The sequence below is a fragment of the Leptospiraceae bacterium genome, from assembly GCA_016708435.1.
GTDB lineage: Bacteria > Spirochaetota > Leptospiria > Leptospirales > Leptospiraceae > UBA2033.
The window spans coordinates 1-57671 of the sequence record JADJFV010000031.1 but is presented as its reverse complement, the minus strand read 5'-3'; the positions used below and the strand labels follow the sequence as shown (position 1 = coordinate 57671).

50 protein-coding genes (1 of these 50 running past the window's edge) are annotated in these 57671 nt (G+C 37.1%); 21 read left to right on the top strand and 29 right to left on the bottom strand.

Annotated features, from left to right (window positions below; translation table 11 throughout):
- From IPH52_19220 to IPH52_19210, 3 genes are all read right to left on the bottom strand, one after another.
- On the bottom strand, positions 1-180 hold the beginning of the coding sequence (locus IPH52_19220) for a PAS domain S-box protein (GenBank protein MBK7057135.1). Its footprint begins 2193 nt before the window's first position; only the first 180 of its 2373 coding nucleotides appear in the window; the start codon lies at positions 178-180; its stop codon lies beyond the left edge, outside the window.
- Positions 181-602: 422 nt separating this feature from the next.
- Complete coding sequence (locus tag IPH52_19215) at positions 603-1307, bottom strand: SH3 domain-containing protein (GenBank protein ID MBK7057134.1); 705 nt, start codon at positions 1305-1307, stop codon at positions 603-605.
- Between the two features lie 8 nt (positions 1308-1315).
- Positions 1316-2596 carry an HDOD domain-containing protein gene (locus IPH52_19210; protein ID MBK7057133.1) on the bottom strand — a complete coding sequence of 427 codons (1281 nt, stop codon included), beginning with the start codon at positions 2594-2596 and terminating at the stop codon, positions 1316-1318.
- Positions 2597-2662: 66 nt separating this feature from the next.
- Between IPH52_19210 and IPH52_19205 the strand changes: the two genes are divergently transcribed.
- Positions 2663-3553 carry an acyl-[acyl-carrier-protein] thioesterase gene (locus IPH52_19205; GenBank protein ID MBK7057132.1) on the top strand — a complete coding sequence of 297 codons (891 nt, stop codon included), beginning with the start codon at positions 2663-2665 and terminating at the stop codon, positions 3551-3553.
- On the opposite strand, the gene IPH52_19200 is transcribed toward IPH52_19205, so the two are convergent.
- The 14 genes from IPH52_19200 to IPH52_19135 form a co-directional block, all read right to left on the bottom strand.
- Positions 3550-3807: a hypothetical protein gene (locus IPH52_19200; GenBank protein MBK7057131.1), complete on the bottom strand. Its 258-nt coding sequence runs from the start codon at positions 3805-3807 to the stop codon at positions 3550-3552. The two genes, IPH52_19205 and IPH52_19200, sit on opposite strands and share 4 nt — an antisense overlap.
- Positions 3808-3816: 9 nt before the next feature.
- Positions 3817-4854, bottom strand: coding sequence for an endolytic transglycosylase MltG (gene mltG / locus IPH52_19195; GenBank protein MBK7057130.1), 1038 nt, complete (start codon positions 4852-4854; stop codon positions 3817-3819).
- A complete protein-coding gene (locus IPH52_19190) occupies positions 4854-5417 on the bottom strand; it encodes a hypothetical protein (GenBank protein ID MBK7057129.1) in 564 nt (187 codons plus the stop codon). Before IPH52_19190 ends, mltG begins: the two co-directional genes overlap by 1 nt.
- Positions 5417-7735, bottom strand: coding sequence for a serine/threonine-protein phosphatase (locus IPH52_19185; GenBank protein ID MBK7057128.1), 2319 nt, complete (start codon positions 7733-7735; stop codon positions 5417-5419). The genes IPH52_19190 and IPH52_19185 overlap by 1 nt, the downstream gene beginning before the upstream one ends.
- 2 nt (positions 7736-7737) lie before the next feature.
- Entirely contained in the window at positions 7738-9003 is a 1266-nt protein-coding gene (locus IPH52_19180) for a hypothetical protein (protein MBK7057127.1), read from the bottom strand.
- Positions 9003-10154 carry a bifunctional glutamate N-acetyltransferase/amino-acid acetyltransferase ArgJ gene (gene argJ, locus IPH52_19175; protein ID MBK7057126.1) on the bottom strand — a complete coding sequence of 384 codons (1152 nt, stop codon included), beginning with the start codon at positions 10152-10154 and terminating at the stop codon, positions 9003-9005. The genes IPH52_19180 and argJ overlap by 1 nt, the downstream gene beginning before the upstream one ends.
- 11 nt (positions 10155-10165) lie before the next feature.
- Entirely contained in the window at positions 10166-11548 is a 1383-nt protein-coding gene (locus IPH52_19170; protein MBK7057125.1) for a GHKL domain-containing protein, read from the bottom strand.
- Positions 11541-12215 (bottom strand): response regulator transcription factor, encoded by a 675-nt coding sequence (locus IPH52_19165; GenBank protein MBK7057124.1) that lies wholly within the window; start codon positions 12213-12215, stop codon positions 11541-11543. Before IPH52_19165 ends, IPH52_19170 begins: the two co-directional genes overlap by 8 nt.
- Before the next feature lie 469 nt (positions 12216-12684).
- The gene (locus IPH52_19160) at positions 12685-12888 is read right to left on the bottom strand and encodes a hypothetical protein (GenBank protein ID MBK7057123.1); all 204 of its coding nucleotides are present in this window, start codon (positions 12886-12888) and stop codon (positions 12685-12687) included.
- Position 12889: 1 nt separating this feature from the next.
- Positions 12890-13327 (bottom strand): PIN domain protein, encoded by a 438-nt coding sequence (locus IPH52_19155; protein MBK7057122.1) that lies wholly within the window; start codon positions 13325-13327, stop codon positions 12890-12892.
- 81 nt (positions 13328-13408) lie between these two features.
- The gene (locus IPH52_19150) at positions 13409-14218 is read right to left on the bottom strand and encodes an Rpn family recombination-promoting nuclease/putative transposase (protein MBK7057121.1); all 810 of its coding nucleotides are present in this window, start codon (positions 14216-14218) and stop codon (positions 13409-13411) included.
- A gap of 487 nt (positions 14219-14705) precedes the next feature.
- Positions 14706-15467 (bottom strand): hypothetical protein, encoded by a 762-nt coding sequence (locus tag IPH52_19145; protein MBK7057120.1) that lies wholly within the window; start codon positions 15465-15467, stop codon positions 14706-14708.
- The gene (locus IPH52_19140; GenBank protein MBK7057119.1) at positions 15431-16036 is read right to left on the bottom strand and encodes a DUF262 domain-containing protein; all 606 of its coding nucleotides are present in this window, start codon (positions 16034-16036) and stop codon (positions 15431-15433) included. The genes IPH52_19145 and IPH52_19140 overlap by 37 nt, the downstream gene beginning before the upstream one ends.
- Positions 16037-16068: 32 nt before the next feature.
- Positions 16069-16269: a DUF262 domain-containing protein gene (locus tag IPH52_19135; GenBank protein MBK7057118.1), complete on the bottom strand. Its 201-nt coding sequence runs from the start codon at positions 16267-16269 to the stop codon at positions 16069-16071.
- Between the two features lie 506 nt (positions 16270-16775).
- Between IPH52_19135 and IPH52_19130 the strand changes: the two genes are divergently transcribed.
- The 5 genes from IPH52_19130 (at position 16776) to IPH52_19110 (ending at position 25043) form a co-directional block, all read left to right on the top strand.
- Positions 16776-17069: a hypothetical protein gene (locus IPH52_19130; GenBank protein ID MBK7057117.1), complete on the top strand. Its 294-nt coding sequence runs from the start codon at positions 16776-16778 to the stop codon at positions 17067-17069.
- A gap of 78 nt (positions 17070-17147) precedes the next feature.
- Positions 17148-18041, top strand: coding sequence for an alpha/beta hydrolase (locus IPH52_19125; protein MBK7057116.1), 894 nt, complete (start codon positions 17148-17150; stop codon positions 18039-18041).
- Between the two features lie 320 nt (positions 18042-18361).
- Positions 18362-20926 carry a SpoIIE family protein phosphatase gene (locus IPH52_19120; protein MBK7057115.1) on the top strand — a complete coding sequence of 855 codons (2565 nt, stop codon included), beginning with the start codon at positions 18362-18364 and terminating at the stop codon, positions 20924-20926.
- Between the two features lie 16 nt (positions 20927-20942).
- Positions 20943-23090: a penicillin acylase family protein gene (locus IPH52_19115; protein ID MBK7057114.1), complete on the top strand. Its 2148-nt coding sequence runs from the start codon at positions 20943-20945 to the stop codon at positions 23088-23090.
- Between the two features lie 288 nt (positions 23091-23378).
- On the top strand, positions 23379-25043 hold the full coding sequence (locus IPH52_19110; GenBank protein ID MBK7057113.1) for a transporter: 1665 nt from the start codon (positions 23379-23381) through the stop codon (positions 25041-25043).
- On the opposite strand, the gene IPH52_19105 is transcribed toward IPH52_19110, so the two are convergent.
- Positions 25032-28103 (bottom strand): GAF domain-containing protein, encoded by a 3072-nt coding sequence (locus IPH52_19105; protein MBK7057112.1) that lies wholly within the window; start codon positions 28101-28103, stop codon positions 25032-25034. The two genes, IPH52_19110 and IPH52_19105, sit on opposite strands and share 12 nt — an antisense overlap.
- A gap of 81 nt (positions 28104-28184) precedes the next feature.
- A complete protein-coding gene (locus IPH52_19100; protein ID MBK7057111.1) occupies positions 28185-29675 on the bottom strand; it encodes a sodium:solute symporter in 1491 nt (496 codons plus the stop codon).
- 167 nt (positions 29676-29842) lie between these two features.
- Here IPH52_19100 and IPH52_19095 point away from each other — a divergent pair, with 167 nt between their 5' ends.
- Both IPH52_19095 and IPH52_19090 read left to right on the top strand, forming a co-directional pair.
- Positions 29843-30712: a hypothetical protein gene (locus tag IPH52_19095; GenBank protein ID MBK7057110.1), complete on the top strand. Its 870-nt coding sequence runs from the start codon at positions 29843-29845 to the stop codon at positions 30710-30712.
- The gene (locus IPH52_19090) at positions 30705-31169 is read left to right on the top strand and encodes a MarR family transcriptional regulator (GenBank protein MBK7057109.1); all 465 of its coding nucleotides are present in this window, start codon (positions 30705-30707) and stop codon (positions 31167-31169) included. The genes IPH52_19095 and IPH52_19090 overlap by 8 nt, the downstream gene beginning before the upstream one ends.
- Positions 31170-31214: 45 nt before the next feature.
- On the opposite strand, the gene IPH52_19085 is transcribed toward IPH52_19090, so the two are convergent.
- The gene (locus tag IPH52_19085) at positions 31215-31994 is read right to left on the bottom strand and encodes a D-alanyl-D-alanine carboxypeptidase (protein ID MBK7057108.1); all 780 of its coding nucleotides are present in this window, start codon (positions 31992-31994) and stop codon (positions 31215-31217) included.
- Between the two features lie 141 nt (positions 31995-32135).
- Between IPH52_19085 and IPH52_19080 the strand changes: the two genes are divergently transcribed.
- From IPH52_19080 to IPH52_19050, 7 genes are all read left to right on the top strand, one after another.
- Positions 32136-34841, top strand: a complete 2706-nt coding sequence (locus tag IPH52_19080) for a DUF1554 domain-containing protein (protein ID MBK7057107.1) — start codon at positions 32136-32138, stop codon at positions 34839-34841.
- A gap of 82 nt (positions 34842-34923) precedes the next feature.
- Positions 34924-37575 (top strand): DUF1554 domain-containing protein, encoded by a 2652-nt coding sequence (locus IPH52_19075; GenBank protein MBK7057106.1) that lies wholly within the window; start codon positions 34924-34926, stop codon positions 37573-37575.
- Positions 37576-37691: 116 nt separating this feature from the next.
- Positions 37692-38975: a homoserine dehydrogenase gene (locus IPH52_19070; GenBank protein ID MBK7057105.1), complete on the top strand. Its 1284-nt coding sequence runs from the start codon at positions 37692-37694 to the stop codon at positions 38973-38975.
- Between the two features lie 47 nt (positions 38976-39022).
- Complete coding sequence (locus IPH52_19065) at positions 39023-39292, top strand: hypothetical protein (protein MBK7057104.1); 270 nt, start codon at positions 39023-39025, stop codon at positions 39290-39292.
- Positions 39293-39328: 36 nt separating this feature from the next.
- Complete coding sequence (locus IPH52_19060; GenBank protein ID MBK7057103.1) at positions 39329-39697, top strand: STAS domain-containing protein; 369 nt, start codon at positions 39329-39331, stop codon at positions 39695-39697.
- 101 nt (positions 39698-39798) lie between these two features.
- Entirely contained in the window at positions 39799-40932 is a 1134-nt protein-coding gene (locus IPH52_19055) for an FIST C-terminal domain-containing protein (protein MBK7057102.1), read from the top strand.
- A 36-nt stretch (positions 40933-40968) separates the two neighbouring features.
- The gene (locus IPH52_19050; GenBank protein MBK7057101.1) at positions 40969-42450 is read left to right on the top strand and encodes an EAL domain-containing protein; all 1482 of its coding nucleotides are present in this window, start codon (positions 40969-40971) and stop codon (positions 42448-42450) included.
- An 82-nt stretch (positions 42451-42532) separates the two neighbouring features.
- On the opposite strand, the gene IPH52_19045 is transcribed toward IPH52_19050, so the two are convergent.
- The 5 genes from IPH52_19045 to IPH52_19025 form a co-directional block, all read right to left on the bottom strand.
- The gene (locus IPH52_19045) at positions 42533-43075 is read right to left on the bottom strand and encodes a DUF4395 domain-containing protein (GenBank protein ID MBK7057100.1); all 543 of its coding nucleotides are present in this window, start codon (positions 43073-43075) and stop codon (positions 42533-42535) included.
- Positions 43076-43172: 97 nt separating this feature from the next.
- Positions 43173-44111, bottom strand: a complete 939-nt coding sequence (gene trxB / locus IPH52_19040; protein ID MBK7057099.1) for a thioredoxin-disulfide reductase — start codon at positions 44109-44111, stop codon at positions 43173-43175.
- Positions 44112-44120: 9 nt separating this feature from the next.
- Positions 44121-45527, bottom strand: a complete 1407-nt coding sequence (locus IPH52_19035) for an MBOAT family protein (GenBank protein ID MBK7057098.1) — start codon at positions 45525-45527, stop codon at positions 44121-44123.
- Between the two features lie 171 nt (positions 45528-45698).
- A complete protein-coding gene (locus IPH52_19030; protein ID MBK7057097.1) occupies positions 45699-46886 on the bottom strand; it encodes a hypothetical protein in 1188 nt (395 codons plus the stop codon).
- A complete protein-coding gene (locus tag IPH52_19025; protein MBK7057096.1) occupies positions 46876-47418 on the bottom strand; it encodes a hypothetical protein in 543 nt (180 codons plus the stop codon). The genes IPH52_19030 and IPH52_19025 overlap by 11 nt, the downstream gene beginning before the upstream one ends.
- 310 nt (positions 47419-47728) lie before the next feature.
- Here IPH52_19025 and xerD point away from each other — a divergent pair, with 310 nt between their 5' ends.
- From xerD to IPH52_19000, 5 genes are all read left to right on the top strand, one after another.
- Entirely contained in the window at positions 47729-48628 is a 900-nt protein-coding gene (gene xerD, locus IPH52_19020) for a site-specific tyrosine recombinase XerD (protein ID MBK7057095.1), read from the top strand.
- A gap of 50 nt (positions 48629-48678) precedes the next feature.
- A complete protein-coding gene (locus IPH52_19015; GenBank protein ID MBK7057094.1) occupies positions 48679-49362 on the top strand; it encodes a DUF4469 domain-containing protein in 684 nt (227 codons plus the stop codon).
- A gap of 404 nt (positions 49363-49766) precedes the next feature.
- The gene (locus IPH52_19010; GenBank protein MBK7057093.1) at positions 49767-49979 is read left to right on the top strand and encodes a hypothetical protein; all 213 of its coding nucleotides are present in this window, start codon (positions 49767-49769) and stop codon (positions 49977-49979) included.
- Position 49980: 1 nt separating this feature from the next.
- Positions 49981-50316 carry a hypothetical protein gene (locus tag IPH52_19005; protein ID MBK7057092.1) on the top strand — a complete coding sequence of 112 codons (336 nt, stop codon included), beginning with the start codon at positions 49981-49983 and terminating at the stop codon, positions 50314-50316.
- 76 nt (positions 50317-50392) lie between these two features.
- Positions 50393-50626 carry a hypothetical protein gene (locus tag IPH52_19000; protein MBK7057091.1) on the top strand — a complete coding sequence of 78 codons (234 nt, stop codon included), beginning with the start codon at positions 50393-50395 and terminating at the stop codon, positions 50624-50626.
- A 112-nt stretch (positions 50627-50738) separates the two neighbouring features.
- Here IPH52_19000 and IPH52_18995 read toward each other — a convergent pair whose 3' ends face one another.
- Positions 50739-50930, bottom strand: coding sequence for a DUF2283 domain-containing protein (locus tag IPH52_18995; protein ID MBK7057090.1), 192 nt, complete (start codon positions 50928-50930; stop codon positions 50739-50741).
- 122 nt (positions 50931-51052) lie between these two features.
- Between IPH52_18995 and IPH52_18990 the strand changes: the two genes are divergently transcribed.
- Positions 51053-51628 carry a hypothetical protein gene (locus IPH52_18990; protein ID MBK7057089.1) on the top strand — a complete coding sequence of 192 codons (576 nt, stop codon included), beginning with the start codon at positions 51053-51055 and terminating at the stop codon, positions 51626-51628.
- Here IPH52_18990 and IPH52_18985 read toward each other — a convergent pair whose 3' ends face one another.
- The 3 genes from IPH52_18985 to IPH52_18975 form a co-directional block, all read right to left on the bottom strand.
- Positions 51629-53209 (bottom strand): OmpA family protein, encoded by a 1581-nt coding sequence (locus IPH52_18985; protein ID MBK7057088.1) that lies wholly within the window; start codon positions 53207-53209, stop codon positions 51629-51631.
- Positions 53210-53223: 14 nt separating this feature from the next.
- Complete coding sequence (locus tag IPH52_18980; GenBank protein MBK7057087.1) at positions 53224-53607, bottom strand: hypothetical protein; 384 nt, start codon at positions 53605-53607, stop codon at positions 53224-53226.
- An 8-nt stretch (positions 53608-53615) separates the two neighbouring features.
- Positions 53616-57671: hypothetical protein (locus IPH52_18975; protein ID MBK7057086.1), on the bottom strand; the 4056-nt coding region annotated here is incomplete at its 5' end.

Sequence of the window (57671 nt, the reverse complement as noted above, 5' to 3'; positions counted from 1 at the left end):
CAAATCTGTAATTACAATACTTGTTGGATTTTGTTCGATTACTCCTGATAATTTTTGAATTTCCAGTTCTGCGTTTTTTAGGTGTTTTGATGTATTTTTAATTATTAAAATGAGAATTAAAAGGAGGAAGAGTAATATCGAAAAGACAAAAATAAATACGTTAGTCGATATATTTCCCATAGAATCAAAAAAGAAATCTAAATGCGAATAAAGAATGGTATTCTCCTACCAGGACTTGGTTGCTGCTAATTTGTGCCCTATTTATTCCGCTATGTCTGAAATTTAGGTTCTATAGCGCAAGCTAGTTTGGTTTTTCGAAAAAGAATTTTTTTTTGACAGGATTAACAAGATTTACGGGATGAACCTTCCGAAAACCGCTCTGAATTGAGTAATGTCAGATAAATACACCTGCCGCAATCTAGTGGATTTTGCCTGCAAGTATTTGTCAAACTTTTTATTCTGCTTCTAAACCTCATTTTCTTCGCAGTCCCCGCTGAATCGACTCTGTAACTCTCTGCGTGTTCTAAGCTTATATTTCACAATTTCTTTAGCAAAGTCTTAATTAGATTCTTAATGCATTTTCATTTACGAAATAGAAAAAATCACTTTCCTGCTTCCCAAAAATTGACTTCTTGCCCAAGACTAGAATACCAGACTCCATTCTTTATTTTCGTATCGCAAGGAGTAAGAATTGTTTTTCCTTTTGTATCTAAGTAATTATAAATTTGGTATTCATTGTCTTTAAATCGAAATTCAAGTTTGTGCTTTGGAAATTTAGTTACAGAAACTTTTTCTATCTCTTGGTAAGAATGTCTTTCTAAGGAACCAGAAATAATAATCGAATTGTTAGAAGCTAATGACCATTCGCCCTCCATCTTTCCGCCACCATAGTGTCCATCGTCACATTGACCTGTAAACAAATTAGGATTACCTTGCATGAATGTAATTTTAAACGGTGCTGAAATCTTAGCAGTCTCAAAAGACTTACCGTTCAAATAATTAATCGTAAAGTCAGGAATTGGATTCGCAATTAAGAAAGCACCGAAGACCCAACCTCGTTTTCCTTCTGATTCTACTTCTGTCCAATATCCTTTTTTTCCTGACACTTCCACTTCTTCCTTTTGTTCAGAAAGTATTATTACTGATTCTCCTTGTGGAATCAGCTTAATCTTTTTTCCATCTGTATTTGGGGCATTTCTTAAATTCAGTCCACCATTAGAACTAACGTATTTAGTTTCTTTCGATTGAGCAGTAATCGAAATATTTATTGATAAAAATAGAAATAGTAGAAAAAGACTTCGAAGCATAAGCATCATTATCCCATAGAACTAAAGAATGGATGCGATTTAATATTTTCATAATAATCTTCGTCAAACACATCCATTGTTTCTTCGGGTGCTTTATAATGCCTTAGGATTGTCTTTGCTAGCGCTAATTCGGATTCAGGCAAAGGGATGTTAGCAAGTCGTTTCGCTAGAATATCGGCTAATCGAAGGATTCTATCAAAGTCATCGGCTGTATTCAAATCAGCTTCATGAAATCCCTGACCTTTCATCATCTTGATAAAAACAGGAGGCATTTGCCAAACTTTGAAGATATGTAGACCAACATCTACATGGTTCAAATCGAATTCATCTTTTTCTAATTTTGCTAAATCACTTGCTTTGGACTCATATTCTGCTAGCATTTCTCCATAAGCTTTCGCTGAATTCAAGGCGAGGATAGTCATTCCAATTTTCATCATCATAGCAGAGAGAAATAATTCTTCTCGCAATGCTTTAAGTCCTAGCGGGACGGAAAGATCAAGGGATATTAATGCGGTTAATATTGGTAATTCGAGGAGATGTTTTTTTAATATGTCTGTATATACGAGGTTACGCGATATATGCTTTTTGGACTGAAGCATGACAATATTCTTTATTGTCTTAAGACCGAGTAAGGTAATTGCATCTCGAATGGTTTGCACTTTTTTGGAACGAGCGTAAAATGCTGAGTTGGCTATTCGGAGTATGTCTGCACAAATTGATTTATCAGGAAGAATGATTTGTTCTAATTCACTACTTCCGCTTACTGGATCTCCTTCGAATAACAACACTTTATGCGCAATTGAAGGCAGGGGAGGAATATTTATATCTTCTAGTTTAATAGAATTTTTCTTTGTAGCAAGCTTTGATTGAAGGACTAAATCTTTTCGACCAAGAATTTGAATTAGTTTTTGATCGATAATACTTTTACTGATGGGTTTTAGAATGTAAGAATTAATTTTAAACTTTGCGAGTTCTGCGACAACTTCTTTATTTACATTTCCTGTAACAACTACTATAATCATTTCAGGATGAGTTGGACGTATTTCGCGTATCGTCTCGAGCGCATTCTTCGGTTCCATTTGATAATCTAAAAAAAGAATATCTGGTAGCACGCTTGAATATTTAAAATAGTCAAGGACTCCTTCTCCGCTTGGAACATCTGCTAAAATTTCAAATTGATCTGCTTGTAAAAATCTCTTTAATAACTCTCGATCAGAAAAAGAGTCTTCTGCTATGATTACTTTATAACTATTGCCATTTGCAATGTTGATTCCTAAGGCTGTATCCATAACGCAATACTATCATTTCCTAAAAAAAAGTAAACAAAAAAGAAATGATTTCTTTAAGTTCGAATCATGATTTTCCTACTTGGAAGATATTCTATTTTTTTTCTGCGCCAAAAACTCGATACTCTCTGTATGAAGCATTCTACTTTCATTCGCACCCATATCTATGATTTGGATTGGAATCGTCATGTTACAAGTAGGACTTACGAACGTTTTAGCCAAGAAGGTCGGCAAGCCATTTTAACTGAAAATGGGTTTCCAATTCAGAAATGTATGGAAGAAAGTTTAATTTTAATTCCTGAGTTTACACAGGTGAGATTTTTAGCTCAACAATTTGCTGACTCCAATTTGAGGATTGATACCAATGCAACTTCCTATAAAGGAGGAAGAATTCTCTGGGAGCATAAAATCTGGGGGGAAGATGATAAGCTTGCCTGTGAGCTAATCCATATTACCCGTTTTGAAAATCTGGATGGCAAATTCTTCTCTTTAGCCCAAGAACAAGATCGAATTCCAACACGGGAGTCTGTCAGAGAATTTACTGGCTCTTCAAAACGCTTAATTCATGATTATTCAATCCATTTTTGTGATATGAACTATCTTAGAACATATTCATCGGATGTAGTCTGGAAAGCATTTGAAGAAGGAAGATGGCTTTTCTTTGGAGAAATCATTGATACTACTAGAATCAGTGGCCTTGATACAACTTGTTTCTTTATGGGCGGGAAGATTCATTACAGTCGTTTGCCGTTAGCCGGAGAAAGAACAAAACTCTATACATGGGTAGAAAGTGTAGAAAAAATTCGATTTTATATCAGGCAGGATTTAATTGGTGAGAAGGGAGATATTATTGCATCAATGAGAGACGAACAGCTATTTGTCTCTATTTCTGCCTCTCGACCAAGAAAAGCTCCTGCCGATTTTTTAGAAATTGTGAAAGACTATGTTGAATTAAACTAGCCACGAAAGATGACAAGTATCTTTGCAAGAGTTTCTTTTATGCGATTTACTTGTTCTTCTGAAAGTTTAATCTTTCCTCTTTCCGCTTTGCTTATCACTGCTTCTGCTTTCTCGATGAACACTAACGCTTCTTTTTTTGCAGACTTGTTTGATTCTTGTTTTTTCTTAACTTCTAAGAGTGCAGACTGAACGTCACGCAACTCTTTGCTGATTCCATAAATTTCTTCGTCTAGTTTGTCAAAGTTTAAGCTCATCGTATTTCACTATTCATAAAGGACGTCAATGTATTTCTTCTTTGCTTGTGCATGTTCCCTATGGTCTTTAGAAAAATAATGGTAACCGTCCGGTTTTAATAAAAAGAAAAGATTGTCTGTTTCTTCTGGATTAAATGCTGCAAGTAAGGCAGGCATACCGGGATTGGAAATCGGACCTGGCGGATAGCCCTTGTGCAGATAAGTATTGTAATCCGATGAAATGAGTAAGTCTTTTTCGAAAAGTCTCTTCTTCGGTTTATCAAAGAGGTATTGAACAGTCGCACAGCTTTCGAGTGCAATATTTTTTTTGAGGCGTTTTATGAATACGCCTGCCATAAGAGGGCGCTCTTCTTTTTTCTTTGCTTCTCTTTCTACAATGGAAGCAAGAATTACTTTTTGGTGTAACTCTTCTGGACTAATGCTTTTCGCCTTATCAATCTTTTGTAGATTCAAATAGAACCGTTTTAACATCATCTCAACTACTTTGTCTAAAGGGTAGTTATAAGGAATCGTATAAGTTTCAGGGAAAAGATATCCTTCTGTTGTCTTTGCAGGAATTTTGTATTTCTTTAAAAGCTCGGCACTTGCGGCTAACGTTAAAAACTCTTCTTTTGACTTAGCAATATTTTTATTCGTCAATACATCTCCGATTTGGCGGTTGTTGTAACCTTCGGGAACTGTAAAAGAAATCATTTTTACTTTTCCGTCTACTAATATCTCCATTACTTTGCGAGCCGTCATTCCATTGTCTATAGAGTAAACGCCTTGCTTGAGCTTATTGGTATTACCCGCTATTTTTAGAAGATACACAAAATACCCAGTAGACTTAAGCATTCCATGACTTCTTAAGTCCTTTGTAATTTTGGTAGAAGAATCACCGGCAGAGATGATAAGCTCATACTTTACACTTCCATCTCCGGGAGATCCGCCTTTAATAGAATCAAGTAGAAAGACCCCACCGATTCCTAAGAAAACTAAACCTGCGATTACAGGTAAAACTCGTTTTAATACAAATTCTTTAGATATCACGACAATATTCCTTTCAATTAACCATAAACTTTTTCAGGTTTGAATTTTCTATCAAAATCAATTTGAGTTAAACTCTGATCTTGATTTAATTTCCTATAAAAACATGAATAAAACCCCTCGTGACAAGCGGCAATCTTCTGTTTTACGACATAAATGAAAAATGAATTTTGGGCAGAGCTGTATACATCTATTATCTCCTGTCTATTATCACTTGATTCGCCTTTGAGCCAGATTTTATTTCGAGAGCGACTAAAGTAATTTGCAAAGCCTGTTCTAAAGGTCTCGGATAAAGCAATTGTATTTACGAATGCTTGCATCAATACCTTTTGTTCTAAATCCAATGTAACAACTGGCAGTAGATTTGGAAATGATAAATGTTCAGAGGAGGTAAGTCTTTGTAGAGTGGCTAATTCAAAATTACCTGTCCAGAGAACAGAATCTAGATCACAGTCTGTTAATAGATTTTCTTGCTTGCTGGCAAACAACTCAATTGATTCTCTCGATGTATTTTCAACGGAGACAATTTTTTTTGTAACTTGGTCTTGTTTAATTAGTGTAACTGAATCTTTTAATACTTCCATTATAACCTCTTTAGAAAAATCAATGACATATCGTCTGTTAATTCCCCATCATTTCGAAATTCTTTTAGAACACTCTCTAAAGCACTGAGAAGCTTTTGCGAAGATAAATGCTTATTATCCACAAGAAATTTTCTAAAACGTTTTTCTCCATAGATTTCTTCGGAAGGGCTGAACGTTTCTGTAATTCCATCCGAATAAAGAATTAATCTATCGCCGAGATTTAATCTGATTTCATCTGTTGTAAAAGGACTAGGGATAACGCCAAGTATGCGATGACCACTTTTGATGGTCTCAAAGCTACCGTTTTCTCTTAGTATAATTGGAGAAAGGTGACCAGCATTTATAAACTCAAAGACTCCTGTGCTTGCATCATAGAGTCCGCCGATTAGAGTCATAAACTCATTACCCGCATATCGTTCTATTAGAAAATTGTTTATATTTCGAAATAGGCGGACAATGTCGATGCCAGATTCTATCTGATCGTGAATCAATGCTTTTATCGCGCTGACTAAATATCCTGAGCCAAGTCCATGTCCGGAAACATCACCGAGTAGTATTATCACTTGTCTATCGTTTAAACGGATGAAATCAACGTAATCCCCTGAAATACTCATAGCGGCTAATGATAGATAGGCGAATTCTGTAGAGCGAAGATTTAGGATTCCGTTTGAGGAAGGATGAATTGTTTCTTCTAGAATGGTTGCTTCTTTTAGACTCTTCTCCATTTTCTTTTTCTCGACATCCGCTATTAATAATTGGTAATTGTAAAGGAGTAGATCTGTTAGCCGTGTGCACTCCTTAATAAAGCTGAGTTCGCCTAAGGTAAAGTTTCTCGGAACATTTCTTTCACCTACGAGAAACATTGCGGTTATAGATTTTTTTTCATCAAACCCATACATCGGAAATGCTAATTGAATATTTAGAGTGCGTAAGAAATTATAGACGCTATCTCTAATCCCTGAACCAAACATCAAGGAGGAAGTAATTGTAACATCTTTTTCATTCTCAAAATAATTCCAAATTTCTGATTTATTATGAAGCTTTACCATATCGATGTTTTTAAAATCAGAGGTAGGAAATCGATCCGAGGCAACTAGGATAATTACCTTTTGAATATCGAGTGCTTCATTTACTTTTCTTACGAGCTGTCTAACCGTTGCACGTAGAGAAAAGGGAGAGGATATGAGTAGAGCCATTTCTTCCAGAGTTTGGTTTAGTTTTTTATTTCTTCCAAGCGTCCAGTATTCCATGAACTTTTTTATTCTTTGTTTGACTGTAACCACTGAATAAATACTGAGAAGTAAAAATAAAATATTAAAAAGCTGAAGGTTTTTAATAAATAAACCTTCTGTTAAAAAATTAAATAAAGCAATTAAAACTCCATAAAGACAGATGAACGCAAAGGCTAGGTTCATTGTAGTTACCGATGAACTAAAATAAACCTGCTCGGGCATAAAAGAATAACGATAAGTGCCATAGATGAATAAAAATGGAAAAATTAAAAAACCAAAATACGATATATACTGTATGAATGGATACACTGTAAATAAACTAAATTGAAACGAAAAATAGGGAAGCAATACTAAAAGAGAAATTGCAACAATGAGGATAATCTTTTGTAATCTCGCATTGGCACTCAATTTGTATTTTAGAATATCGTAGACCAAGACACTAAGACAGCCTACGGTTCCAATCAAGATTGCGATTACACCTATCGTTGTGAGTTTTGTAAAAATAACAGGATCTAATTTCTCTGAAGTTCCAATTACAGCAACGATAATAGACGCACAGATTTCTGGCATTAGCCAACGAATCGAGACATCCTTTCCTTTTAAACGAAAGCCCATGTGCATAATAAAAAAGCCGAGCAAATAAAAAGTGAGATAAAACCAAAAGTGGTAAGCATCGAAAGCTAGTAATACAAAGTTGCTGTATATAAAAATGGAAATATCTAAGAAGAATAAAAATAAATAGATGTCTCCGTATTTAAGTAAGAACCAAAAGGATGAAATTAAAAAAATTAGAGATATAATAATATAGGGAATGAAATCGAGAATGGTTTTGTATTGAAATGAAATAAGGGATAAGAGGTTATTGTCCTCTTTAATTTTTATTCTGATAGGAGGAATTTTTTCTTCATACATATTCACTCCAATCATATGTATATTATCTAAGTCTGCGTTAGCTATTAGCCCGTTCGGATAATAATAAAGAAATATCTTGGCGTGACTTGCATCTAATCCCACTCCCTTAAATGTAAATAAAGTAAGTGCAACAAAACAAAGCGCTCCTAGAATGATAACAATATAATTTTTCATGATTAGATATTCTGAATAGAAATGATTTTGTCTGACTTATAATAAATAAAAATTACAGGGTTGTCTTGCAAGTCAACCGTGTAACGCCAACCAACAGAGATAAGACTTTTATTTGGATCAGTATCATTTGTTATCTTAAAATTCTTACCTGTTTGGGAAAATGTCAATCTAAATGTATCTTCTCTAAAACTTCCAACGACAATTTCATAACCTTCTTCCCAGGAAAGTTTTTTTAGCATATCTTCCGCAATGAGTTTTAGTGAATTCAAATTATGTTTTCGTTTCATTAGACTTTGTGAATACATTTTACCTAGAACATGAGAAGATACAAGACCGGAGCCAACCTTTGTGCTTTTTAAAGCAAGTAAAATGAATAAGCATTCTCCATCTTCATTCCTAAAAAATTCTACAAGAACATTTGGATCTTTTTGGTGTGCTTCGAATTTAAAGGACTTGAAGACTGGAACCTTCGAAGTAAAAATTAATCCTTCAATTCTATTTGCAATTTCAAATTCTCGCTTGTATTTTTTGTGTAGTGCAACCTGAGAAGACAGAATATGGTTGTAAACAGCTATAGCCGCCTTGCTAGCTAGGACTTTTAAGCTTAATTTATCTTCAGGACTAGGTAGATTGGTAACAGCTAAAAAACCAAAAATCCTTTCTCTAAAGATGAACGGTATAATAAAATTAGCCTTAAGATCTAAGAAGTCATCGTTAATATCTGATCGTCCTAATAACTCTCCAATCGAAACTCCATGCTTTTTATCTTTTAAAAATAATAAAAGTCTATCTTTGATTTGCACACCTTTGGGTTTAATCTTTCTTCGGCGACCGTTGAAGTAGGTATACGCCTCGAAATCTGCAGGCTCGCGAATTAGCACGGCAAGTCTTCCGTATTTGCTACCTGAAATTTTAACCATATCTGGAAATACTTTGCTGATTAATGCGTTGATTTCAAATCGAGGTTTCGGACTGTTATGTCCTTGTGGGTCTTCGAATAAGTATTCAGAGAGGAATGCTTTTTTTATTTTTGTTTCTAGAAATTCTTGTAGCGGAACGATTAGAATTACTGAAATTACAATTGTTCCGATCATAGTAATTTGCAGAGAGTAGTCGATAGCTTTTGGAATTAATTGTCCAACATAATAATACGTTAAGAGTGCAAGGATAATCGATATTATCCTTACCCCAACTGAAATGACTATTGCTTTGACTCGGTAATCAGAGGGCAGGAGAGAGAAAAACGATTCTACAATTTTTTCTTTCATTAGGTTGTATAATAAGCGTTTTCTTGAATGTAGCCTTCTGTAAAATCGCATCCCCAAAAACGTTTGGAAGAATTTCCCGCACCTAGATGAATTGAGATTTGAACTAAAGAGTTATTTTTTAAATAGAGAGAGAGTTTTTTGAGAGTATCTGCATCAGCTCCCTTAACCGAGATTCCACCGATGTAGATGGCTAAGTTTTCAAAGGAAATTTTCTCATCGAATACTTTACCGATTGCCATTACAAATCTTCCCCAATTCGGGTCTCCTCCATAAATTGCAGTTTTTACGAGAGGAGAATTTATTACCGACTTACCGATCTTATGCGCTTGGGCTTCGTCTCGTGCTTTTAGAATATCTAGCTCAATGAGTTTAGTCGCTCCCTCTCCGTCGGCGGCTATTTGTTTTGTGAGGTCAATGCATATCTCGTCTAACGCATTTTGAAAATTGGAAATGGGAACAGAGCCTGCTAAGCCATTGCACATAAGAACGACTGTATCACTTGTAGAAGTGTCAGAGTCTATGCTCATACAATTAAAGCTTTTGTTTACGGAGGATTTTAGAATATCGTATAAATTACCATTCGCTGGCTTTAGGTCAGTGAGGATATAACAGAGCATTGTCGCCATATTCGGCTCGATCATTCCGGCTCCTTTTGCGATTCCGTAAATGATTCCTTTGACTCCATTGACTTCGATTGTTCTAGAAGAGATTTTTTTCTTCTTGTCGGTGGTCATGATTGCCTCTGCGACTTCTTCTAAGTTACCGGGCTTTAAAGATTCTTTGGCGGATTTACAGGCAGAAAGAATTTTTTCTACGGGAAGGGGAACTCCAATGACTCCAGTAGAAGAGGGAAGAATATCTTCCGTGCGGATACCTAGATTATCCGCTAGAACTTCACAAGTCTTTCTAGCATTATCAATTCCTTTTTGTCCTGTAGCAACATTGGAGTTTTTGGAGTTAATGACGATTGCCTGCAACTTTCCATTTTGAATATGCTCTCTGCCAACGATAACGGGGGAGCCGGGAAAATTATTACGTGTGAATACAGCAGTAGCATCACAGAGAATCTCCGAATAGATTACGGAGAAGTCGAGTGTAGAGTCTTTGATTCCGATATTTTTTCCGAAAGAGTAGAAACCGAGTGGATACATGTATCTTAAATTTACAAGACGGGCTTCTTTCTGTCAATCGGTAAATTTATAGTGAAGGTGGTTCCTTCGCCTTGCGAGGAAGAAACATTTATCCAACCGGAATGAAGTTTTACGATGTGCTTTACAATGGAAAGTCCTAGTCCGGTGCCCCCCCCTTTTCTAGAACGATCGGTATCTACGCGATAGAATCTTTCAAAAATTCTGTCGAGATGGGATTCGCTAATTCCAATTCCCTGGTCGATCACTTGGATGATAACGGTATTGTCTTTGCATTGTGCAAATAAATGAATGGGTTGATTCTCGCTTGAATAGTTAGAAGCATTTTGAATCAGATTGAGAAAAAGATGTTCGAGTAAAATCATATCAGCGTAGAGAAAAATATCGGTGGGAACATCTGCGGCAAAGGTTTGATTTTTTATTTTAATAAACCCATCGACGGTGAATTTTAAATTTTGAACTAGCTCATAGAGATTCACTTTTTCTGGTTGGAAAAAGGAATTTTGAGATTCTAGTTTTGAAATCGTAAGCATGTCTTCGACGATTCGAATCATTCTGTCAGTGTTTCGAAGAATTGCTTTGATAAATTTTTTCTCTACACTATCAGGACTAAGACGTAGCTTACTTTCTAATGTCTCCGCATAGCCTTTGATAGATGTGATTGGAGTCTTTAATTCATGAGAAGCATTTTGAACAAATTGCTCTCTAAGCATTTGTGTTTCGCGCTCGTCTGTCTTATCAGAGACAACGCCAATATACATCAATATCTGGTTGTTTGATTTAAGAGAATAAAACCATACCTTATAGTAATGCTTGCTATCATCAATTCCTATTTTTCCATCTACAGAAGATTCGATATGATCGTTTAGAAAACCGAGTAGCTTTTTATTGATGATTACATCATCAATACTTCTCGATTGAGAATTGGCTGGAATCAAGGTAGTAGGAATACTTTGATTTTGAAATAGAATTTTCTTATCGAGGCTAATGGCAAATACACCCTCGCGAAGATTTTGTAAAAGGGAATTGAATTTTTCTTTTTCTACATTGAGATCGGTAAATTGCATTTGTAACCTGCGAGACATGGAGTTGATGGAGGAAGCAAGATCGGATAATTCTTGAATGTCGGAAGCAGCAAGGAGAGTTCCAAAATCTCCTGCGTTGATTTCCATTGTTTTTTTTTCGATGATACTTAAATGCTCGGTGACACTTGTAGCAATTCGAAAGGAAGTATGAAATGCTATGAGCATGGAAAATATAATATATAGAACAAAAAGGACAAATTTGAATTCTGTTGCAACCTGGGTTTCTACGAAGTAAAGAATTAATCCTGTGGTTAAGAGGATAATCAGAAATAGCCAGTTGCTTAAAAGGACTCTTGAAAAAAGACTACGCATCGCTGAATCTATATCCTATTCCACGAACTGTTTCGAGTCGATCTTTTTCATCTAGAAGCTTGTCTCTCAGACGTTTAATATTTACATCTACGGCTCTATCGGTTACATAGATATCATGTCCCCATATTTTATCGAGGAGCTTATCGCGAGTAAGCGCTATGCCGGGGTTGGTCATAAAAAGTAAAAGTATTTTGTATTCGATGAGAGTAACATCTATTTCGTTGTTATCTACAAAAACTTTGTGAGCTTTTTTGTTGAGATGAATTTTGCCGATGGTAATATTTCCTTCTTTTCCTTCCTCTGTCTTTTCTTCGTAGCGACGCAAAACAGATCTTACCCTCGCCATTAGCTCTCTCGGACTAAATGGTTTTCTTACATAATCGTCTGCTCCAAGCTCGAGTCCAAGAACTGCATCTGTCTCACCCGTCTTTGCTGTTACCATGATGATAGGAACTTGGAACTTTTCTTTGATTCGCTTGCAAAGATCAATCCCTCCAATTCCAGGAAGCATTATATCTAGAATAATCAAATCAGGAAGACTCAAATCGACTCGGGGAAGAACCTCAAGACCATTCTGACATACAAATACCTGAAATCCTTCTTCCTCTAAATGAAACTTGATTAAATCACTAATGTCTTCTTCGTCGTCTACGACTAAAACCTTCAAACCGTTGCCATGAATATTCACATTAAACTCCTAATTGAATCATGCCCAAAGTATTACAAGTAATTATTACATTTTAATTACAATCATTTATGCAATTGATTTCTTTTAGGGGAGGGATTGCCACAGAGGCATGGAGTATCTCTTTACCAACAAATAATAAGAAACTGATTACCACCGATGAACATGCGAAGGCGCTGGTCGCGAATGTTTGCAGCGAAGGGGGGACTGAGCACCGATAAAAGATACGATAGGTTTTGAATATTTGCAATTTGGTTTGAATCCATATCATTTTTTATCGTAAGCGTGGAGTTTATAATCATTTAACAATTTTCTTGATATATGTAAGAACAGAACTCAATGTCATTTCGGAGGATTCTTCAATCTCTATCTTTTTTATCTACTATAACTAAAAAATCATAATTGATGCTCTCTTGCATCTCCTCTGGCTCTTGAACCAAAAAGGAATAATTCAATTAATACTTTCAAAAAAATTTTTTGCTTCTTCATGTATCTCTCTAAGACTTTTTTCTTTCCAGAGATTTTTTTGCCATTCTGTATAATCAAAATTTTCTCTTAAAATAAGAGTGATAAATTTTTCAGAATCTACCAATCCTAATTTATCTTTTAATGCGTTCATTCCTTCATGTAGAATTAGTGTATTTGATTTTTGCATTTTAAACCTCTATTTTTTCAATAAAATTAATTGGATTAATAATTTCCAAATCTGAGATAACATTCTTTTTCTTAACCAATGGATTATCCGTTGTTATGAAAAAATCTGCTTTCGCTTCTATCGCGCAGGATAAATGCAAGGCATCTTTAAATTTAATATTATAACTTAGCAATTTTTCTGCTCGATTAAAAATTTCTTCACTTGGTTTTATAATTATAGTAGAGATCTTTTTCCATTCCAAGATTTCTTCTTTTCTAATCACATATGGATTAGACTGATTTTCATATTCTAGTATATACGACCAGACTAAAGAATATTGACTCTCTTTTATTTTTCTTTGGATATATAGTTTTGATTCAGTCTCAATTTGAACCTTAATATTTTCTTGATTATCATAAGGTCGATTGAAACAACAGTTGTCAAGGTAAATGCGGGTCATAGGTAATTCCTTTTTTGGTCAATGCTTAACTCGATATTCGATTTTATAGAATTCAATCGTTCTTTCTTTTAAAGGCTTGAGTTATAACTTTTTAATGTCTTCTATACTCAAACCAGTTGAGCTAGTTATAGTTATTATATCAACTCCAGCCAGCTTTAATTTCTTTGCAATTTCTAAAGCTTTCTTGTTTTCGGCTAATTCTACTTTACCCCTTTCATCTTGTTCTCTCATCAAAAAGTAATCATAATTATCTAGTTCTTCTTTCGTCCAATTATGTTTATCTGATTCGGAATATGCTTCTTTTAATCCTTCATCATTAACGTCAGGCGGAATTACATCTAAGTTTTCTGCATTTTTAATAAAATAAATCCATTTATCAGTTAGAGTAATACAGTCGTTTAACTCTTTTTTGAATTTAGGTAACTCAATAAAATTAAAGCTAATATCCTTTAATTCATTCCTTCCAGTCTCCATATTTTGTATTAAGTGACGGGTCAAATAGCTATTACCTTCAAAATAATCGAATTCTAAAATTCCAATAAGGACTACAGGAGTAAGTTTATAATATTCATCTCCCTTTTCTATTTGAGAAGAGTATTCTTTTGAAACATAGTATTGAACTCTTTTATCAAATCCAATCACTTCACTCAATTGCATTTCTACAAGATAAGTATTTCCCGTTTGGTCTTTTACTTTTACATCAATAATAGAAGTTTTGAGTCCAGTAATTCTTGGGAGTTGAAATGTTGTAAGAAAATCCAAATGAATAATTTTCTTATCTCCTTCTAAACCTAATACTGAATTCAAAAAGGAGATAAGAATAACTTTCTTGGCTTCATTTCCAAAGATTTTTCGGAAAGCTACATCGTTTTTTGGGTCAGCAAATTTCATACCCTTACTGTTTATGCTTGTTTGGAAATTGTCAAGTGGATTTAAACTCTAAAATTAAGTCTACTGCTGAAAGAAAATGGGTATTCTTGTTTGCAATTCCAGTTTAGTGGTTAATAATGCTGTAATGACAAATCCATCTACAATATCTTTATACCAATTGCCAAAAGTAAATTCCAATTTAATACTTGATAACTCATTTTTCCATTGACCCTCTTTTTTAAATTACCACCGTCTGAACTGTGATTTGTGTGATTACTATGATTGGGATGATTTTGTTCTAAAAAGTATCGACTCCCTATATCGATAAGATTATCCGAATGTCTTTCTGGGACACGATGTCGCGGAAGTCTATACCTGAATATTTCATCGTGAGTTCAACAAATATACTACGAAGTGTGGCTAATACAACTAAGCCGGCTTGGAGCAAGGTGACGGACAGCTTCCGATATAGTCCGTTACCGCAGTGGATACTCGCAGTTAGTTGCCGTTACCCATCCAATAACTCTCCGCCGATTGCAATAAAGTATGAATTTAATTCCTTTGCAACTAGTTTTCGACGCTCCTGTAAAAAATCACCATATCGATCCACTTGCCACAAATCCTCATAAATCGGTATGAATTGATTTTTTAATCGATCCTGTTCTATCTTTTTCAAGTAGATATTGGGAAGACTTTTTGAAATTTCTTTATTTGCTTTGGAGGATAAAAATGCAATGTTCGCCAAATCGTCTATTAATTCCGATTGGATTTCCGTCTCTTTTAATACTGCTTTCGGAAAGATGTGATGAAGTTCTATCTGGTTTTCATTACCTAGATTGTTGGAACTTAAATTTGTTCCAGTAAACCAGTCCTTTGCTTTCTTATTGCGGCAAATGGCAAATACCAACGGTGTGAATTTGTTATTTCGATAATTTCCTTCAAGCATTTCTGGAGTAAATTCGAAACTTGCAATATTTCGCTTTAGATTTTTAATTAGATTATGAATCGGTGAGTCGGAATTTATTGCTTTAATGTCTTGGTCGATTTGTCCTTCTGCCCCGCCGGTAAATCTTCCGAAGCCTGTAGCGGCTAAAAACCAGAAAAGAATTCCATTAACTGAGTTGTCATCTAATTTAGATTTTAATTTATCAACGTAATAAACAATAGGAACTAACGCATTCAAAGAAGGAATGAAATCCGTTGATTCAATTCCTATATTGTTTTTCAAAAAATTTAATGTAATATCAATTGCTCTTTTGTATCTTTCCATATTTTTGGTAACTCATTTTTCTTTTCATTCCAAAGCGTGTCTAAGGATTTGAAGCTACTTTGGCCAGTTCCTATTACAACAAAACATCGCATTATAAAGCTTGGATTAAAATCAAAATTTTCCTTATCGTATTGAGAGAGAGCAATTTTAAATTCGTCATTCAAAGAGCCAGGCCAATTAAAAGCTAGTCTTGCCATAGCTAATTCAGCAAATTTTAATCTTGTCCCTTTCGAATTTAAGCGAATAAAAGATTCAGTTACTTCTTCAAAATCATCTGTATGCAGGGTGAGGACTGGAAAACTATAATCTTTAATTTGCGATAAGTTTTGTATTCGCTCCATATAAGTTTTCTGAAGTGGTGAAGTCTTTTCAATATTGAGCCTATCAATAATTTGAGTCCAAACATTTATTGGCTCTTCCAAAACTGATTTTACGGAAACCCACGAAGGATTATTTTTCATCTTACTACTGAACACCGCAAATACCTCATCTTCTACATGAAAATAAACTAGGATTTCCCCCTTCAATAATTTTTGAAGTGACGTTAATCTTTGCTGTCCATCTAGTATAAGTAGATCTGGCGTTTTATCCGAATTATTCTTTAGCTTTGGTGGAGTTTAGTCTTCCAAAGATAAATTAAACCAGTTGGATATTCTTTATAAAGAGATTCTACAAGGTCTCGAACCTGGGATTTGCTCCAAACATAGTCTCGCTGAATCTCCGGAATACCTAGCTCTCCTGCATTAAATTTCTCTAATAATACACTTATTGAAGTGTCTGATTTTTCAAGTTTCTTTGGCATAACTATTTTCCTCTAAATTTTATGGTGTAATGGCAACTAACTAATCATCTCCGTATTTCACTTATATAGTCAAGAGCAAAAGGACGCGAAGGGAGAAATAGTGTAGGGGTTAGCATAAAATAGTTCGGATATGTATAGAGGAAGCGAAGCTTGAGTTCTGTTTGTTTTGGGATGAAAAATACATTTCATAAATCAAGTATATATGATAAAATCAAGGATATAATAAGCTTTATAGGATTCCTTGCAAAGTAAGTATCCAAAGTGGTTTCCACAGTAGAAAGAGTTCAAAGACTTACCGGCTATTCGACAGTATCCGCAAATATACGATGACGATACATTTTGTAAATTCCACCCGCTTCGTTATTCTTCTAAGCGATATCTAGAAAAGTTTTTAGACAGGATTAACAAGATTCACAGGATTAAGATATTTCATTCATATCCAAACACCTAAGCGCAAGTAAACCCTTCTTCGTGCTCTTCGCGCCCTTCGTGGTTACTTAGTTTCTTTGCCAGATAGATTTCTCACACTCGGCACTATTTCCTACCAAAAGACCAATCGCAGACACGAGGTTCGAAATGACCGGATAAAACCATCCTGTAAATCCTGTAAATCCTGTCTAAAAAAAAGTATAAAAGTCCTAGTCTCCGATATGCTTCCTTTTACCTTCCTTTGTATCAAAGATACTATCAAAGATACTGTCATGTATAGTATCAAAGATACTAAAAATCGATTTTTAAGTATCTTTGATACTATCCTAGACATTATTGCTCACAGTATAATTGAGTTATACGCAATATAAAGCCTTATACCAGTCACCTCGAACGGCTTTATCATGAAAGCAGTCCCTTTTGCCGATTATTGAAATTAGGCTTTTACTATGAAAATACTACTACTAACACTCACTCTTTTCTTTTCTACTTCTTGTGCATCGACTTTAATTAATAGCTTTGTAAATTACGAAAGGAATAAAGCTAGCTTAACCAAGAAAACTATTACTGTGGATAATTTCGATTTTGCGTATTTGGAAGGAGGAGAAGGGGAGACGATTTTACTCTTTCATGGATTTGGGGGAGACAAGGAGCATTGGACAAGATTCTCTCGCTACTTGACCGACAAATATCGAGTAATCGCACCGGACTCTCCACCTGCTGGCGAAAGCACAAAGATAGAATCAGAGAATTACGGGTATATGTCGCAAGTGAAAAGACTTCATGCATTTGCGCAGAAGCTTGGACTTAAGAAATATCATATCGCTGGAAATTCTATGGGTGGACAGATTGCAGGAATTTATGCAACCGAGTATCCAGAAGAAGTATTGAGTCTTGGACTTTTTGATGCCGCAGGGGTTAATAGCCGTAATCCAAGCAAGTTGTCTGAGAAATTAGCCCAGGGAAAAAATCCTCTCATTGTCAGTAACGAAGAAGAGTTTGATTATCTAATGAAATTTTCCTTTGTCAATCCTCCTTATATTCCTGGATTTTTTAAAACCGATATTATGAGAAAGTCAGCGGCTAACAAGAAGTATAACGAAAAAGTTTTTTCTGAAATTAGGTCTGATGGAAATCTTTTGGAAACTCGTCTCTCTAAGATTAAGGCAAAGACTTTGATACTCTGGGGTGATACAGATAATATCATCGACGTATCTTCTACTGAGATTTTTCAAAAAGGAATCAAGGACAACAAAGTAGTGATTCTAAAAGACTGCGGTCACGCTCCCATGCTCGAACTCCCCGAAGAAACAGCAAAACACTATCTAGAATTCATTCGGTAAATTATGATTAGCCAACTTAAGATGTCACCCCCGAGTTCTTTTATCGGGGGTCTCAATTTGCTTAGATTCCAGTTTTCGCTCAATTCTGTTAAGTAAAGGAAAAACGAGAAGATTTTAACCACGAAGGGCACGAAGATCACGAAGGTAAAGATTTAAATTCCTTTTCTTTTCTTCGTGTTCTCTGTGTTCTTCGTGGTTAAAAATTCTTAAAGGTAAACCGTTTAGCAAAGGGTGGAATTTCGAAAATTACAGAGAACTTTTATTTATCTGTTGTAAATTTCTTGCAATAATATTCTATTGAACGGGGTATTTTCCGCGCGATGATAAATAAAATAAAGCTGATTTCACTGATTCTTTTTTTCCTTCTTCCAATTTCCCTTTTTTCATTTGATAGAGTTGATTTAGTAAAGAATTGCTCTGATTCTAAGACTTGCACACCAAGAGTTTGGTATGCGATTGATTCTTATGATCCTTCCTTTTTACAATTACAAAACCCCGGCGTTGAATGGAAGAAGATAGAAAGCTTTCCTATTTGGATGAATAAACTTTTTACCAAAGAAGGCGAGCTTGCTACTTATACACTTATGACCTATTTTGATATTCCAGAGGATATTCTCAATTATCCGAAGCACACAGGAATTCGTTTTGGTGAGATAGGGGAAGTATTTGAAATTTATCTAAATGGAATTTTAATTGCCAGAGAAGGCGAAATCAAAAATGGAAAAGTATCTTTTCATAGAACTGTCCGCGGTGTAATCTATCAAGTCCCAAGAGAAATTATACAGGCTAAGGACAATCATCTTCTCGTAAAACTTTCCGGTCATCCAAAGTTTGATCACACTGGTTTTTATCTTACGAAATACTATGACTTTGGTTTTTATGAATCCATCAAATACGATGAACAGGATAGAGTGTCTCTCGCCTTACTCACCGTTTACTTCACCGTTGGTCTTTACCATCTATTTTTATTTTATCGCAGGAGAGTAGAGGTTTATAATTTTTATTACGGTGCGTTTTCTTTTATCATCGCCATTTATATTTATACAAGGACTTCTGCCATTTTCGAGAATTCGTGGGATACGTCTATTATCCAGAGAGTTGAGTTAGCAGTTCTTTATCCCGGCTTTGTTTTTCTCAGTCAATCTATAGATGTTTTGTTTTTTAATAAAGCAGGCAAATGGACAAGAGGTTTCGGTCATTTTTCTTATCTCATCAGTGCAATCACGCTCGTATGTCCCGATATGTATCAGGCGGAATATATTCTCAGGCTCTGGCAAATTTCTATTCTTACTTTCGGGATTCCACTCTTGGGGAGGATATTTTATGTTGCTATCAAAAAAGAAATTAGCAACGCAAAACGCTTATTAGTCGGACTTATCATTTTTTTAATGGCAGTCATTTATGATATTCTAGATTCTCTTGTATTCAATTCGGGTCTTTCTTTTACTAAGTATGCATTTTTTATTTATATCCTTGGATTTGCCGGTGTGCTCGCAAATCGTTTCATTTCTGTTCACAATGAAATAGAAGATCTAAACAAAACCCTGGAAGATAAAGTAGGAGAAAGAACAAAAGAGCTAAATGAATCTTTAAAGGAAGTAAAGCTTTTAAAAGAGCACCAGGATGGAGATTATTTTCTAACAACTCTTATCATCCAGCCTTTAGCGTCTAACGTTCCCGGAGATGATAAAATTGGAATCAAGATACTCACAAGACAAAAGAAGAAATTTGAATTTAAAAACAAGATGCATGAAATCGGAGGAGACATTTGTATTTCCGAAATCATTCATCTAAAAGGACGAAAATACACTGCATTTCTAAATGGAGACGCAATGGGAAAATCCATTCAAGGAGCAGGGGGAGCCTTGGCACTTGGAGTTGTTTTCAAATCTATTATCTCAAGAGGTAAAATATTCTCCCAAGAAGAAACTGTTTTCCCGGAGAGATGGTTGAAGCTTGCCTTTCAGGAATTGCAAAGTATCTTTGAATCTTTTGATGGCTCTATGATGGTTTCGGTTGTAATGGGGCTAGTGGATAATGATCGCGGTTTTATTTATTACATCAACGCAGAGCATCCATTTTGTGTTCTATTCAGAGACAAAAAAGCAACCTTCATCGAAAAAGAAATGAATCTTCATAAAATTGGAATGATGACAGCAGAGCATTCGGGAGATTTTAGAATCAATACTTTCAAGTTGGAAAATGGAGACATTGTTCTTATGGGCTCCGATGGAAAAGATGATATCAAGATTGGAATCGACGATAGAGGAGGGCGCGTCATCAACGAAGATGAAAGTCTATTTCTTAAAACTGTCGAAGAGGCTAATGCCGATTTAGAAAGAATCTTTTCTATCACAGAGAAAAAGGGAGAACTGACAGATGATTTTAGTTTACTCCGAATTGAGTTTAATGACCCTTATCCGGTCAATGCAGATCAAGACACCTCTCATTTAAAACTAGCTTTAGAGTATTACAATAAAGACGAATTCAGAAGAGCTTATGATATATTAGAACAAATTACAGAGCCTACTTTATCTAAAAGTTATTTGCGGCTAAAGGCAAATACTGTCTATAAAATGGGAGATTTTTACCAAGCTGCTGAGCTTTATAGTAGTTTTGTAGACTTGTATCCAGAAGAGTCTACTTTTCTTTTTGCTACTGCCAAGAGTTATAAGATGATTGGCAAATCAGATTTAGCCGCCGATTACTCCGAGCGTTTAAAACTCAGAGAGCCAAAGAATGTGAATAATCTTTTACTCTTAACGGAAGTCTATTTAGAATTAAACGCCCGCTATCGTGCAAGCAAGATGCTCGATCTGGCTTTTCTACTTGATCGGGAAAATCCAAAAGTCATTGAACTAAAAAATAGAATCAGTGGAAATTGATAAGTGGGGAAAAATCATGAGAGAAAATATTAAACTTACTAGAACCAAAGAGGGAGTTCCCAAAGTAAAAGCAAATACAATTGAAGATTGCCTTTATGGATTGGGTTATGTTCATGCAATAGACAGAGGAATGCAAATGAACTTTATGCGTATCCTTGGTCGCGGAAGACTTTCTGAACTTTTAGATTCAAGTGATACTTCTCTTTCGATTGACACATTCTTTAGAAGAATGAATTGGTATGGAAAAACGAGTAAACCACTCTCAGAAGTAGACTCCGAAAAAAAACAATGGATAAAATCCTACTGTGCAGGAGTAAATGACGGTTTTGCGAAAACCTATCCATTTGAAATGAAACTGCTTGGAGTTCCAAAAGAAGCCTGGACGATTGAAGATTGTATTTTAATTTCTAGAATGATCGGATACCTGACATTAGCCCAATCACAGGGAGAAGTAGAAAGACTATTTATTGAAATGGTGCAAGCAGGTGTGAGTGAAAAGCATTTAGAAGAATTGTTTCCCGGAATTCTTACAGGTGCAAATTATGAAAAGATAAAGAAGATTCATTTAGAAGATAGAGTTGTCCCTCCCTCTGTATTATGGGAAATAGGGGCGCCTAAGATGATGGCTTCGAATAACTGGGTAATCGGTGGTAGCCTTACCAAGAGCGGCAAACCCATCTTATCCAATGACCCCCATTTAGAAATCAATCGACTTCCTTCTGTCTGGGGAGAAATCATTCTTTCTACTCCTAATTGGTATGCGATAGGCGGAAGTATGCCCGGTGTTCCCGGAATCTTAACCGGTCGAACAAAAGATTTAAGCTGGGGTGTCACCTATGCCTTTGTAGATGCCTATGATTCCTGGATGGAAGATTGTCTTGAGGGCAAGTATTTAAAAGAAGGAAAATACATTCCTTTTATTCAACGCAAAGAAGTTATTAAACGCAAAAAGAAAAAAAGCAAAGAAATTCTCTTTTATGAAAACGAACATGGGACTCTTTCGGGAAATCCGTATAAAGAAGGAATTTATCTATCTTCTCAATGGACAGGCGTGGACTCCGGTGGGGTAACGGTTAATTCCATTTTGTCTCTACTTACTAGTCAGAATACAAAACACGCAATGGATATTGTTAGCAAAGTAGAAACAGCCTGGAATTTTGTAATCGCTGACTCCGCAGGAAACATTGGTTATCAAATGAGCGGAAAAGTTCCTAAACGAAAAAAAGGGGCAAGTGGTTTTGTTCCATTCTGCGGATGGGATAAGAAAGACGATTGGAATGGGTTCGAGTCTCCTTCTGATATGCCAAAGTCCTACAATCCAAAAGAAGGATTCTTTGTAACGGCTAATAATAATTTAAACCAATACGGAAAAATAAAACCTCTCAATATGCCAATGGGCTCTTATCGCGCTGACAGGATAGCCAATCTTATCCGCAGTGGCTCTAAGTTTACAGTCGAAGATGTTTGTAAGATGCACTATGATGTATATTCTTTAGAAGCGGAAATATTTATGAAAATTCTAAAGCCACTGCTTCCTGATACCGCACAGGGAAATATTCTAAGAGATTGGGATTTAAAATACAATATTGAGTCTAATGGCGCTTATCTCTTTGAAGTGTTTTATAAAGAATTATTTAGAGAAGTATTCGGCAAAAAAAATCTAGGAGAAAAACTCATTTCCTTTTTACAAGAAGAGACTGGAGTGTTTGTAGACTTCTATGATAAATTTGTAAATATACTTCTCTCTGAAAAATCGATTTGGTTTGGAACAGAAACCCGTGAAGAAATATTCAAGCGAGTGGCAGAGAAAAGTCTACAGACAGAAATTAAAACCTGGGGCAGTGTGCAGGAACTCAAATTCAATCATATTTTATTTGCTGGAAAACTTCCTCGCTTTCTTGGATTTGATAAAGGACCGATTGCAATTCCCGGTGGTCGTGCTACGATTTCGCAGGGACAGATTTATAAATCAGCCGGTCGCACAACTAGTTTTGCCGCATCGATTCGAGTTGTATCTGATATGGCGGATAATTCTGTTATTACCAACATGCCCGGCGGTCCTTCTGATAGAAGATTCTCCCGTTGGTATTCCTCTGATTTACAAAATTGGATTTCCGGAAAATACAAAACACTTTCTGTCAACACAGAAGAAATTACATTTTAGTAAAATAGTAGACGGATTTGCCACAGAGGCACTGAGACACAGAGAAATTTCACGAGATTCGATATAAAAATAAATTATTTGTTACAACGAACTGACGTTATTTTAGGTTTACTGTTCTCGTATTATGATACAGCGAAAAACCTCTGTGTCTCCGTGCCTCCGTGGCAATGAACTCTGTTGAGAATCGTCCGCAATCGATGAAGGCAAAAGTGTAAAAAAATATTTTTAAAAATAAAAAAAGAAATTGTTTAATCTACGAATGTCTGTAAGTTTTTTTCAGGAGTCTCTATGGAAATTTTAATAAAGTATTTAGAAGAGAATAAATTATTTTTACTTTTCTTGGTAATAGCAATTGGCTATTTTTTAGGCAAATTGAAATACAAAGGTTTTAGTTTAGGAATTGCTGCCGTTCTATTTGTAGGAATTGCGTTTGGCTCTTTGTCTGAGAAGTTAGCTTTGCCGGATACCGTCTATATTCTTGGTTTAGTTTTTTTTGTTTATACGACTGGTCTACAAGCAGGACCTGGCTTCTTTGCTAGTTTTAATAAGAAGGCGATTTCTTACAATCTACTTATGGTAGGAGTATTGACATTATCCGCTATTCTGACTGTTATCTTAGGAAAAGCATTTGGTCTAAATGCAAATATCACTTCCGGTCTTTTTGCAGGCTCTCTCACAAACACTCCAGCTCTTGCGTCTATCGTTGATACTTTAAAAAATACATATTCCAGTCTGCCTCCCGGTGAATTGAGTAAAGTGATGGGAGAGCCTATTGCCGGCTATTCAATTGCCTATCCTTATGGCGTGATTGGAGTAATTATTTCTTTTTTTGTAATCAAGAAACTTTTCAAAGTAGATGTTGAAAAAGAAAGCTCTGAGATTGCAGAAGAGCTTGGTTTCGGTGGAAAAGAATTAGAGCATAGAGATATTCAAATTACAAATCCAAATTTGTTTGGTAAAACAGTAGAATATATTTTTGCAAACAATGATTTGACCGGACTTGTAATTGCTCGAATTAAAAAGAAAGACAAAACAGAAATTGTAAATGGTGATACCGTTTTAGAAAAAGATGATATTATAACGTTAGTCGGCACAAAGCTTAGAGAGCGCACGCCTTTTTTCGGAGTGCATGATCACACTCATTTATTTGCAGATAGATCCGAGCTTGATTTCAGAAGAGTCTTTGTTTCGAGTAAAGATGTCATCGGGTATACAATCGGTAGCCTCGATCTACACACTAAATTTGAAGCAACGATTACCCGTCTCAAACGAGGAGATGCAGATATCGTTCCTTCGCCTAATACTATTTTACAAGGGGGAGATCGAATTCGAATTGTAGCAGCAAAGGAGGATATGGACAAAGTATCTAAGTTCTTTGGAGATTCCTTTCACAGTCTAACAGAGATTGATTATATTAGCATGGCGATTGGAATTGCGATTGGTCTATTTGTAGGAGAAATTCCAATTCCTCTTCCAGGTGGTGCTTCCTTTAAACTCGGTTATGCCGGCGGACCTCTCATTGTGTCTTTGATTCTAGGTTATCTAGGAAGAACAGGAAGTATTGTTTGGAGTATTTCGTATAACGCAAATTTAACTCTCAGACAAATGGGTGTTGTGTTATTTCTTTCAGGCATTGGACTCAAAGCCGGTTTTTCTTTTGGAGCAAACTTTGCTAAATACGGATTGTTGTTAGTCTTCTTGGGATTTATTATTACTACGATCAACACAGGCATAATGCTATTAGCCGGTAGAATATTCTTAAAAATTCCTTATCCACTTCTTATTGGAATTCTTTCTGGAATGCAAACGCAACCTGCTTGTATTGCCTATGCAACTGCTGAGATAAAAAATAGCGTTCCTAGTTTTGGTTACTCGCTAGTATTCCCTGTCGCTATGATTACAAAGATATTACTCGTGCAGATTATATTCAATGTTTTAAATCTAAACGGCTAATGGTAATTGTTCTATCGTGTATGTAATGATGCTCTCGCCTGCTTTAATTCTTGCGTAGAGCTCATGAAACTTTTGGTTGGGAATGGTTCCTTCTTCGTTTGCAGAGAATTCAGGTTTAAGCCTATCTAGAAAGTGCATATCAATTTGACCTTTGTTCTTTGCACTTACTTTGCCTCGATGCTCACAAACAAAAAAATCTTTTACGAGTTCATAGGTTGTCTCGGAGATATTTACTTTTCCGGGCACACTCGAAGATTCAATTCGACTCGCAATATTTACACTGTCTCCCCATACATCATAGGCAAACTTTGTTGTGCCTACGATTCCTCCAATCACAGGACCTGTATGCAGTCCAATTCGTAATTCCCATGGCATCATTGCATCCTTAGAGTTAGAATTTAATTCCTGCATTCTAAGTGCAAAGTCTCTAAATTCCATTGCAGTCAGGCAGGCATCTAGCGCATGAGTCTTGTTAGCCGTTGGAAGTCCCCCCGCGCACATATAGGAGTCGCCTATCGTTTTTAGTTTTTCGATATTGTATTTTTCACAAACAAAATCAAAGAAAGTAAAGTATCCATCTAGCTCAATTAAAAGCTGCTTGGGTAAAAGTGTCTCAGCAATCTTAGTGAAGGCAACAAAGTCAGTAAATAAGATTGTTACTGATTCATAGATAATCGGAACGACTTTGCTTGTGTTCTTTAATTCGGTTGCAATTTTAGGAGGGAGGATACTTAAGAGTAGACTCTCTGATTTATCCTTTTCGGTTTTAATGTCTTTATAAAGACTGGAATTATGAATGACACCAGCGACTTGCTCACCCAAGCTTGCGATTGTCTTTAGATGCATTTTGGTAAGACTGAGTTGAGTCGGACTAAAGAAATTTAAGATACCTATGATTTCATTTTTTACTTTGAGTGGAATTCCTACCATGGAAGAAATATTTAGATTTCCAAGAGCCTGTCTTTCTTCTTCATTTGATTTTTCAATGTCTAACTTTTTATAAAAAACCATCTTCTTAGACTTGCAGATAAAGGCAAATGCCCCTTCTTCTGTTAGGATTGGAATTTGAATTTGCATGATCTTTCTTTTTTCTTCCGGTGATACGGATTCGGGGAATTTTGCTTCTAGTAATTTCATTTTCTTTTTGTTATCATTTAAGATATGTAAAGAATAGAATTTAATTCCAAAATGGGATTCTACATAATTCATAATCTTATCCATTATGAATTTAAGCTCTAAGTTTTCATTGATGCTACGCGCCAAACTATTAATAGCCTCAATTTCTGCCTTTGCTGCTTCTGCTTCTAGCCTTGCTTTCTCAGCTCTTTCCTTTTCTAGTTCCGCTCTTCTTTTTTCTTCCTCCATTTCTTTTAGCATTCTTTCTTTTTGAATGGCTGCTGTTAATTGATTTGTGAACATGGAAATGAATTTAATCTTGTCTTTGTTTAGATGAAGGGGATGATTGAATGTTGCCAGAAAAAAGATTCCTTGAAATTCATTTCGAATTAAAACAGGAATATAGAGAGAAGAGACTAATTCTGGTTTACCGCTTCCTGTTACTTTATCTTTCTTTTTAGTGTATTTAGTTTTTGCATTTTCGATGTAGATGGTTCGTTTTCTTTTATAAGCAATATAGGCTACACCCGCTTCTCTTGACACAGGCATTCTAGCTGTTGACATAAAAGACTGAATCTCATCCGGTATATCTTTTGTAATTCCGCGATACGGATAGAATTCATTGGAATCAGAATCTAGAAAATAAAGAAAGGCAATGTTTGCACGATAGTAAGTCATGATATGAGTAAAAATCTCATCTAGCACAGAATCAATATTAGCCCCTTCTAACAGATGGATGATTAGTTCGTTTAGCTTTTCCATTTCTCCTGTTTGAATCTCTAACTTCTCCATATAAGTAACCATATTAAAAGAGCGCTCGATTATCTTCTGGTCAAAGCTCTTCTTATTGTCCTGGAGTTCCTTTAGGGTTCTATCTAATTCGGCTTTGTATTTATTTGTGTAAGTTTTGATTCTTGCAAAAGAACTAGGACCATATATAAAGAAGTGATAGGATGCTAATAGATGAAATAGAAGTAATGCCCCACTTGCATACAAATCTGAGTGAGCGGGCAGTTGTAAATTATAGATTAAAAGAACAAAGCAGGTAAGAATAGAAAAAAACGCAGTGGTAAGAATGCGAAGTATTTTTAGAGTAATGAAAGAGCTTAGAACAAAATACAAATAGGTTGTGCACACTAAAACTAGAAACTGAGAGATAATTTTGAAATTGAGTAGGAATTTCCCTATTGTGTTAGGAAGAATAATGGAAAGCGGATAAGAGTCAGACATGCCAACTAAAAAAGTAAGACAAAGTGCTGACATACCAAGAGCGATAGAAACTTTTTCCTTTATTTGAGTGATATTGTAGAAAAAAATCAATAGAAAAAGAGAAGCCAAAATCATACTGAGAAACAAATCAATATTAGACGCAGATTCTAATTGATGAAGCGTTCCCAATTCTAATTTTCCATTCAAAGTATTCTTTGTAGAATAAAAGTCAGATACTTTTAGAATGAGTTCCATTTCTTTAGGACTCATCTGAATAGGAGAAATTTCAGAGCTTATCCAGGGAATAGAGTCTAATTTTGATTTGCCCACAGTGCCGGACTTTGCAATTAGTTTTTCTTTCTCGAAAACTGCATAGGCGCTGTTAAATGATTTTGCTCGGAGATAAAGACTTGGTTCGGTTAATACTTCTGGAAGTAGTATTCTTAATTTAAAGCTCGCATAGGAAAAAGGTTTTTGACTGAGCCTAATTGTATTTCCTAAATGAAAAAATTGCTTCGGCTCGCTTGCTTGTATTTCGGATGATTCTAATTTTTCAGGAAAGACTTCCCATTCACCATCTAAGTTGACTTGACCGTCTCTAGCAAAGTCCCATTCCCTAAGATCTAAGACTCCCTCTTTCGCAACGGCAGTTTTACAGAGTTCGGGTGTCTTTATTGCTAAGCAGTTTATGCTTATCGGTATAGCTAATACTAGGAATGGCAATCTACTAAGCAAATGCAATAACCCTCCGTTAGGTGAAAAGTGGCAAGACAGTATGCTTTATAAAAAGATTGTCAAGTAAGAAATTTTATTAAATCAGGAATGCATCGTTTTTTTACCAATCTGTCCGGCACCCACCATTGTATAGAAGACCACGACGCCAGTCGGAATCAGGTAAGCCATTGCCGGTTTTAGAAAAATGCTGACACAGACTGTAGAAGTTAGGCTGATGAAAAGAGAAGAGACTAAGAGTCGAGAAGATAATTGTAGGGATAATTGGTCTTTGACCCGAACAAGTAAAAAGAGGGCGATGAGTGGTCCGAATGTAAACGAAGCAATTTTAAGTCCTACTTCCACAAGTCCTTCTGATATTTTTCCCGATAAATAATACGGAAGAAGAGAGCTGGCAAACAATACGAAACCCCACATGAGACTAATCCATTTTGATTTAAGAACACGTATATGCTCGCTTTCGGTTTTTTTCATCCAATCAAAGATTACAGACAAAGACATGGAATTGATTGAACTAGAAAGAGTGGACATCGCACTCGCAAGAATTGCAGCTACGATTAGACCGAGGATTGGAGTTGGAATATTTTCTATGATATACTTCGAGAAAATTTTATCGGGATGAATGTCTATTGATTTGTATTTATAAAAGAGTAATAGTCCTATTCCTAGAAATAAAACAAATTGAAAGAATACTAAAAAGCCAGAGCCAATGAGAGCGAGTTTACTTTCTCTTTCGGATTTACAGGCGATTAGCCGCTGAGCGAACATTTGGTCTACTCCATGTGTGCCGATAGAGAGTAGGATTCCTCCGAGTAGTCCATTGACAAGGAAATAAGGCTTCTGAAAGAAGTTAGTAGAAGTTACTCCTGTGAAATCCTGGTAGATATTCAATTTTCCAGAAGAGTAGGCTGAGTCTAAAATTTGCGGAAGACTCATACTGCTACTTAGATCATTTAGTAGATACAAAAAAGAAAAAACTCCGCCACCTACATACACAAAGAATTGTAGACTGTCTGTAATTACAACAGACTTGAATCCACCAAAGACTGTATATAAAGTTGTAATCATCGTTATAGCGAATAATGTCAATATGCCGGTAGTCTCTTCGGTCACAGTATCATGCAAGTATCCATGAAAGATGATTGCAATTGGAATGGAAGTGGCATAGAGTCGGATTCCATCTCCTAGAACTCGCGTGATTAAAAATATACTCGAGACTGATTTTTGTGTGTATTCTCCAAACTTCTCGCCGACCCATTCATATACGGAAGAATAACCACCCTTATAATACAATGGCAAAATGAAATTAGCCACAATCGCACGTCCCAAGATGTATCCAAATGCTACTTGTAAAAAACTAAAATCTCCTTTAAAACTAAGTCCCGGAATATTTAAGAAGGTGAGACTGGAAGTTTCAGTGGCTACAATCGAAAGCATGATAAAATACCAAGGCAATTCCTTGTCTGCCAGAAAGAAGCTCTTAGAAGTATCATTCTTAGAAGCATGTAAGCCTGCGAGTAATACAATGAGTAGATAAGAAACTAAAACTAAAAAATCAAGATTGGAAAATTGCATTCTAAATATCCTCAATAATGCGAACGAAAATTCATCCTTCCATATCTAAATGCTTCTTGTTTTAGTAAATGCATAATTTTTATTATAGAAGAGATAATATTTTAGAGTTGACAAATTATATGTAATATGTTACCTATTATTTAGAGTGAATTGGAAAGGAGTTTATTATGAAAATACTAAAGTCACAGGAGTTCTTAAAAATGGTTACCTTAATTGGAATTACAATGCCTTTTTCTTTCTTTGGATGCAGTGGAGTGCAAAAATCCTATATCTCCAAAGTAGAACGAGAATTTGCCACACAGCCTTTGGTTGCAGAAGAAAAGCTAACGGAAGCGGATATCAAGCATATGCCACTTCCTGTCCGAAAATATCTTGCTTATACGGGAGTCCTTGGCAAAAGTAAACTACAAAATATTCGAATTGAATTTGATGAGCTAATGTATAAAAAGCCGGATGCAAAGCCTATGATTTCTTCTTCCGAGCAATACAATTTCTTTTCCCGTCCTGCTCGCCATTTTTTTATGAAGGCGAGCATGATGGGAATTCCTTTTAGAGTTTTGCATTCCTATTCAGAAGAGAAGGCAACGATGCTTGTAAAAGTATTATCTTTCTTTACAGCGGTCGATTTATCAGGAGAGGGACTTTCTATGGCAGAAACGGTCACTGTAATAAATGACTTATGTATATTAGCCCCTGCGGGATTGATTCATAAGAGTATAAAATGGGAAGAGATTGATTCTTTTTCTTCTAAAATTATATTCGAGAATGGTAAATACAAAGTATCCGCGATTCTTTATTTTAATGAAAAAGGAGAGCTGATTAATTTTGTTTCAGATGATCGCTCTGCTTTACAAGACGATGGAACTCTAAGAAAAGCCCGTTGGTCTACTCCACTGAAAGATTATAAAGAATTCAATGGAATTAAACTACCTACTTACGGAGAGGCTATTTGGAATTACCCGGAAGGAGATTTTATTTATGGAAAATTCTATCTAAAAAAAGTGGATTATAATCTAAAGGGGTTTGTAAGTGAATAAGCGTCTGGAAAATATTAAGAATTCATTCGGTTTGCTTTTTTTTGTATCAAACCGACTCGAGACAATCATTGATCGTTATTTATCAGAACATGATTTGACAACTAAACAATTTTTTCTTTCACTTGTTTTAATTCAGCACAAAGATAGAAAGCCTTCTCTTACATTAGGGGAGGCGAGTGCCTTCATGGGAACGAGCAGGCAAAATGTAAAGCAACTTGCTCTAAAATTACAAGAGCGAGGGTTCTGTAAAATTACAACAGATAAAGTCGATCGCAGGATTCTCAGATTATCTATTACAAAAAAGAATACTGATTTCTGGAATGAAATTGATTTACAGAATGTAAAATTTCTATATAAAATCTTTCAAGATATTGACGATTCTACCCTGGAGCATTTTTCTTCTGGATTAAAAACTCTTTTTTCAACAATCGAGAAAATGGAAGAGGAAGAGTCTTAGCTTGTTAACTTGCATTTAGGGAAAATCATTGTTACTCTGTAAAAGTTAGTTTATACTATCTAACATTTTTTTCATATCATCAAATACATTATTGGAGCCGAGTAAGATGATTTTCCATTTTTCATTTCTACGCACTGCAAATCCCGCAAAGCATTTTCCGGCGAGCTTTGTAGTGCCAGTTTTGCCGAATATGCGAAAGTCTTTATAGCTTGGCATTTCATTTGTAGTAGTCAGGTTTTGCAATCTACCACTTCGTTCTTGAATAGAATAACTGGTAGTAGAAAGAATTTCTAAAAGCACTGTGTTTTGTTCTACCATGTCTAGAATTTTTGAAATGTCTTCTACGGAAGATTTCGAAAGTGGAGACAAACCAAACGTATCCCCGAAACTCGTCTTAGTAAGTTTCTTTTCTTTTGCCCATTGGTTCATCTTCAGAATAAAATTTTCGGGACTACCAGAAACGTCAGTCGCTAGACTAATTGCGGAAACGTTAGTGGAAGAGACTAGCATAGTTAGAAGCAAATCTTTTTCTGTATAGAATTCTCCTTCCTTAAGGACGGCACTCTTATCACCTTCATTTCTAAGGACGGTGCTTTTGGAAATTTTGACATAGTCGGTCATTTTTCTTTCACTGGAAGAAATTAAAGCTGTAACAAGTTTTGTAATGCTAGCAATGGGTAGAATAATCCCAATGTCTTTTTGATAAAGCAGCTTTGTTGAGTTTATGTCTTGCAGTAAATATGATTTTGCGGATAGTTCTAATTTTTTATCTGCATAGGAATTGTTTGAAATTAATAGAATCATTAAAAAAATTAAATATTTCATGGCTCATTCTCATAATTCTTTACCACAAATCTAGACAATCTATTTTTTTGTTTACAAATTAGCTTTTTCGTATATAATCTTTTGTGATGAAATTTCTTACCAATATCTGCTAAGTTTAAATAGCGAATTGCTCGAGGCAAAATGAAAACAAATTTGAGTAAAATATTTACAGCGCTAATAGTATGCATTGGATATTTATTACTTGTTTCCTTTGTTCAATCCTGCAAATTCAATGGAAGTCCAAAGTTCTGGGGAATGCTTCCACTGCCGCCCGTCCCACCTCCTTTAGCTCAGATTATAATTGAGCCGTCTACGCAAAGCCTCACTACTACAGAAGCCGGCGGAAGCATTAGCTATAAAGTTTCTATCAATAAAAAACCAAAGGACGATGTTCTCTTAAGTATTTCTGTTTCTGATACAATAGAGGTTAAGTTGGATAAGCCCTTACTTACATTTACGACGGCTAATTGGGATCAGGCGCAGACATTTACCATAACAGGTCAGGATGATTTATTTGTAGATGGGAATAAAGCCTATACATTGAGCCTGAGTCCTTCTCAGAGTTTGGATTCTGAGTTTGCAAAGTTGACCATTGCTCCTTATAGTCTGCAAAATCTAGACGATGATGTCGCAGGAATTGCTACTACTTATACAGGTGGATTACTTACCTCGGAGGCAGGGGCTAATTTTAGTTTTACCGTAGTTCTGCGAAGTGTTCCTTCTTCGAGCGTCACAATCCCTACTATTACTAGCACGAATACTAGTGAAGGAACTGTCAGTCCTTCTACTCTTACATTTACAACGGCTAATTGGAATGTGCCGCAGACTGTGATTGTAACAGGCGTTGATGATTTACTAGATGACGGAAACCAATCTTACAGTATTGTATTCAGAGCAGCGGTTAGCTCGGATTCTGTTTACAATAATTATGCAGCTTCCAGTTTAGCCTTTGTGAATGCGGACAATGAATCTTTTGGCATAACAGTAACTCCCACTACCGGATTAGTTACGAATGAGACAGGTGGAACAGCAAACTTCTCTGTAGTCTTAAACAATGCGAGCACTTCAAATGTTACGATTCCAATTTCATCGAGCAATACTGCCGAGGGAATTCCTGATACTTCCAGTCTAGTCTTCACGCCGGCTACTTGGAATATACCGCAAGTTGTAACGGTTACTGGTGTGAATGATTTTATTCAGGATGGAAGTATTTCTTATACTATTGTAATCGGGGCAGCGACTAGTGCCAATTCAAATTACAATGGACTAGATCCATCCGATGTATCCGTAGTCAACACTGACAATGACGCGGGTGGGTATACAATTGTTGCCACCAATGGACTCACTGTAACAGATGGAGGACAGATTGCTGCAATGTTTACAATTAAATTAAACACACAGCCGACTTCTTCTGTTACCATTCCGATTTCATCGAGTAATACAGGAGAAGGAACAGTAAGTCCTTCTAGCGTTACATTTACACCGGCTAATTGGAGTAATACTCAGACGATAACAATCAGCGGTGTCTCCGATGGAGGATCAGATGGAAATAAGTCTTTTAATATCGTATTGTCATTGCCTTCTACTTCTGATAGCGTATACGCTGCATTAGACCCGGCAGACCAGTCTGCCAATAGTTGTGACAATGATTCCGGTGCTGCCATTGTATATGTTTGTCGCACTAGCTCAAATCCATATACAAATGAAAGCGGAAATACGGCACAATACTTTGTAATTCTTGCTACTGATCCTGGAGAGGATGTTACAATTCCTATAACGAGTAGTGATACGTCAGAGGCTACTGTCAATTCACCGCTGATCATCAATAGCTCAAATTGGAATCAGTTTCTTGTAACCAATAGGATAACCGTGACAGGTGTGAATGATGCTTTGTATGATGGAGACATTTCCTATAACGTCTTACTTGGAGTAGCTTCTACAACGAGTATGACGGGCAGTTACCATGGATATAATCCCGTGGACATCAATGGATTAATCAACTATGACAACGAAACCTATTTCACAGTATCCACCATCAGTGGAAATACTTCCGAATCGGGAACGACAGCAACATTTTCCATTGTCCTTCCGGCTTGGAGTAATCCAGCATTTAACGTAACTATTGGAATTTCCTCGAATAATACAGGAGAAGGGACAGTAAGCCCTGCGAGTCTTGTTTTTACATCGGCTAACTTCACTAATCCGCAAGTAGTCACAGTAACAGGAATAGATGATTTGTTTGCTGATGGAAATAAATCTTTTTCCATTATTACTGCTAGTGCTGTGAGCGCGGATACTCGATTCAATGGAAGAAATCCTAGTGATGTAAGTGTAACTAATACAGATGCAGGAGAGAAGAGGGTATTTATATCGAATACTGCATCAAAAGGAAATCTAGGAGGAATTGTAGGTGCAGACGCCATTTGTAATTCCGATGCAAATAAGCCATCTATAGCGCCTAACGTGTATAAAGCACTTCTGGTATTGGGGGCTACTCGTCGTGGCTCTGCTACGGCTAATACCGGGGATTCGCAGGTGGATTGGGTATTTGCGGCAAATACCCGTTATTTCCGTTCCAATGGGACAACGCAAATTTTTATGACAAATGCAAATTCCATTTTTCCATACGGAACTCTTACGAATTCATTTGATTCTGCAAATTCTGATTATTGGACAGGGATGAATTCAGATTGGACAAATAGTTTGAATATATGTGGCTCATGGAACTCTGCGAGTGGCGCATCAAATGGAACACAAGGAAATTCTCTCGCAACAGATGGCACTAGTATAAGCTTTGGATCAGCGAATTGCGACAATACTTTCAATCTAGTTTGCGTTCAGCAGTAATATTTATTTCCCTCATGCTAGGCATTTTAAATTGATTGCCAAAATCAAAACACCGACTATAATGCCCTGAAAACAAACTGCCATGAATCGCTCCTTATACAGAATTCTATTCTTTTTAATCGTATTTTACAGTTTTCTGAGCTGTAAATCGGATGGAGCTTTGCCTAAAATCTTTGGGTCAATGCCAATGCCTCAAACGCCTAACGTTCCTGCCAAATTCGTTGTTTCTCCTACTTCCTCTCTTAGCACAAGTGAAACAGGAACAAGCGTTAAAATTAGCGTTAGTTTAAATAGGGCTCCAACTGCTGACGTACTAATTAAAACAATTAGTCTTTCTGATCCTCTTGAGGATACTATTGATAAGACGACACTTACCTTCACGGATAAAAACTGGGATGTTGCCCAAGTTCTGACAATTGTAGGCGTAGATGACTTAGTTTTCGATGGGAACAAAGTTTCAACGTTGACATTCTCTGCTAGCACAAGCACAGATAAAGAGTTTGATGGGCTACTCATTGATAGCCTCTCTATTACGAATGCGGATAATGATACGCTTGGAATTGTAACAGGTTCTACTACCGGACTCATCACCTCCGAGACAGGAACTACCGCAAGTTTTACGGTAGTCCTAACAAGCCAACCCACATCCCCCGTTGTCCTACCTTCGATTACCAGTTCCAATACAGCAGAGGGCACTGTAAGTCCAAGCACTATAACCTTTACTGCGGCTAATTGGAATGTTCCCCAAACCATAACAGCAACGGGAGTTGATGATTTATTGAGTGATGGAAGTCAAACCTACCAAATTCAATTTTCGGCTGTATCGAGCTCTGATCCTAATTATAATGGTCAAGTTTTGAATACCGTTTCCGTTACAAACACAGATGATGAAACGTTTGGAGTCACAGTCTCTGCTATTAGTGGAGCTACAACGGAAGCCGGTGGAACGGCTACTTTTAATGTAGTTTTAAATACTGCTAGCACCTCTCCTGTTACAATTCCAATTTCTTCCGGTAATACTGCCGAAGGAACAATTAGTCCTTCTAGTTTAACCTTCACACCGGCTAATTGGAATGTGCCGCAAGTGGTGACGGTCACAGGTGTTGATGATTTTATTCAAGATGGAAATATATCTTATACGATTCATCTAGGACCCTGTTCTAGTTCCAATTCAAATTACCAGGGGCTTGTTCCTTCAAGTGTAACTGTTACAAACAATGACGATGATACTGCGGGTTATATCATTACTCCTTCAGCGGCAACTTTAATGGTATCAGATGGTGGTCAATTGACTTCAAGTATTTCGATTAGCCTCACATCTCAGCCAACAGCCACAGTCACGATTCCGATTTCAAGCACTTTGCCTGGTGAAGTCTCTTTTAGTTCGACGAGTGTCACATTTACTGCAAGCAATTGGAATATAGCTCAAATCGTCACATTAACAGGAGTCATGGATAATGCAACCGATGGCAATCAATCCTTCACAGTTACTCTATCTCTTCCTACCACAACTGATTCAGTTTATGCAGCTCTAGATCCAGCAGACCAAAATGGAGGAAGCTGCGATAATGATGCGGTAGGCGTAAAGATTGTTGCTTGTAGAGCGGTTAACAATCCGTCTACTTCAGAGAATGGTGACACTGCTAGCTACTATATTATCCTGGCTCAAGCACCAACGGCTAATGTTACTATACCTGTATCTAGCTCGAATGCAGGAGAGGGGACTGTTTCTACTGCGAGTGTAGTTATGACCGCGGCTAACTGGAATCAGTTCCTCCCCTCTAATCTAATCACTGTAACTGGTGTAAATGATGCGTTATACGACGGGGACATTACCTTTTCAGTTGTCCTTGGGGCAGCTACAAGCGGAGATACTTTTTTTAATGGAGAGAATCCTGCCGATTTTACTTTGGTGAACGCGGACAACGAGGTTTACTTTACTGTATCCGCAATCACTGGAAACACTTCTGAAACTGGAACGGCTCGAACTTTTACAATAGTGCTTCCTTCTCTTCCAACGGGTAATGTCACATTTACGCTATCGTCTTCGAATACCGCCGAGGGCATTATTACAATTCCTGCTAGTGGCAATATTACCTTTACAGCGGGTAATTGGAATATAGCGCAAACAATAACAGTGACTGGAGTAAATGACAATGTTGCTGATGGAAATCAAACTTTTAATATTGATAGCACCTCTGCTACGAGTGCAGATTTAAGATACAATGGAAAGACACCTGCTAGTGTAAGTGTTACTAATTTGGATGCAGGTGAGAAGAGGACATTTATTACTTCTACGCCAACCAATGGAATCTTGGGAGGAATTGCTGGAGCAGATGCTATTTGCAATGCAGACCCTGCGAAGCCGGGAATTACGCCTAACGTCTATAAAGCTTTGATCGCAGTCAATGGGACGCGATCAGGAGCACCACTTGTGTCATGGGTTCTTGCGGCTACTACTAAGTATTTTCGAGCGGATGGAACGACTCTAATATTTACATCCTCTGGAACGAGCGTATTCGCTTTTGGAACTCTTACCAATGCATTTTCTGGCACAAATTATTGGACGGGTATGACAAATACATGGGCAGCAAGCGGGAATACTTGCTCTAATTGGACTTCGTCGGCAGGGACAGGTGCAGATGGAGACGGTACTTTGACCTCTTTTAGTAGCATTGCTCAGTCTGTTCCGCTTTGCAGTTTAACCCGATATCTAGTTTGTGTTCAGCAATAGTTTCATTTTGCGCGGAAAATAATTTCAGGACACCCTATGTGACCGCTGAGCGCAAATAAAAAAAAGTATGACTTAAAGCTAAACTAAGAAAGTCTGTCCTTAGAAAGCGAGTATACATGAAACGAATCAGCATTGGACTAATAGGCGCGGGGACGGTAGGTTCCGGCTTAATTGAAATTTTACATTCCCAGCAAAAGCAAATTCTAGAAAGATCTGGAATTGAACTTAATTTAACACAGGTCTGTGACACAGACCCGACACGTGTGCCTTCTTATTTTAGAGGTGAGATTGTCTCTGATTACAAAAAAATTACAGAGAATCCGAATAACGATATTGTCGTAGAGCTTGTAGGAGGAACTGGAATTGCCTATGAAATTGTAAAGTCTGCTCTTTCCAATTCCAAAACAGTGGTTACTGCTAATAAGGCGCTTCTTTCTGAGAAAGGTAGCGAATTATTTCAACTCGCTGAAGACAAGAATGTTGAAGTCGGATACGAAGCAAGCGTCGGTGGTGCAATCCCTGTTATCCGCTCTATAAAGTCAGGACTTGTTGCAAATGACTTTTTGTCAATGTATGGAATCTTAAACGGAACTACAAATTATATTCTCACCAAAATGGAAGAGGAGGATATGGATTATGCAGATGCTCTGAGACAAGCACAGGAGTTAGGCTTTGCTGAAAAGGATCCTACCTTCGACGTAGAAGGAATTGACGCAGCCCACAAACTTTCTATTCTAATCGGAATTGCATTTAACAAGAAGATAAAAATAAGCGACATTCACATTGAAGGAATATCTAAGCTTTCTAAAGCAGAGATTCATTCAGCAAAACTCTTAGGACTTAGAATAAAACTTCTAGGTGTGTGTAAAAGAATAGGCGAGCATTTAGAAGCAAGAGTGGAGCCAACTATGATACCACTTGATCATCCAATTGCGAGTGTTCGAAACGAAATGAATGCAATTTATTTCGAAACCAGTTTTTCAGGACCTTCGATGCTCCTCGGAAAAGGTGCCGGCTCTTTACCGACTGCATCTGCGATTATTTCTGATTTAGTTTATTATGGTTCAAGAAGAACTCAGTCTACTTTATTTAGAGAGCAAAATATTTTTACGGAAGGAAGCCTTCTACCAGCAGGTGAAAATCGTGCGCGTTATTATTTGCGATTCAAAACTGTAGATAAGCCCGGAGTCCTGGGTGAGATTACGAGCATAATCGGTCGTAACCTCGTTTCCATTTCTTCTATGAGACAAAATGAATCTAACGGTGAGCCAGTTGAACTGATCATTATTACGCATGAGGCGATGGAGAAGGATGTCCGTCATTCTCTTTTGGAAATTGATAAGCGAACAGATATTATAAAAGGAAAATCGATCATGATTCGTTTAGAGGATTTAATTTGAATCGGAGCACTATTTCAAGTCACAGGGTTGATTTAACCAAGGAGCATTTGGATATTTTCCTTGAAACAGAAACTCATTTGGAAACATATGAGACTTCTAGTGAGAAAATGGATGAACTTTTACTTCGAAAAAAAATTTTATGTAGCAAGAAAAATCCACATAGAAAACTTTACTTAGATTACGAAGGATATTTGTCGCAAGACAGAGGTTTCGTGAAAATTCTATGGAAAGGGTTTTATATAACAAAGATGAATGTTTTTCCAGATGAAATTAAAATGAGTTTGGTAGACAATCAGAATTTGGTTTTGGAGTTTTAAATACAATCAGATGAGACGCAATGCAAAGTGGGAGCTATGAGAGAAATTAATTTCGAATCGTTAATCGTTAGAGAAAAGATTGAAGTGGTAAATGATAGTAAGCTTCAAATATTGTCTTTTGTCGGTCAGATCAATCAAAACAATTCCTATAGCATTTCTGATAATATTAATTCTTTTTTTGAATCGGGAACATTTGATACGATTCTAGATTTATCCAATTTAGTTTATATAAATAGCATTGGTCTGGCTTCCATACTCGCGATCATAAAAAAAACAGAAGAGCATTCAGGTAGACTCGTTATAGGTGGCATCAATCCCAAGATTCAAATCATCATCCAGCTTCTAGATCTTACAAACCAAGTTGAAATCTATTCCTCAGTAGAAAAAGCTTTAGAATCTTGGTAAATAGATCGAACTAAAAAAAAATTCTAGTAATTTTTCATATATATTTCTCTAATGAAATAGCTTTTCCTAAGAAGAGCCTAGAATAAGTTAAAGAGATAATTATGAAAATAGATCAGTATTTGTATGAGAGTAATTCTTCCAAGGAGGCAGACGTTAGGGGTAATCCTTCTAGTCAGTTAGTTTTACTTTTTGGATCACGGGAAATGTTTGAGCGTAAAGAGTTATTCTTAGACGTTCGAAAAAAATATCCTAATTCATTTCTATTTGGATGCACTACCTCCGGCGAAATATTTCAAAATAGTGTCTATGATTCTACATTAACTGTTACTGCTATTGAGTTTGAGCACACGAAATTAGAGCAAAGAGCGACTACTCTAAGTCAGTGGAAGAATAGTTATGAAGCAGGAAAACACTTAGCTGATTCCTTAAATAAAAACGGACTCTCTCATGTTTTCGTTTTATCCGATGGAATTGTTGTAAATGGAAGCGAACTGACTCTGGGGATAAGTGAGAATTTGCCACAAGGCGTTGGCTTAACTGGTGGCTTATCGGGAGATGCCGCTCGATTTCAAAAAACCTATGTGCTTGTAAATGATACACCTGTAGAAGGTGCGATAAGCGTTATAGGCTTTTATGGAGATAGATTGCAAGTAGGTACGGCATCTCTGGGCGGATGGGATATTTTCGGACCCGAGAGAAAAATTACTCGCTCCAAAAATAACGTATTATTTGAACTAGATGGAGAGCCAGTCTTACAGCTTTATAAAAAATACTTAGGAGACGCAGCAAAGGAATTGCCTGGTTCTGCATTGCGATTTCCTTTAAATCTAAGAATCGGTGGTTCTGATAGTGGTCTTGTGCGGACTATTCTTGGAATGAATGAGGAGGAAGGGAGTTTGACTTTTGCTGGTGACATGCCTGAAGGTGCCTTTACAAATCTAATGAAAGCAAATTTTGATCGGCTAATCGATGGAGCCTCAGGTGCTGCTTCTACTACGAGTAAACGAAACAAAGATACTAGTCCAGAACTTGCCATACTCATTAGCTGTGTTGGTCGAAAATTAGTGTTAGATCAAAGAGTAGAAGAAGAAATTGAAGCAGTGCGCGAAGTATATGGGGCTAATACAATATTAACCGGCTTTTATTCGTATGGAGAAATTTCGCCATTTACTCCTGATGCAAAATGTGAATTGCACAACCAAACTATGACGATCACTACACTCTCCGAAAAGTAAAAAATGGATTCACTGCATAGCCTACTAAAACGTCAAATGAAAAAGTTTTTGACGACTACATCGGAGCAGTTCTTTGAGGATAATCAAAAATTTGTTCAAGCTATTGATGAGGCATACAATCGATTTGACGCAGATCGCTTAATGATAGAAAGATCTTTAGAATTAACGTCTAAAGAACTAATTGAAAAAAATAAATCACTCTTAAGTTATATTGAAAAATTGAATTATATAGCTTACCATGATACGCTCACTCATCTATACAACCGAGCTTTTCTAACTGACAAATTGGATATGAGCATTGCGAATCAAAAAAAAAATCCATCGAAAGTATTTGCTGTTTTGTTTTTGGATTTGGATCGTTTTAAACTAATCAACGATGCGATGGGGCATAGTGTAGGAGATAAACTCTTAGGGAAAATCGCAACCCGTTTGACAGAATTTTCCTCTAATACAGTCACGATTGTAAGACTTGGAAGCGATGAGTTTGTAGTTTTAGTTGAGACAATAGAATCAGAACAAGAGGTTTTGTTTCTTGCGGAAAATATCAATAAGTCGCTCAAACACTCTTTTCATGTTGATTATCACGAACTCTTTATAAGCGTTAGTATCGGGATTGCCTTTTCTAGTCAGGGCTACGAAAATTCTAGTGACATTTTGCGAGACGCGGATACTGCGATGTATAACGCGAAAAAAAAAGGTAGGGGTCGCTTTCAAGTCTTCGATAAGTCTATGCATAATTATGCGGCGACACTCGTTGAACTCGAATCAAACTTGCGACAGGCAATTTTGAATAACGAATTCATACTCTACTATCAACCAATTATAAATACTGTAAACGATACCGTTAGTGGGTTTGAAGCTTTAATCCGTTGGAATCATCCCAAAAAAGGATTTATTTCTCCTGCTGATTTTATTCCGATTGCAGAAGAGACTGGGATGATTAACGTAATCGGCGAGTGGGTAATTCACACGGCAGCAGTGATGGCTATGCGGTTACAGTCTATTTGCCCGAAGGTATATATATCCGTAAATCTATCCTTTGTTCAGTTTAGAGAAAAGAATATTGCTGAGGTGATTAAAAATATACTTCAAGAAACAAAACTTTCACCGGAGTTGCTCTACATTGAATTAACGGAAAGTAATATTATGGAAAATGTAGCGAGTGGATTGGAAATACTGAATAAATTGCGTGATATTGGTGTTTTCCTTTCTCTAGATGATTTTGGAACCGGGTATTCTTCTTTGAGTTATCTGAAAAAATTTCCCATCCACAATCTAAAGATAGACAAGAGTTTTGTTAGAGACTTAGAAAAGGGAAAACAAGACCAAGAAATTGTAAAAGCAATTATCGCAGTAGCGCATAGTCTTGGTTTAACCGTGACGGCGGAGGGAATCGAAAATGAAAACCAATCCGCATTTCTTAAGTCTTTTTCCTGTGATAGGCAGCAGGGGTATTTCTTCAGTAAGCCGCTGCCACCTGACCAAGCCATTGAGTATTTAAATAAGAAATTAAATTAAATCTTCGCCTGACACAAACTGAATCTAACTACGCAGTGTGTTTTGGTAAAGAGTCACGGAGAGCTTTGGAATTTCTCTTTATTCATTTAATCTCTGTGGCGCAAACATCTCCCATGCAGTTGGGTTTTTCTTCTGGTTTCTTCATCAGCTTCAGATTGATTGTAAAATCATATAATTTACAACCTAAACAAATTCCAAAGGCAGTTTCCATAAACAGCAAAGCAAGACAGACCAAGCAAAGGAAACAGACTGGTTCGAAATACGAAACATCACTGAGTAAAAATAGAGACAATATAAAAATGCAGGAAGATAAAATTAGCCCAAGACTCCATGCAAATCTTTTTTGAATTGCACCAATAAAGAGAGGTGATTGCTTTTGGACAAACATATAGGAAATAAACACAGTCGGAGCGAACTTTGGATTGATGAACAATCCAATAAGAAAATTCAGAACAAGAAATCCAGAGATGTAAGGCAATACTTCATACCGTTTAATAATAAATCCATTGATAAACGCAATCGTTGCAAGTAACAACATGATCCCCGCACTTCCCCGCATCTGTCTTTCATCCAATACCTTATAACTTTTTCCATTTGTGTATTCTCCGAAACTTATGATCTCCATGGAACATCCTCCTTTATTTAAATTATCTTTCTAGCGCCTTACGGCTATTCGACTGTAACCTTTAAAGTATCTGGAATAATTGGTGTTTATCCTTGTCTTAATGCATTAACCATCTTTCTGCATCAAGAGCAGCCATACAACCGGAGCCGGCGGCAGAGATTGCTTGTCGATAGATTCTGTCTTGGACGTCTCCTGCGGCAAACACGCCTTTGACGCTAGTGCGAGTAGAACCCGGATGCGTTTTGATATAACCAACTTCATCTAGCTCTAAGAACTCTTTAAAAATTTCTGTGTTCGGTGTGTGACCGATTGCGTAGAAGAGTCCGCCTACAGGAAGAGTCTTGGTTGATCCATTGACTGTGTCTTTGAGGGTAATTGCATTTAGCCCACCAGCACCACCAATCGCTTCATCTACTGTGCTATTCCATACCATTTGAATCTTTGGATGATTGATTGCTCTGTCTTGCATGACTTGAGAAGCACGGAGTTTGTCTCTTCTGTGAATGAGATAAACTTTAGAGGCAAACTTTGTTAAGTGAGTTGCTTCTTCTACTGCGGAGTCTCCTCCTCCAATCACGGCGAGTTCTTTGTTACGAAAAATAGGAAGCGCTCCGTCACAAACTGCACAAGCGGAAATTCCTCTTTGCCAGTAGTCGTGCTCTCCTTTGATGTTCATTCTCTTCGCTGTTGCGCCTGTCGCAATGATAACAGCTTCTGCTTCACATTCTTCTTCTTCGGTGTAGATTTTAAAAGGATGAACGTTGAAGTTTACTTTGGTGACTGTCTGGGTAATGATGGTTGTTCCATACTTTGCGGATTGTTCGCGGAATAACTGTGTTAGCTTCGTGCCGTCAATTCCTTCGGGAAAGCCGGGAAAATTTTCGATCTCGGTTGTAGTGGTTAATTGTCCACCAGCCGCCACTCCACCTGCCATGAATCCTTCATACATAACTGGATTTAAGTTTGCTCTTGCTGCGTAGATTGCTGCTGTGTGACCTGCCGGACCTGAGCCGATGATGATGATTTTATGTGCCATTGATAACTCCTAAAATTGAAAATAATAAAATTGGGGACTTGCTGTCACCGTGTAAATGCAACCGGCAACTAATAAAATAGACGCCAGCACAGGAACTCTCAACTGTTGATAGATTCCTGATTCCTTTATCTTAGACAGTAGCTTGGTCTCTTCTAAAACTTCAATTACAAATAAAATTCCTGTGGGAATAAATAGAATATAATTGATTGTAAAAATTCCTGTTGTTTGCAAGGTGAGAATTCGTTTTAGCATCACCATTGCGAGATCAAAGTTGAGTGATCGGAAGAACAATGCGCCTAACATGAATAAGCTGAAAGTATAAGTAATACGAATGACCTTTGGAATTCGCAAGAAAAACTTTTCGTAACCGAACTCAATAAAGAATTTTTCAATCGTAAGACTCACTCCACATATAAATCCCCAGATGATAAAATTCCATGCTGCCCCATGCCAGGCTCCGCCGATTACCATTGTCACAAACACGTTGAAGTAATTTCGTAAAAGGGAAACTCTACTTCCACCGAGCGTTATATAGATGTAATCCCGTAGCCAAGTAGAAAGAGAAATATGCCATCGTCTCCAGAGTTCCGTGGAAGAAGATGCTAAGTAAGGACGTTTAAAGTTGATTGGAATGTTAAAGCCTAAGATTTTTCCCGCACCAATGGCTATATCGGAGTAGCCGGCGAAGTCACAGTAGATTTGAATTGTGAAAAAATACACTCCTAGAATACACGCCGCAAAATCGTAATTAGCCGGATTCGCGAAGATTGGTTCAATGAAATCTGATATTGGATCTGCAATCATCGTCTTCTTGAAAATTCCAAGTGCAATTTGACCCATCCCAAGAGAAAAGTTTTCAGCAGAAAATAGCTTTCTTCCCTGAAACTGAGGAATTAGAACATCAGCCCGCATGATAGGTCCTGCAACGAGTTGAGGAAAGAACAGAAGAAATAAAGAGAAGTCAGAGAAATTTCTTTCTGGTTTAAGAATTCCTCTATACACATCGACTGCATAAGCAATCGCTTGGAATGTATAAAAGGAAATTCCAAGTGGTAAGATAAATCCAATCGCTCTAAACTCAGTTGTATTACTCCCATTAGCCCCTAAGTCATGTAAGATGGAGCGTAGAAAGTCTGTGTATTTGAAAAAAACTAAAATCCCTAAGTTGACGGTTAATACAAAGTAGAGCCAAAGCTTTTTCGTATTCTGTTTTTGCGATTCAGAAATACGAATAGAACCAATAAACGTCGCAATAAAAGAGAGCAGAAGCAGCGGAACAAAGGCTACTTTTAGACAGGCATAGAAATACACCGACGACCAGAGTAGCAGTTTACGCTGTTTACCCTCTTGCAAGAAAAAATACAGAGGAAATACAATCAGGCAGAATACGTAGAAGTGAAGAGAATTAAATAACATAGGCTTTTATGGACTTTAGTAATTTAAGGCATTACCCCTGTCACCTCGAACAGCCCTTCGTGAGAGGTCTATACCGCAAAAATAGTAAGAGATTAATCTCAACTACTATTGCCCGATAGATTTCTCACGCTCGCACAAACTGACGTGCTCGGTTCGAAATGACAGTATAAATCATTTCTCTAAAGAGTCCAGCACCTCCTCGGTTTTTTTCTTAACAATTTGGTAAACCCACTCGTTGCCCATTGCGGTATAATGCCCATCGCCGAATATGTAGTAGGGGCGAACATTCATTTGCCCTTGGTAGGTCATTTCTTTAGTGTGCTCATTTAAGTCCACGAAGTCGATTTTCTTTTCTTGTAAATACTTTTTGAGCGTAGAGAGATAGCTGTAGTAGTGATGGAATTTTCCCTTCTGCGAGCAGTAGGCGGTTTCTAAGTCAATGGGTGCCAGAAATAAAACGAGCTTGATATTTCTACTTGCTGTGAGGTTTACCATTTTATCAATTTGGTCTAGCATTCCTTGGGGGGTATCGAAATTAACCGGTGTATCGGAGCATTCGTCAGAAGGATAAACAGGTGCGGCAAATGGATCCCGCTTATCGGGACGGATAAAGTCTTCTTTTAGACTGTAGGGCGTGTAAGGAAAATAAGCGTCTGTGCATCTGTCTGCGGGTAATAGCGATTTCAGGCAGTCTTGTGTTTTTTTTACTTTTTGAATAGGCCAGATAAAGGTTTCGTTGAAACGATAGATTAGATTTTCCTGTGTCATCTTGGCTGCGATGAAGAGATAACTGTATTTAGCCAGTTGGAATTGAGTGTTAAATAAAAACATTGCTTTCGGGTTATTCTTTTTGCTGTAGAATGTGACTTCGTCTATATTGTCCCCGTTACTCGGAAAGTAATACAATACTTTTGTGTTTAATTTAGGAAGGAATTTTTCTAATTTCAAATTGATGTGTGTTGGTCCGTAGGCGTCTACTCCGAGGTTAAGAGCCTGATAAGAAATTCCTTTTGTATTGGTAAATCCATTTAGCTTATTGCAAAACGTTTCTTTATCACTGACACCAAAGCCCATCGTAACAGAATCGCCAATACAAACAATTTGAGGAAGCGCATTATTGACATTAGGCGATCCACGAAATCCATATTCGTTTGTTGTAAAGTCCATCTCAAAGAATTTTTGAAAGTGTTTTACATGGACATTTACATTTGGCTCTAGATCGATTAGATAATTGGGCTCAAGCGCGTGATAGGTTTTTTGAATGCGATAAAATTCAAGTGCCGACGGGCGGACAATCCAGAGTAGCCCCTCGGAGAAGAATAGGATTAAGAAAAAAGAAAGAATAAATTTAGTCAGCATTTCTGTATTTACTTTTTATTTCTTCTGCCTTTTCGGGCAGTTCGGCGATTTCGTAGCAAGCCGCCCAGCTTCTGTAAAAAAGCTTAGCATACTGCGCTTCGAAAGAAATTTGTATTTTCTTTGCAGTGTTTTTTGCCTCGTCTTTTTTTAACATACAATTATATATATCGTCTAGAAGTTGAAAAGTTTGGAGATCAAGTCCTACACTTAATTCGCCTCGTAGTTTCTTGAGCTTTGCAAATTCCCCGTTTAATAGATAAGATTCAAAGAGTTTCATAGTCACTTCCATGTCTGTCTCGGACTCCCGACGTGCGATTTCCAAATGGTGAATGGCGACGCCTTGGGATTCGGGGGATTCGGACAGGATAAATCCAACTCGTTTGTTAGCAAATGCATAGTCGGGGTTGATTTCGAGAGCGCGGGTGTAATCAAAGAGAGCTTCCGCTTTTTTGCCGGCTTGCTCTTTTTTGTAAGCTTCCTGGCTGATATGCTTTTCCCTTGAGCAGGCTAGGAAAACAATTAGAACGATCAAGATGAGTCTGTGGGGGAAATATGTTTGCTTACTTTTTGTTAAGTTTTTTTCTGAAAGGAGGGTTTTTTTATTGCTTCTTTTGGGCTTCATATTATGTCTTATCTGTTGATTGATTTTGCCTCTATTAGCAACGAAATATATACGATAAAATCTTTAAAACTTTTTTCTAAAAGCCAAGATTTTATGCTAAAATTTGTCTAGTACGACAAGGGCTCGGATAAAAAAACTTTGTCTCATGGAGAAAAAAATCAAAAAAAGCAGGCGGTTCGACCGATTCTGTTATTAATCAAGTGTAGAGTGAGAAAATAAATTGGCTAGCAGTGCTCAAGTAAAATTACTTCAAAACTTTCAGGAATATCTTTCCGTGGAAAAAGGACTTAGTGACAACTCCATTTTCTCCTACGGCTATGATCTAAATAAATTCAAATCCTACTTAGATAAGCAGCAAATTGACCTACTGAACGTTCAATCGAAAGATATAATGAAATTTCTAGTAGAAGAAAAAAGTAGAAAAATCTCCTCGAAAACACTTGCACGAGAAGTAGTGGCGATACGCCAATTTTATAAATACCTAAGAGATGAAAAACAACTAGACTCCAATCCAACGGACAAAATCGAAACGCCCGAAGTGATGCGTGCGATTCCCGACCATCTCACACTAGAAGAAATCAACGAGCTATTCGATCATATCAAAGAAGACAATATTTACGAACTCAGAGACAAATGCATTTTCGAGTTGCTGTATTCTTCCGGGCTTAGAATTTCAGAAGCGTGCAATCTAAAGATAGAAGATGTAGATTTGGATAATATGGCAATTGCAATTGAGGGTAAGGGCGGTAAGGCGCGACTTGTTCCTTTCGGGGAAAAGGCAATGAATATTATCCGCAAGTATCTAGAGAAGAGTCGTCCCGAGATTTTAAAGACTCGTAAATGTGATTATATTTTCGTATCCAAGAAAGGCTCTTTCATTAATCGCAAATCAGTATGGCGTTTGCTCAATCTTTACATCAAACGCACAGGCATTCAAAAGAAGGTTACTCCGCATACTCTACGTCATTCGTTTGCGACTCATCTACTTGAGAATCACGCAGACCTTAGATCTGTTCAGGAATTGCTTGGTCATATCGACATTTCCACAACGCAGATTTACACACAGATGGCAAACAAATCTCTCAAAGAAGTTCACAAAAAGCATCATCCTAGAGGATAATGCTTGTTACCTTGCCATAGAGGCTCTGTGGAAAATGGCATAGTTTTAAAGTGATTCGATTTCATTTAGTTAAAAGTAATCTTGTAAGTGGGGATAAGTCTCCTTATTTCCCGAAAACGATTCAAGAGGGAAATACTTCTTTAGAGTTAGTCATAAAAGATATTGCCTATGGCTCGACAGTTACAGAGCCAGATGTAATTGCGGTATTAAAAAATATCGAGAGAGTTTGCACAGAACATCTTACCAATGGAAGAAGTGTTAATCTAGGCTTTTGCACACTGCGCCCGCAGGTGAAGGGAAATTTCAAAAAGCCAGATGAATCTTATTCAAACAAAAAACATTGGATTGAAATTTCTGTGGCTCCGAATTTAGGCATGGAAAAGCGAGTAAGTAAATTGGCAAAGGTAACAAGAATTAACCGCTCCAATCCGCAGCCCAGTTTAAAATCCATAAAAAATTGCTCAAGGGAAAATGGAAAATACCTCGCAGGAGATTTACTTATCCTAAAGGGTTCTAAATTGCGTTTTTCTGAAAGGGAAAAATCCCTTGGAGTTTTCTTTGTGAAAAATGGAGTTGAAAAACGAGTAACAGAATATTCCAATATCACAAGCAGCCAAATCGGCTTCAAAATTCCAAATGATATAACCTCGGACAGCTACAAAATCGTAGTTAAAAATATTTTTGGAACAGAAACCCGTCAGGGTGAGCTACTAGAAAAAATAAAGATAACTTAGCGTAAGGTATTTTAGCCTTTAAAAATCATAAACTTCATTGAAGTTTTACTTTTTTTCATTGAAATTTTAAAAATCTTCAATGAAGTTTTCCTTATTTTCAATCAAATTTTATTTTTCTTCAATTAAGTTTTTTATTTTTTAAATGAAGTTTTCTATTTTAAGCTTTTAGTTTTAAGGTTTCCCTGTTTAGTTTTGATTTTTCTAACGGTGGAACGTCCGCCCCTCACTTTACTTCGTAAACGAGAAGGAGACAACGGATATTATCTCCTACTTAGCAAAGGAAATAAATCTGATAAGGCTATGCGAGAGGGTTGAGAATTGCGTGAAGGAAATTTCCCTTGACCTATTTATAACTTCTTTGAAAATAGACTAATCAAAAATTAAGTTATTCTGAGATGAAGAAAATGAATCAAGATAATACTAGTTTAACAGAAAATGGAAATCATTATAGAATCAAAGATATTGATCGACTGCTAAATCAGTATGGGGGTCAAAAAAAGGACTGGATTAAAAAAAGCAGCGAAGTATTATTAGATAAAAATGGGCGTAGGTTCGAATACCATTGGTATGAAAATGCAAATGGAAAGTTTGAAATAAAAACAGTCCCCTTAGATTAATATGAAAGTTAAACTTACAAAATCGCAAGAATCTCTTTCTGTCGGAAATATTTATCGCGTAATTGGAATTGAATCGGACTCCTATCGAATCCTTAGCGATGTCGGCGAGCCATATCTTTATACTCCTGAAAATTTTGAGATTATCGAAAAAGGGGGAGAAGATTGGATTACTGAATATGATGAAGGCAAAGAATATTCTTATCCTCCTGAATTTCGTGATTATTTTTTCGAGGAATACTTTGAGACGTATGATCTTAAAAAGCGAATAACGATTAGACGCTATTTGGAATGGCTTATACGACAGGAAGCACAAATCAAGAAGAAGAATGTGGCTTAAAATCAATCTACTGTATTCACAACTATTCAATAGGTAATTATATGAATCATTTAAAATAAAACCAATGAAAAATAAATTGCATACTGATACAGAAATAAAATCGCAAGGAATGAAAGTTTTAATTAAAAATCTTGGAATGGTGGAAGCCGAAAAGTTTGTAGCGTTAATCCAAAGAGAGCCTTTTGATTATACAGAATGGCAAAGAGATTTATGGAAAGGAAAGACAGCTACAGAAATTAGCAAACTTGCAATGGATCTTAGAAATAAAAAAGGCAAAGCATCTAAATCTAAAAAAAGAAAAATTGCTTAACGCTACCACGATTGTAATATTATTTCCCCAAGGGCGTGGATTAACCCACACCCTTGGGGTAGAGATTGAACTGAAGTGGGATACAGTAGAGACTTAACCCTGAATCTTTAGATTAGGCAGCACTTAATACCGAAAAGACCTCTTTGATATTTTTTGTGATAATTTGATTGATATTTACATGTTTGCTCGCATGTTCAATTTCTATACCAACGATATTTCCCAATTCATCTGTATCGATTACAAAATCTTTCATCATTTCTTTTTGATGTTTAGATACTTTATCCGAAAGTTCTATATAAAGCATGTCTGATTCTTGACAGTATTCTATTTTACCTATCTTATTTGTAGTAATTCATAACTAATAAAAAAGATTGTCTTTATAAAACTCATATTTTTTAATTAGAAATCTGATAGTAAGGAATAACAATGAATAGAATTAATATAATCATTTTGGGAATAACCCTATTAGCCACATCTTTGTTTTCACAAGAAGTAGGATTTAATGATTCTGTAAAATTAAAAAATGGCAAAGTATTAGAAAAAGTAAAAGCAGTTGCTATTAAAGATTCGTTAGTTGTAGTAGACTCAAACGGAGCGGCTAATGTCTACTCTAAGAAAGAAGTTTCGGAAGTGGTTAAGAATGGTTCATTGAGCGATACAAATCAAGTTTCGAAAAGTATTTCTTCAAAGACATCGTCTGGGGTCTGGATTGAATACTCTGGAAGAAGACCTTGGTATGATGCAGTTGAATATTGTGCAAGTATTGGAGCAAGACTGCCGACTGGAGAAGAGTTGAAGGCAGCGTATGAATCGGGTTTAACTAAGTCATGGGAAAAAGATGGTTGCATGTATTGGACAGTACCCCCTGATTATTCAAAGGAAAAGCGATCGAGAGCATATACAATTGGTGGTATTTGCAGTGTTTCTAAAGACTATTATATTCAAAGCCAAGAAGGCCAAGGCTATTTGTATTTAATAGGTGACGTTCGCTGTATCCGCTAACTAATACAAAAACACTATATCCACTCTTCTAGAAAATTCTTTTCCCATTTTCTTTTCGTTGGTTTCTCCCCATAAGCCGCCGGAGAAGGTTAGAAGGATATTTTCAGTAGGGACTTTTTTTTCTATTAAATAATTTCTAACTGATTCGGCGCGGTATTGGGATAATGTGAGTTTGACTCCTTTTCCCTTTGCCCATTCGGAGTGACCGATTAAAAGTATTTTACTAGTTGCATAGCTTTCTAAGTATTCGCTGGCAAATGCATCTAGTTTTTTCTCTTCGTCTTCTGTGAGGTCTGTTTCGTTTTTACCGAATAGAATTGAGAATGGTTTTACGTTTTCGTTGATACGATTCGTGATTGAATTTTTATAATTCCAGATAATGGGAAGCGTTCCATCTAGCTTGTATACTTCAGGATTAAAGTCTTCTTTGATTTCGGGCAAATCAATAGTAGTCTCATCAGCTACAACAGCGGAATTCCATACATCTTCCGGTGGCAAATTCGGATCTACCTCTGTAGGCATGGAATTAGAAATGATTCCCTTTTTTTTCTTTTTCTTTTTTACTTCTGGCTTTTGATTGCTCGCTTCTTCTGTGTTTAGATTTTCTTTTGCATTGCGGCTATCGTTTGTGTAACTGTTACTTTTATTATCGCGGTCTTCTTTGGAATAACGACTTTCTTTGGATTCACGGGAATCTTTACTGTCGCGAAAATCCCTTGCATTTCGATTGTCAATGACTGGGTCATTCGTATTGCGACTATCGTCTATAGAGCGATTTTCTTTTTTATAATTATTGCTATACGCACTTCGAGAATCTTCTGATTCACGATTTTGTTTCTTATTACGACTGTCAGTTGTATCACTATAGTTATTCTGCTCTGGCTCTTCTTTTGTGCTTCTAGCGTCTAATGATTCTTTGTCTCCGGAAGAGGTTGTATCGGAATTAGGATTTGGGTTAATGCTTTTTTCTTGAATACGAGATTTTGCTTTTTTATTCGGGGTGTCTTTGTCTAAAACAGCAACACTTTCTTCTTTAGATGAATTTCCTTTATTGTTTTTCAGCGATTCTAAATACAAAGGATCTTTTCTTGTGACCGCTACCATTCCTGTATTGCATGTCTCGACTTCAATAGAGTAGGTGAGAACTGTCGCAGGAAGTAAAAAGAAAGTCCAAGCAAAATCTCCGAGTCGCATAATGTTTTTATAACGAATCATTTTTTGTTGTGAAATCTCTTGGAGCTCTTCTTTGGAAAAACTATTAAGCGGGAAGAAAAAAAAGAAATTATGAATTCTCTTATGACGAAGCAAATGACAATCATCCCCTTCATGAGCAAGAAACATATATTTATTTGAAGAGCGATTTTCGTATTTTACCAAAGTCATAGAAAGAGGATCTGAACGAAAGCTCAATTCACTACAATTTTGTAATAATGAAAATACTAATAGAAAGGTCAGCGGAAGAAAGCTGTTGTGCTGAAATATTCTAATACGAAACTTCATTGATTTTTGTCGTCCTTTGAGTGCTTCGGGGTGACGATTTTTAGTTAAGTCCATAAATGATTTTAATAAATTCTTTTTCATAAGTCTAACATCCGTTAGTCGATATAGAGCAGCATGGAGAACATCGACAGAACTCCACCGCTTGCATTGTTGATCGCGACAAATCTAAGTTTTTTATTCACCGTATCGATGAATGGATTCGCGATATTACTTCCTATGTTCATTCCAAAACTTCCTGTTAAGTTCTTTCTCGTGCAGCCTGTACCTGTTAGACTGCATCTATTGAGTTCAACAGAATAGCTTTGTGTTGAATCGTAGGCTAAGATTAATAATTTATTGTTGAAATTGTCAACTGCAATTTTAGTTTTAATTCCACTTCTATTGGCAGTATAAATCGTTTGTGCCGAGCAGCCAGTCATATTTGGATTACAGATAATGAGTTTTGGAATCGTATCTGCTCCTCCTTCTGTATTTGCCATGGAAGTGATTAAATAAAACTTGTTAGTAGTCGCATCATAAAGCCCTGTGAATGTTTAATCCAGAGCGGATTTCCATCTGCCATGTTTCCTAAGAGACTGGAAAATGTAGCCGGAGCTGAGCAACCAGTTAAATCAAGATTACACTGAACAAAGGCTAATGCATATTGTCCTAAAACCGGCTGGTATTGGAACGTAACAGTAACTTTAGAGTTTGTCGTATCAGTTACAGTTTCAATCATAATCCCCGGATCCATATTGGCAGCGGGAATATTAACGGGAGTATTGAGGTTATTTCCAAATTTATCAAAGGAATATAAGTATAATCCGCTTGTATAACTTGCGGCTACTATTACTTTGCTGTTAGTTGCATCCCAGGCAGCTCTTGGTGAAATGCTAGTTGTATTCCCAAGATTAAACTTTGCGACGTCTGACATATCATAGTAAGTCCAAGAGCCAAGCGGACCTGTAAAGAAATTCATTCTTCCATTTGTTTTATTCTCGGAGATAATCATGGCTTGCCCCGTGTTATAAAGCGCTGTTAAACTTCTTGCATTATTATCCCCGCCATTGTCTAGAGTTGCTGAATTTGTATCGAGGCAATAAGAAAAGTTTGATTCACAGCGAAATGCTTTTACTCGGTTGAATGTTCCGCCGTTTGAGCACTGTGCGGCTACTAGCATTTTAACTCCATCGTAAGAAGTAGATACGTCATTGCAAGCAGGACCCATACCATCGTCTACTAACATATGTTCTACAGGGTCATTGTCAACTACGGTGATGGAATAATTCTTTGTAGTAACGCCTGCTCCGGCAAAACTAAGAGTCGTAGTTTTATTATCAATGTAATAATTCTCCGGTGCGTTAATAGTTACAGTTTGCGGAGTAGCATAATTAGCCGTTGTAAAAGTTAGAGTTGTAGAGCCAACTCCTGAGTTGGCAGGATCTATCACATAAGTAGGCGTAACCACATAGCCTGGGACAGCAGCCGATGTCTGAGGTGCGCTAATGGTCACTGTATAAGGAGAGGCAACAGGCGCATAGTTTAAATCACTGAATGTAAGGGAGCTTCCTTCGTTGACCGAAGTTGTTCCACTTACATTGGTAACCACTAAGTCAAACACATTGGTATCAACAGTATTCACTGTGCTGGTGGCTGTTGTGATTCCTGCGCCTGCCGCAGTGATGGTAACAGTTTCAGCTATCGTATTAACGTCGGAGACTCCTGTCACTTGCACGGTTTGCGGATTATTCCAATTAGTCGATGTAAATGTAATCGTCGGAGGAAAAATTATGAGTGCAGATGTATCGCTTGACGTTAGAGTAATCGTTCTATCTGCTCCTGGATCGCCCGTTAAAGTGACCGTTATATAAGCATTATTCCCTTCTGTGACTGAGATTGCTCCTCCCAAAACAACGCTTGTATCATTTTCGATGGTTGTAAAATTAAGACTCGCTCCTGTTGTTGCAGGAGCAGATGCCGAAATAGTAACAGATTCAGAAGATTGATTCGCATCTTCTATTCCAGTCAATGTCACTGTTTGATTTGTGCTCCAACATTGCGCACCCGGACATACATTATCGAACGTTAGCGTAAGCGGGAATGCTGAAATGGAAGCAGCATTACTAGAAGCCATTGTTACAGTTAATGAAGGAGAAGGCTCGCTAGATAATTTTACATTCATCGTAGCCGTTCCTCCTTCACTGACTGTTGTAGAAGCTGCTGTGAGGATAATACTCATTGAACTCGTATCGACTGTATTTATACTAACTGTATTTGCTCCAAGGTCGGCTCCATTTCCAGTAATCGTTACTGTCTCTGAAGCTGTATTCGCATCAGACACCCCTGTTAAAAGAACAGACTGAGGCACATTCCAATTAGCCGCATTAAAGCTCAATGTCGCCGGTGCAATCGTAATCGCCGCAGTGTTGCTAGAAGCTAAATTCATTGTTCTTGCCGCTCCGGGATTTCCGGAAAGTGCCACTGATATTAAAGAAGTTCCACCTTCATTGACAGTAACCGCTCCCGTGAATACCGGCCTAGAGTCATTATCCGTTGTATCGAAATTTAAAGTAGAATTTGGAACTGCCGGCGCAGAAGCCGTGATAGTTACTGTCTCTGTAGTTTCATTTATATCTTCTACGCCTGTCACAGTAATCGTTTTTAGACTACTCCAACAATTCGCGCCCGGACATACATTATCAAATGTAACCGAAGCAGGAGCGACAGTTGCCGAGGCAACATTACCCGAAGCAAAACTTACAACAAGAGAAGGCGATGGCTCCTGACTCAATTTAACATTAAAACTAGCAGACGAACCTTCATCGACAATCGTAGTCGCAGCGGAAAGCACAATACTCATCGTATTGGAATCAACAGTTGTAATCGTAGTTGTGGCAGTTCCTAAATCCACACCACTACCTGTGATTGTTACAGATTCAGAGGAAGCATTCGCATCGGCAAGTCCACTCAATACAACTGCCTGCGGAACATTCCAATTAGCCGCTGTAAAGTTAAGTGTAGTGGGCGAAATGGTTATGGCAGCGGGGTTACTCGATGTTAAATTCAAAGTTCGATTTGCTCCGGGATTTCCAGAGAGGCTAACGGATAATAGAGCTGTTCCCCCTTCCGTCACAGTTGTCACACCGGCAAATACCGGTAGTGCGTCATTTTCAGTTGTAGCGATTGTAAATGTTGCATTTGGAACTGCTGGCGCGGAGGCTGTAATTGTTACAGTCTCTGTAGTTTGATTTGCATCTACAACACCATTGAGGGTAATCGTTCTTAGACTACTCCAGCACTGTGCTCCCGGACAAACATTGTCGAATGTGACAGAAACAGGTGCAACCGTTACAGAGCCTGTATTACTGGATGTAAAGTTTACTACGAGGGAAGGAGAAGGCTCCTGACTTAAATTCACACTAAAACTTGTAGATGAGCCTTCGCCTACTGTAGTTGCTGCTGGAGTTAAAACTATATTCATTGTGTTTATATCCACTGTCGAAACGTTAGTCGTAGCTGTTCCCAAATCAACACCGCTTCCTGTAATTGTAACCGTCTCGGCTATCGTATTGGCATCTGTAACACCCGTAAGCAATACAGTCTGTGGCACATTCCAATTAGCCTCATTAAAGGTAAGTGTTGCGGGTAATAGCGTTATAGCTAAAGTATTGCTCGAAGAAATGTTCATTGTTCTTGTCGCTCCCGGATTTCCAGAAAGTGCAACTGAAATTAATGCAGTGCCTCCTTCATTTACACTAGTCGCTCCTGTGAACACAGCCTTACTGTCGTTATCCGCTGTATCCAAATTAAAGCTGGCACTAGTAGTCGCCGGTGCTGTAGCAGTAATGGTGACTGTCTCAGCTGTTTCATTTGCCTCTTCTAATCCATTTAATGTAATTGTCTGAGCTGTGCTCCAACAAGCAGGACCTGGACAAATATTATCAAAAGTAAAACTGGCTGTCGCTAAAGAAACAGAGCTTGCAGTATTTGATGCAAAGGATACAGTCAAGCTAGTCGATGGTTCATTACTCAGAGCCACTTGGAAGGTTGCAGTTCCCCCTTCATTAATGGAAGTAGGTTTCGCGGAGAGGATAATCGTCATTGTGCTCGAATCAACAGTAGAAATAGTTGTCGTAGCAGAAACGATTCCTGCTCCACTTCCTGTGATTGTAACAGATTCACTTGCGGTATTAGCATCTGTGACTCCAGTGAGTAAGACAGCTTGCGGCACATTCCAATTAGTCGTAGTGAAAGTTAGAGTTGTAGGCGAAGCTGTAACGGCTAACGTATTGGAAGAGCCAATCGTGACAGTTCTTGTTGTTCCAGGATTTCCCGAAAGCGCAACTGCAATTAAGGAAGTAGATCCTTCCGTTACAGAAACAGAGCCAGTAAATACCGGTCTAGTATCATTTTCAATTGTATCGAATGCAGAGCTTGCACTTGTGACAGATGGTGCAGTTGCAGAAATGGTAACGTTCTCGGAAGTTTCATTTACTTCTTCGACACCGGTGAGTGTGACTGTTTGATTAGAACTCCAACATTGTGCCCCAGGGCAAACGTTGTC

Bases quoted from the DNA above. Each gene is read 5' to 3' on its own strand.
- trxB (MBK7057099.1), bottom strand. From the start codon at position 44,111: ATGGCACATAAAATCATCATCATCGGCTCAGGTCCGGCAGGTCACACA.
- IPH52_19210 (MBK7057133.1), bottom strand. From the start codon at position 2,596: ATGGATACAGCCTTAGGAATCAACATTGCAAATGGCAATAGTTATAAA.
- IPH52_18980 (MBK7057087.1), bottom strand. From the start codon at position 53,607: ATGGCAAATACAGAAGGAGGAGCAGATACGATTCCAAAACTCATTATC.
- IPH52_19115 (MBK7057114.1), top strand. From the start codon at position 20,943: ATGAGAGAAAATATTAAACTTACTAGAACCAAAGAGGGAGTTCCCAAA.
- argJ (MBK7057126.1), bottom strand. From the start codon at position 10,154: ATGTATCCACTCGGTTTCTACTCTTTCGGAAAAAATATCGGAATCAAA.
- IPH52_19045 (MBK7057100.1), bottom strand. From the start codon at position 43,075: ATGGAGATCATAAGTTTCGGAGAATACACAAATGGAAAAAGTTATAAG.
- IPH52_19135 (MBK7057118.1), bottom strand. From the start codon at position 16,269: ATGCCAAAGAAACTTGAAAAATCAGACACTTCAATAAGTGTATTATTA.
- IPH52_19005 (MBK7057092.1), top strand. From the start codon at position 49,981: ATGAAAGTTAAACTTACAAAATCGCAAGAATCTCTTTCTGTCGGAAAT.
- IPH52_19100 (MBK7057111.1), bottom strand. From the start codon at position 29,675: ATGCAATTTTCCAATCTTGATTTTTTAGTTTTAGTTTCTTATCTACTC.
- IPH52_19125 (MBK7057116.1), top strand. From the start codon at position 17,148: ATGAAAATACTACTACTAACACTCACTCTTTTCTTTTCTACTTCTTGT.
- IPH52_19170 (MBK7057125.1), bottom strand. From the start codon at position 11,548: ATGCGTAGTCTTTTTTCAAGAGTCCTTTTAAGCAACTGGCTATTTCTG.
- IPH52_19150 (MBK7057121.1), bottom strand. From the start codon at position 14,218: ATGAAATTTGCTGACCCAAAAAACGATGTAGCTTTCCGAAAAATCTTT.
- IPH52_19190 (MBK7057129.1), bottom strand. From the start codon at position 5,417: ATGGAAGTATTAAAAGATTCAGTTACACTAATTAAACAAGACCAAGTT.
- IPH52_19185 (MBK7057128.1), bottom strand. From the start codon at position 7,735: ATGAAAAATTATATTGTTATCATTCTAGGAGCGCTTTGTTTTGTTGCA.
- IPH52_19070 (MBK7057105.1), top strand. From the start codon at position 37,692: ATGAAACGAATCAGCATTGGACTAATAGGCGCGGGGACGGTAGGTTCC.
- IPH52_19155 (MBK7057122.1), bottom strand. From the start codon at position 13,327: ATGACCCGCATTTACCTTGACAACTGTTGTTTCAATCGACCTTATGAT.
- IPH52_19145 (MBK7057120.1), bottom strand. From the start codon at position 15,467: ATGGAAAGATACAAAAGAGCAATTGATATTACATTAAATTTTTTGAAA.
- IPH52_18990 (MBK7057089.1), top strand. From the start codon at position 51,053: ATGAATAGAATTAATATAATCATTTTGGGAATAACCCTATTAGCCACA.
- IPH52_19030 (MBK7057097.1), bottom strand. From the start codon at position 46,886: ATGCTGACTAAATTTATTCTTTCTTTTTTCTTAATCCTATTCTTCTCC.
- IPH52_19200 (MBK7057131.1), bottom strand. From the start codon at position 3,807: ATGAGCTTAAACTTTGACAAACTAGACGAAGAAATTTATGGAATCAGC.
- IPH52_19205 (MBK7057132.1), top strand. From the start codon at position 2,663: ATGATTTTCCTACTTGGAAGATATTCTATTTTTTTTCTGCGCCAAAAA.
- IPH52_19075 (MBK7057106.1), top strand. From the start codon at position 34,924: ATGAATCGCTCCTTATACAGAATTCTATTCTTTTTAATCGTATTTTAC.
- IPH52_19080 (MBK7057107.1), top strand. From the start codon at position 32,136: ATGAAAACAAATTTGAGTAAAATATTTACAGCGCTAATAGTATGCATT.
- IPH52_19120 (MBK7057115.1), top strand. From the start codon at position 18,362: ATGATAAATAAAATAAAGCTGATTTCACTGATTCTTTTTTTCCTTCTT.
- IPH52_19010 (MBK7057093.1), top strand. From the start codon at position 49,767: ATGAATCAAGATAATACTAGTTTAACAGAAAATGGAAATCATTATAGA.
- IPH52_18995 (MBK7057090.1), bottom strand. From the start codon at position 50,930: ATGCTTTATATAGAACTTTCGGATAAAGTATCTAAACATCAAAAAGAA.
- IPH52_19050 (MBK7057101.1), top strand. From the start codon at position 40,969: ATGAAAAAGTTTTTGACGACTACATCGGAGCAGTTCTTTGAGGATAAT.
- IPH52_19215 (MBK7057134.1), bottom strand. From the start codon at position 1,307: ATGCTTCGAAGTCTTTTTCTACTATTTCTATTTTTATCAATAAATATT.
- IPH52_19055 (MBK7057102.1), top strand. From the start codon at position 39,799: ATGAAAATAGATCAGTATTTGTATGAGAGTAATTCTTCCAAGGAGGCA.
- IPH52_19180 (MBK7057127.1), bottom strand. From the start codon at position 9,003: ATGAAAGAAAAAATTGTAGAATCGTTTTTCTCTCTCCTGCCCTCTGAT.
- IPH52_19085 (MBK7057108.1), bottom strand. From the start codon at position 31,994: ATGAAATATTTAATTTTTTTAATGATTCTATTAATTTCAAACAATTCC.
- IPH52_18985 (MBK7057088.1), bottom strand. From the start codon at position 53,209: ATGAAAAAGAATTTATTAAAATCATTTATGGACTTAACTAAAAATCGT.
- IPH52_19110 (MBK7057113.1), top strand. From the start codon at position 23,379: ATGGAAATTTTAATAAAGTATTTAGAAGAGAATAAATTATTTTTACTT.
- IPH52_19060 (MBK7057103.1), top strand. From the start codon at position 39,329: ATGAGAGAAATTAATTTCGAATCGTTAATCGTTAGAGAAAAGATTGAA.
- IPH52_19160 (MBK7057123.1), bottom strand. From the start codon at position 12,888: ATGCAAAAATCAAATACACTAATTCTACATGAAGGAATGAACGCATTA.
- IPH52_19035 (MBK7057098.1), bottom strand. From the start codon at position 45,527: ATGTTATTTAATTCTCTTCACTTCTACGTATTCTGCCTGATTGTATTT.
- IPH52_19095 (MBK7057110.1), top strand. From the start codon at position 29,843: ATGAAAATACTAAAGTCACAGGAGTTCTTAAAAATGGTTACCTTAATT.